The organism is Staphylococcus sp. HMSC061G12, from assembly GCF_001838465.1.
GTDB classification, from domain to species: domain Bacteria; phylum Bacillota; class Bacilli; order Staphylococcales; family Staphylococcaceae; genus Staphylococcus; species Staphylococcus simulans.
On the sequence record NZ_KV837164.1, the window covers coordinates 1 to 57671 of the forward strand.

The 57671-nt window shown below is 35.6% G+C and carries 56 protein-coding genes, 1 other RNA gene, 1 riboswitch and 3 other annotated features; of the genes, 6 read left to right on the forward strand and 51 right to left on the reverse strand.

Annotation, left to right across the window (positions count from 1 at the left end; translation table 11 throughout):
• Nucleotides 1–93: 93 nt before the first annotated feature.
• Entirely contained in the window at nt 94–300 is a 207-nt protein-coding gene (locus HMPREF2937_RS12270) for a CsbD family protein (RefSeq protein WP_070864703.1), read from the reverse strand.
• A gap of 129 nt (nt 301–429) precedes the next feature.
• Complete coding sequence (cymR, locus tag HMPREF2937_RS12275) at nt 430–849, reverse strand: cysteine metabolism transcriptional regulator CymR (protein WP_002481110.1); 420 nt, start codon at nt 847–849, stop codon at nt 430–432.
• A gap of 86 nt (nt 850–935) precedes the next feature.
• Between cymR and HMPREF2937_RS12280 the strand changes: the two genes are divergently transcribed.
• Nucleotides 936–2216 (forward strand): replication-associated recombination protein A, encoded by a 1281-nt coding sequence (locus HMPREF2937_RS12280; RefSeq protein WP_070864704.1) that lies wholly within the window; start codon nt 936–938, stop codon nt 2214–2216.
• A gap of 51 nt (nt 2217–2267) precedes the next feature.
• On the opposite strand, the gene HMPREF2937_RS12285 is transcribed toward HMPREF2937_RS12280, so the two are convergent.
• From HMPREF2937_RS12285 to HMPREF2937_RS12395, 24 genes are all read right to left on the reverse strand, one after another.
• Nucleotides 2268–3044: a tRNA threonylcarbamoyladenosine dehydratase gene (locus HMPREF2937_RS12285; RefSeq protein ID WP_023016063.1), complete on the reverse strand. Its 777-nt coding sequence runs from the start codon at nt 3042–3044 to the stop codon at nt 2268–2270.
• Between the two features lie 134 nt (nt 3045–3178).
• A non-coding RNA gene (gene ssrS, locus HMPREF2937_RS12290) (6S RNA) lies at nt 3179–3369 on the reverse strand.
• Nucleotides 3370–3441: 72 nt separating this feature from the next.
• Nucleotides 3442–5208, reverse strand: a complete 1767-nt coding sequence (gene aspS, locus HMPREF2937_RS12295) for an aspartate--tRNA ligase (RefSeq protein WP_057510442.1) — start codon at nt 5206–5208, stop codon at nt 3442–3444.
• Between the two features lie 15 nt (nt 5209–5223).
• A complete protein-coding gene (gene hisS, locus HMPREF2937_RS12300; RefSeq protein WP_070864705.1) occupies nt 5224–6498 on the reverse strand; it encodes a histidine--tRNA ligase in 1275 nt (424 codons plus the stop codon).
• 325 nt (nt 6499–6823) lie between these two features.
• Nucleotides 6824–7699: an N-acetylmuramoyl-L-alanine amidase family protein gene (locus HMPREF2937_RS12305; protein WP_002481115.1), complete on the reverse strand. Its 876-nt coding sequence runs from the start codon at nt 7697–7699 to the stop codon at nt 6824–6826.
• Entirely contained in the window at nt 7696–8148 is a 453-nt protein-coding gene (dtd, locus tag HMPREF2937_RS12310) for a D-aminoacyl-tRNA deacylase (protein WP_070848827.1), read from the reverse strand. The genes HMPREF2937_RS12305 and dtd overlap by 4 nt, the downstream gene beginning before the upstream one ends.
• A 15-nt stretch (nt 8149–8163) precedes the next feature.
• Nucleotides 8164–10353: a RelA/SpoT family protein gene (locus HMPREF2937_RS12315; RefSeq protein ID WP_002481117.1), complete on the reverse strand. Its 2190-nt coding sequence runs from the start codon at nt 10351–10353 to the stop codon at nt 8164–8166.
• 351 nt (nt 10354–10704) lie between these two features.
• Nucleotides 10705–11223: an adenine phosphoribosyltransferase gene (locus HMPREF2937_RS12320; RefSeq protein WP_023016066.1), complete on the reverse strand. Its 519-nt coding sequence runs from the start codon at nt 11221–11223 to the stop codon at nt 10705–10707.
• A gap of 18 nt (nt 11224–11241) precedes the next feature.
• Nucleotides 11242–13515, reverse strand: coding sequence for a single-stranded-DNA-specific exonuclease RecJ (gene recJ, locus HMPREF2937_RS12325; RefSeq protein WP_070864706.1), 2274 nt, complete (start codon nt 13513–13515; stop codon nt 11242–11244).
• Nucleotides 13516–13653: 138 nt separating this feature from the next.
• Entirely contained in the window at nt 13654–15930 is a 2277-nt protein-coding gene (secDF, locus tag HMPREF2937_RS12330; protein ID WP_070864707.1) for a protein translocase subunit SecDF, read from the reverse strand.
• A 432-nt stretch (nt 15931–16362) separates the two neighbouring features.
• Entirely contained in the window at nt 16363–16623 is a 261-nt protein-coding gene (gene yajC, locus HMPREF2937_RS12335; protein ID WP_002481121.1) for a preprotein translocase subunit YajC, read from the reverse strand.
• 17 nt (nt 16624–16640) lie between these two features.
• Complete coding sequence (tgt, locus tag HMPREF2937_RS12340) at nt 16641–17780, reverse strand: tRNA guanosine(34) transglycosylase Tgt (protein ID WP_070626369.1); 1140 nt, start codon at nt 17778–17780, stop codon at nt 16641–16643.
• 18 nt (nt 17781–17798) lie between these two features.
• Nucleotides 17799–18824, reverse strand: coding sequence for a tRNA preQ1(34) S-adenosylmethionine ribosyltransferase-isomerase QueA (queA, locus tag HMPREF2937_RS12345; protein ID WP_070864708.1), 1026 nt, complete (start codon nt 18822–18824; stop codon nt 17799–17801).
• A complete protein-coding gene (gene ruvB, locus HMPREF2937_RS12350; protein ID WP_023016070.1) occupies nt 18814–19830 on the reverse strand; it encodes a Holliday junction branch migration DNA helicase RuvB in 1017 nt (338 codons plus the stop codon). Before ruvB ends, queA begins: the two co-directional genes overlap by 11 nt.
• Before the next feature lie 25 nt (nt 19831–19855).
• Nucleotides 19856–20461, reverse strand: coding sequence for a Holliday junction branch migration protein RuvA (gene ruvA / locus HMPREF2937_RS12355; RefSeq protein ID WP_002481125.1), 606 nt, complete (start codon nt 20459–20461; stop codon nt 19856–19858).
• Nucleotides 20462–20473: 12 nt separating this feature from the next.
• The gene (locus HMPREF2937_RS12360; protein WP_002481126.1) at nt 20474–20929 is read right to left on the reverse strand and encodes an ACT domain-containing protein; all 456 of its coding nucleotides are present in this window, start codon (nt 20927–20929) and stop codon (nt 20474–20476) included.
• Between the two features lie 10 nt (nt 20930–20939).
• Nucleotides 20940–22232: a GTPase ObgE gene (gene obgE / locus HMPREF2937_RS12365; protein WP_023016071.1), complete on the reverse strand. Its 1293-nt coding sequence runs from the start codon at nt 22230–22232 to the stop codon at nt 20940–20942.
• Between the two features lie 131 nt (nt 22233–22363).
• On the reverse strand, nt 22364–22648 hold the full coding sequence (rpmA, locus tag HMPREF2937_RS12370; RefSeq protein ID WP_002481128.1) for a 50S ribosomal protein L27: 285 nt from the start codon (nt 22646–22648) through the stop codon (nt 22364–22366).
• An 11-nt stretch (nt 22649–22659) separates the two neighbouring features.
• Entirely contained in the window at nt 22660–22980 is a 321-nt protein-coding gene (locus HMPREF2937_RS12375) for a ribosomal-processing cysteine protease Prp (protein ID WP_002481129.1), read from the reverse strand.
• 2 nt (nt 22981–22982) lie between these two features.
• A complete protein-coding gene (gene rplU, locus HMPREF2937_RS12380; RefSeq protein ID WP_002481130.1) occupies nt 22983–23291 on the reverse strand; it encodes a 50S ribosomal protein L21 in 309 nt (102 codons plus the stop codon).
• 12 nt (nt 23292–23303) lie between these two features.
• Nucleotides 23304–23380 (reverse strand) — a sequence feature (ribosomal protein L21 leader region).
• Nucleotides 23381–23412: 32 nt separating this feature from the next.
• Complete coding sequence (mreD, locus tag HMPREF2937_RS12385; RefSeq protein ID WP_002481131.1) at nt 23413–23934, reverse strand: rod shape-determining protein MreD; 522 nt, start codon at nt 23932–23934, stop codon at nt 23413–23415.
• Entirely contained in the window at nt 23934–24773 is an 840-nt protein-coding gene (gene mreC, locus HMPREF2937_RS12390) for a rod shape-determining protein MreC (RefSeq protein ID WP_002481132.1), read from the reverse strand. The genes mreD and mreC overlap by 1 nt, the downstream gene beginning before the upstream one ends.
• Before the next feature lie 215 nt (nt 24774–24988).
• Nucleotides 24989–25114 (reverse strand): hypothetical protein, encoded by a 126-nt coding sequence (locus tag HMPREF2937_RS14145; RefSeq protein ID WP_002481133.1) that lies wholly within the window; start codon nt 25112–25114, stop codon nt 24989–24991.
• 94 nt (nt 25115–25208) lie between these two features.
• A complete protein-coding gene (locus tag HMPREF2937_RS12395; RefSeq protein ID WP_002481134.1) occupies nt 25209–25676 on the reverse strand; it encodes a DUF4930 family protein in 468 nt (155 codons plus the stop codon).
• A 147-nt stretch (nt 25677–25823) separates the two neighbouring features.
• On the opposite strand from HMPREF2937_RS12395, the gene HMPREF2937_RS13860 reads away from it, so the two are divergent.
• Entirely contained in the window at nt 25824–25994 is a 171-nt protein-coding gene (locus HMPREF2937_RS13860) for a hypothetical protein (RefSeq protein ID WP_002481135.1), read from the forward strand.
• 55 nt (nt 25995–26049) lie between these two features.
• On the opposite strand, the gene radC is transcribed toward HMPREF2937_RS13860, so the two are convergent.
• From radC to HMPREF2937_RS12410, 4 genes are all read right to left on the reverse strand, one after another.
• Nucleotides 26050–26730, reverse strand: a complete 681-nt coding sequence (gene radC, locus HMPREF2937_RS12400) for a RadC family protein (protein ID WP_070864712.1) — start codon at nt 26728–26730, stop codon at nt 26050–26052.
• A 14-nt stretch (nt 26731–26744) separates the two neighbouring features.
• Nucleotides 26745–27464, reverse strand: a complete 720-nt coding sequence (locus tag HMPREF2937_RS14285) for a prepilin peptidase (RefSeq protein WP_083326955.1) — start codon at nt 27462–27464, stop codon at nt 26745–26747.
• Nucleotides 27465–27674: 210 nt separating this feature from the next.
• Complete coding sequence (locus tag HMPREF2937_RS12405) at nt 27675–28943, reverse strand: bifunctional folylpolyglutamate synthase/dihydrofolate synthase (protein ID WP_070864713.1); 1269 nt, start codon at nt 28941–28943, stop codon at nt 27675–27677.
• Nucleotides 28944–28954: 11 nt separating this feature from the next.
• Nucleotides 28955–31585 (reverse strand): valine--tRNA ligase, encoded by a 2631-nt coding sequence (locus HMPREF2937_RS12410; protein ID WP_070864714.1) that lies wholly within the window; start codon nt 31583–31585, stop codon nt 28955–28957.
• Nucleotides 31586–31625: 40 nt separating this feature from the next.
• Nucleotides 31626–31839: a binding site (T-box leader), on the reverse strand.
• A 62-nt stretch (nt 31840–31901) separates the two neighbouring features.
• Between HMPREF2937_RS12410 and HMPREF2937_RS12415 the strand changes: the two genes are divergently transcribed.
• The 4 genes from HMPREF2937_RS12415 (at nt 31902) to pcp (ending at nt 34860) form a co-directional block, all read left to right on the forward strand.
• Complete coding sequence (locus HMPREF2937_RS12415; RefSeq protein ID WP_070864715.1) at nt 31902–32462, forward strand: DNA-3-methyladenine glycosylase I; 561 nt, start codon at nt 31902–31904, stop codon at nt 32460–32462.
• A 110-nt stretch (nt 32463–32572) separates the two neighbouring features.
• Nucleotides 32573–33271, forward strand: a complete 699-nt coding sequence (locus tag HMPREF2937_RS12420) for a DUF969 domain-containing protein (RefSeq protein ID WP_023016078.1) — start codon at nt 32573–32575, stop codon at nt 33269–33271.
• Nucleotides 33268–34194: a DUF979 domain-containing protein gene (locus tag HMPREF2937_RS12425; protein WP_070864717.1), complete on the forward strand. Its 927-nt coding sequence runs from the start codon at nt 33268–33270 to the stop codon at nt 34192–34194. Before HMPREF2937_RS12420 ends, HMPREF2937_RS12425 begins: the two co-directional genes overlap by 4 nt.
• Nucleotides 34195–34218: 24 nt before the next feature.
• The gene (gene pcp / locus HMPREF2937_RS12430) at nt 34219–34860 is read left to right on the forward strand and encodes a pyroglutamyl-peptidase I (protein WP_070864719.1); all 642 of its coding nucleotides are present in this window, start codon (nt 34219–34221) and stop codon (nt 34858–34860) included.
• 53 nt (nt 34861–34913) lie between these two features.
• Here pcp and HMPREF2937_RS12435 read toward each other — a convergent pair whose 3' ends face one another.
• The 21 genes from HMPREF2937_RS12435 to HMPREF2937_RS12535 form a co-directional block, all read right to left on the reverse strand.
• Nucleotides 34914–35990, reverse strand: a complete 1077-nt coding sequence (locus HMPREF2937_RS12435) for an AbrB family transcriptional regulator (RefSeq protein WP_070864721.1) — start codon at nt 35988–35990, stop codon at nt 34914–34916.
• Nucleotides 35991–36170: 180 nt separating this feature from the next.
• A complete protein-coding gene (hemL, locus tag HMPREF2937_RS12440; protein WP_002481144.1) occupies nt 36171–37460 on the reverse strand; it encodes a glutamate-1-semialdehyde 2,1-aminomutase in 1290 nt (429 codons plus the stop codon).
• On the reverse strand, nt 37461–38444 hold the full coding sequence (hemB, locus tag HMPREF2937_RS12445) for a porphobilinogen synthase (RefSeq protein WP_002481145.1): 984 nt from the start codon (nt 38442–38444) through the stop codon (nt 37461–37463). It abuts the gene before it with no gap.
• A complete protein-coding gene (locus HMPREF2937_RS12450) occupies nt 38441–39130 on the reverse strand; it encodes a uroporphyrinogen-III synthase (RefSeq protein WP_057510435.1) in 690 nt (229 codons plus the stop codon). The genes hemB and HMPREF2937_RS12450 overlap by 4 nt, the downstream gene beginning before the upstream one ends.
• Before the next feature lie 24 nt (nt 39131–39154).
• Complete coding sequence (gene hemC, locus HMPREF2937_RS12455; RefSeq protein WP_002481147.1) at nt 39155–40081, reverse strand: hydroxymethylbilane synthase; 927 nt, start codon at nt 40079–40081, stop codon at nt 39155–39157.
• Between the two features lie 31 nt (nt 40082–40112).
• A complete protein-coding gene (locus tag HMPREF2937_RS12460; RefSeq protein ID WP_002481148.1) occupies nt 40113–40937 on the reverse strand; it encodes a cytochrome C assembly family protein in 825 nt (274 codons plus the stop codon).
• A gap of 22 nt (nt 40938–40959) precedes the next feature.
• Nucleotides 40960–42297: a glutamyl-tRNA reductase gene (hemA, locus tag HMPREF2937_RS12465; RefSeq protein ID WP_070864722.1), complete on the reverse strand. Its 1338-nt coding sequence runs from the start codon at nt 42295–42297 to the stop codon at nt 40960–40962.
• 252 nt (nt 42298–42549) lie between these two features.
• Nucleotides 42550–43137, reverse strand: a complete 588-nt coding sequence (yihA, locus tag HMPREF2937_RS12470; protein WP_023016081.1) for a ribosome biogenesis GTP-binding protein YihA/YsxC — start codon at nt 43135–43137, stop codon at nt 42550–42552.
• Nucleotides 43138–43285: 148 nt separating this feature from the next.
• A complete protein-coding gene (clpX, locus tag HMPREF2937_RS12475; RefSeq protein ID WP_002481151.1) occupies nt 43286–44548 on the reverse strand; it encodes an ATP-dependent Clp protease ATP-binding subunit ClpX in 1263 nt (420 codons plus the stop codon).
• Nucleotides 44549–44948: 400 nt separating this feature from the next.
• Complete coding sequence (tig, locus tag HMPREF2937_RS12480; protein ID WP_002481152.1) at nt 44949–46274, reverse strand: trigger factor; 1326 nt, start codon at nt 46272–46274, stop codon at nt 44949–44951.
• 161 nt (nt 46275–46435) lie between these two features.
• On the reverse strand, nt 46436–47377 hold the full coding sequence (locus HMPREF2937_RS12485) for a hypothetical protein (protein ID WP_070864724.1): 942 nt from the start codon (nt 47375–47377) through the stop codon (nt 46436–46438).
• A gap of 15 nt (nt 47378–47392) precedes the next feature.
• Nucleotides 47393–48004, reverse strand: a complete 612-nt coding sequence (locus HMPREF2937_RS12490) for an NUDIX domain-containing protein (RefSeq protein ID WP_070864726.1) — start codon at nt 48002–48004, stop codon at nt 47393–47395.
• 132 nt (nt 48005–48136) lie between these two features.
• Nucleotides 48137–48493: a 50S ribosomal protein L20 gene (rplT, locus tag HMPREF2937_RS12495; RefSeq protein ID WP_002481155.1), complete on the reverse strand. Its 357-nt coding sequence runs from the start codon at nt 48491–48493 to the stop codon at nt 48137–48139.
• Nucleotides 48494–48603: 110 nt separating this feature from the next.
• Complete coding sequence (rpmI, locus tag HMPREF2937_RS12500; protein WP_002481156.1) at nt 48604–48804, reverse strand: 50S ribosomal protein L35; 201 nt, start codon at nt 48802–48804, stop codon at nt 48604–48606.
• A gap of 31 nt (nt 48805–48835) precedes the next feature.
• Nucleotides 48836–49363 carry a translation initiation factor IF-3 gene (gene infC, locus HMPREF2937_RS12505; protein WP_031262802.1) on the reverse strand — a complete coding sequence of 176 codons (528 nt, stop codon included), beginning with the start codon at nt 49361–49363 and terminating at the stop codon, nt 48836–48838.
• Nucleotides 49364–49386: 23 nt separating this feature from the next.
• Nucleotides 49387–49523, reverse strand: a sequence feature (ribosomal protein L20 leader region).
• A 64-nt stretch (nt 49524–49587) separates the two neighbouring features.
• Entirely contained in the window at nt 49588–51075 is a 1488-nt protein-coding gene (locus tag HMPREF2937_RS12510; RefSeq protein WP_002481158.1) for an amino acid permease, read from the reverse strand.
• An 88-nt stretch (nt 51076–51163) separates the two neighbouring features.
• A riboswitch (Lysine riboswitch) is annotated at nt 51164–51339 on the reverse strand.
• 57 nt (nt 51340–51396) lie between these two features.
• The gene (thrS, locus tag HMPREF2937_RS12515; protein WP_002481159.1) at nt 51397–53340 is read right to left on the reverse strand and encodes a threonine--tRNA ligase; all 1944 of its coding nucleotides are present in this window, start codon (nt 53338–53340) and stop codon (nt 51397–51399) included.
• A gap of 319 nt (nt 53341–53659) precedes the next feature.
• Entirely contained in the window at nt 53660–54580 is a 921-nt protein-coding gene (dnaI, locus tag HMPREF2937_RS12520) for a primosomal protein DnaI (RefSeq protein ID WP_002481160.1), read from the reverse strand.
• 1 nt (nt 54581) lies between these two features.
• Nucleotides 54582–56012, reverse strand: coding sequence for a replication initiation and membrane attachment family protein (locus HMPREF2937_RS12525; protein WP_070864728.1), 1431 nt, complete (start codon nt 56010–56012; stop codon nt 54582–54584).
• On the reverse strand, nt 56012–56485 hold the full coding sequence (nrdR, locus tag HMPREF2937_RS12530) for a transcriptional regulator NrdR (RefSeq protein WP_002481162.1): 474 nt from the start codon (nt 56483–56485) through the stop codon (nt 56012–56014). Before nrdR ends, HMPREF2937_RS12525 begins: the two co-directional genes overlap by 1 nt.
• Nucleotides 56486–56629: 144 nt before the next feature.
• Nucleotides 56630–57652, reverse strand: coding sequence for a glyceraldehyde-3-phosphate dehydrogenase (locus HMPREF2937_RS12535; RefSeq protein ID WP_002481163.1), 1023 nt, complete (start codon nt 57650–57652; stop codon nt 56630–56632).
• Nucleotides 57653–57671 lie beyond the last annotated feature (19 nt).

The window sequence follows — 57671 nt, forward strand, 5'->3', positions numbered from 1 at the left end:
ACCATCAAGTTGTTAATCATGCCGAGCGCACACACAAATAACGGGCAGAACCATTTAAGATTCTGCCCGTTATTTCTATTTATTGATTGATAATTATTTATCTTTATTGAATTTATCTTTTAATTTGCCAGCTGCATCTTTTGCTTTGTCTGCAGCATCGTTAATTTTTTCATCAACTTTACCTGAAGCTTTATCTGCTTTACCTTCATGTTCTAATTTTTTATTATCAGTAGCATTACCTACTGTTTCTTTAACGTTGCCTTTTGCTTGTTCTAATTTGTCTTCACCTTTATTTGCCATAATCGATTCCTCCAATTATTTCAAATCAAGTTACATTATATGAATACCACATGTGAATTTGAATAAACATATCCATATTACGCATTAAAAAATGCAGTCCAACAACCTGTAGTTGAACTGCAATACTTATTAAATATAGAACATGTAATTATCGCGTTTATCAGTATCGTTAAAGTCTGCTAAATATTTTAACGTTGTGCCATCTAATACTTCTCTGACTGCGTCTCTCATGCGCAACCAAAGTTCTTGTTGTGCTGGCGGCTCTGAATCTATACTTTCAACGAATGAAATCGGACCTTCAAGCAGGCGAATAATATCTCCGGCTTTAATTTCATCAGCTGGGACACGGAGTTGGTATCCACCTTTAGCACCGCGTACACTACGAATCAATCCGGCATTTCTTAATGGTCCTACTAATTGTTCTAGGTATAGATCACTTAATTTATTTTCTTCTGCAATAGTTTTTAACGATACACAACCTTGACCTTCCCTCTTAGCAAGAGAAATCATTAAGGTTAAGCCATATCTCCCTTTTGTTGAAATTTTCATTTTATTACCTCGCTTAATCCGATTTTATTTTATTCAATTCTAGCATTTTTTACGTTAATATAGTAATAGAAAGGTGTGACTCTATCTTGACTAACGAACCTTTAGCATCTAGAATGCGTCCGCAAAACCTAGATGAAATCATATCACAACAACACTTAGTTGGTCCAAAAGGTATCATTAGAAGAATGGTTGAATCCAAACGACTGACTTCAATGATTTTTTATGGACCTCCTGGTATTGGAAAAACCAGTATTGCGAAAGCCATCGCAGGTTCTACACAGTTTAAGTTCAGACAATTAAACGCTGTGACAAATACCAAAAAAGACATGCAAATGGTGGTTGAAGAAGCGAAAATGTCTGGTCAAGTCATTTTACTGCTTGATGAAATCCATCGTTTAGATAAAGCTAAACAAGATTTCCTGTTACCTCACTTAGAGAACGGAAAAATAGTACTTATTGGTGCGACAACATCCAATCCGTACCATGCGATTAATCCTGCTATTCGTTCACGAGCACAGATATTTGAACTCTATCCTCTGACAGAAGAAGATGTTGCTGTAGCATTAGAACGCGCTTTAGCTGATGAAGAACGCGGTCTTGCTTCCTATCATGCAACAGTTGATCATGATGCAATGCAATACTTCTCTACTCAAAGTCACGGTGATGTGCGCAGTGCTTTAAACGCCTTAGAACTTTCAGTACTAAGTGCTAAACCTGATGAGAATGACAAAATTCACGTTTCTTTAGAAGATGCCAAAGATTGTATGCAAAAAGGCAGCTTTGTCAGTGATAAAGATGGTGACATGCACTATGATGTCATGAGTGCTTTCCAAAAATCAATTCGAGGCAGTGATACTGATGCCGCATTACATTATCTTGCACGACTGATTGAAGCAGGAGATCTCCCAACCATCGCGAGAAGATTACTAGTGATCAGCTATGAAGATATCGGTTTAGCATCCCCTAGTGCCGGGCAACGTACACTCGCTGCCATTGAATCTGCAGAACGTTTAGGATTTCCAGAAGCACGCATTCCGCTCAGTCAAGCAGTTATTGAATTATGCTTATCACCTAAATCAAATTCAGGTATCAAAGCCATTGACGCTGCTTTATCTGATATTAGAAAAGGTCATGTTGGCCAAGTGCCTAATCATCTTAAAGATGGTCATTATAAAGGCGCTAAAGAATTAGGTCATGCAATTGGTTATCAATATCCGCATGATTCTGAGAATGGCTTTATACCACAGCAATATCTGCCGGATAAACTTAAAAACAGACATTATTACCATCCTAAAACAACATCTAAAACTGAACAGCAACTTAAACAAATCTATGACAATATTACTAAGCAGCAAAACAAGCGTTAATTAAGGTTGATAGAAGAATCGTAGTCAGTCTACGATTCTACATCAGCCTTTTTATTTTTGGTTTTTATCTTTGATTCTAGTCACAGGTATATCTTTTAAGACATCGTTGATGACATAACTTGCACAAATTAAGCCTACTACACTTGGCACAAATGCATTTGAAGATGGTGGCATTTGACCTTTACGCGTTGCCGCATTTTTATCGCCGACTGTTTCTTTAACATCTTCTCTGATGACGATTGGACTTTCATCTGAAAAAACAACTGGAATCCCTTTTTTAATACCTTCTTTTTTCAATTTTTGTCTAATTATTTTTGCGATAGGATCTGTATTCGTTTTAGAAATATCGGCAATTTGGAAACGTGTTGGATCTGTTTTATTTGCAGCACCCATACTAGAAATGATTTTAATGCCGCGTTTCAAACATTCTTTCATCAAATGCACTTTATAAATAATTGTGTCGCTCGCATCAATAATGTAATCAATATCATAATCATTGAACAGTTGTTCATACGTTTCTTCGGTATAGAACATATGTAAAGAAGTTACTTTACAATCTGGATTGATTAATTTGATACGTTCTTCCATCAATGTCACTTTACTTTGACCGATAGTCGTTGTAAGTGCGTGTAATTGACGGTTCACATTAGTAATGTCCACATCATCTTTATCAATTAAAATGATATGGCCGATATTTGTTCTAGCTAAAGCTTCTGCTGCAAAAGACCCAACGCCCCCAACGCCAAGTACTGCAACTGTTTGTTGTTTTAATAAATCAAGTCCCTCTTTACCGTATGCCAATTCATTACGTGAAAATTGATGTTTCATCAAATCTATACTCCTTTAATCTAACTTTACTACCATATACCATTATAACAAATTTAGATAATATTATTTCGTGAAAAAAGCCAAACTTTGAAAAGAAAATAAAAAAAATACGTAGGACCGAAGTCCTACGTACGATAGAATCCGTTGTACCGTAGTTATTAGAGCTTGATCATTTTGGCCTGCTAATTACAGGTGGGTGCCCTGTTTCTTGTTTTGCAAGTCCTCCTTAAGAGGCGTGTGCGCTGCAAGAAAACCTATTGGGCTCCCTGATCAAAGAGTGTTAGGTCAAAATACATACAGCAAACTACGAGTATTTCAGACGACTATCTTATACTTAGATATTACCACATAAAATGGTAATTGCAAATATAAACACTCTCAAAGTGTAATTTTTCTATTAATGACGAATACGCAATGCTAATTCTTCTAATTGTTTATTAGAAACTTCACTTGGTGCTTGTGTCATTAATGATACAGCTGACGCAGTTTTAGGGAATGCGATTGTATCACGTAAGTTTGTACGTCCTGTTAATAACATGACGAAGCGGTCAAGACCTAATGCGATACCGCCATGTGGTGGTGCACCATATTTGAATGCATCAAGTAAGAAGCCGAATTGATCTTGTGCTTCTTCTTTTGTAAAGCCTAAGACTTCAAACATTTTTTCTTGAATATCACCATTGTGGATTCTGATTGAACCGCCGCCTAATTCATAACCGTTTAATACGATATCGTACGCTTTCGCTTGTGCTTTTTCTGGTTCAGAATCTAATTTGTCTAAATCTTCATCTTTAGGTGATGTGAAAGGATGGTGCGCTGCTACATAGCGTTTTTCATCTTCATCATATTCAAGTAACGGCCAATCTGTTACCCATAAGAAGTTTAATTTATCTTCATCAATTAAGCCTAACTCATGCGCTAATTTTACACGTAATGCACCTAAACTTTGTGCGACAACACTTGGTTTATCTGCAACAAATAATACTAAATCTCCTGCTTCTGCATCTGTTAAAGATTTTAATGTTTCAACATTTTCATCTTCAAAGAATCTTGCGATTGGTCCGCTTAAGCCATCTTCAACAACTTTGACCCAAGCTAATCCTTTTGCGCCATAGATATTCACAAACTCAGTTAATTTATCAATATCTTTACGTGTATATTTGTCTGAAGCACCTTTCGCAACTAATGCTTTTACTTCTCCGCCTTTTTCTACTGTATCTTTAAAGACTTTGAAGTCCATTGTTTCTCCTAGTTTTGAAACATCCAATAACTCCATGTCAAAACGTGTATCTGGTTTATCAGAACCATAACGTGACATAGCTTCTGCGTATGTCATACGTGGGAATTGTTCAGTCAATTCAACACCTTTAACATCTTTTACAACACTTTTCAGCATGTCTTCACCAAGTTCCATAACATCTTCTTGGTCTACGAAACTCATTTCAATATCGACTTGCGTGAATTCAGGTTGTCTGTCTGCACGTAAGTCTTCGTCACGGAAACATTTTACGATTTGGTAATATTTATCGAAGCCGCTGATCATCAATAATTGTTTGAACAATTGTGGTGATTGCGGTAGTGCATAGAATTTACCTTCATGCACACGAGATGGTACTAAATAGTCACGTGCACCTTCTGGTGTTGATTTAGTTAAGAAAGGTGTTTCGATATCTAAAAAACCTTCTTTATCTAAATATTCATGAATTGCGCGTGTAATGTGGTGACGCATTTTAATTGTTTGCGCAAGTTCTTGTCTTCTTAAATCTAAATAACGATATTTTAAACGGATATTTTCATCCACTTGTTGTGAATCATCATTTATTGAAAATGGCGGAGTTTGTGCTTTGTTGATGATATTGATTTTATCAACTTGTACTTCAACATTACCTGTTTTAATTTTAGGGTTTACAGTTTCAGGATCACGTTTTGTTACTGTACCTTCAACTTCAATCACGTATTCAGAACGGATAGATTCCGCAACTTCTAATGCCTCTTTAGAAAAGTCTGGGTTGAAGACGATTTGTACATAGCCTTCACGGTCACGTAAATCAACAAAGATTAATCCACCTAAGTCACGACGATTGTGTACCCATCCTTTTAAAGTGACGTGTTGTCCTAAAAGGTCTTCCGTTACAAGACCACAATAAGTTGTTCTTTTACTCATAATTACTCTCTCCTCTTATTTCGCTTTCTTCTCTTCAAAATATGAAACTAAATCCGTGAGTTGAATCGCTTCTGATTCTCCGCTCTCCATATGTTTGATATTGATATTTCCATCTTCAAGTTCTTGGTCGCCGATTACAATCGTATATTCAGCTCCTACACGGTTCGCTTGCTTCATTTGACCTTTAATTTTACGTTTCAAGTAATCTTTATCTGCTTTAATACCGTGATGGCGTAAATCATTTAATAATTTAACTGCGTAACGGTCCGCTTTTTCACCCATCGTTACAATAAATAAATCTAAATGATCTTCATCTTCGATTTCGATACCTTCTTCTTCTAACGCAAGTAGTAAACGTTCAATACTTAATGCGAAACCAATACCTGTTTGTTTTGGTCCATCTAGTAATTCTAATAAACCATTGTAACGTCCGCCGCCGCATAGTGTTGTGATGGCACCATCATAATCTGGACTGTCAATCATTAATTCAAAAGCAGTGTGTGTATAATAATCCAGACCACGAACTAAGTTTGGATCTTCCACATAAGGAATACCTAATTCATCTAAATAACTTTTAACTTGTTTAAAATAAGCTTTTGATTCTTCGTTTAAATATTCTGTGATGCGTGGTGCAGTTTTAACCGCTTCTTTATCTCTATCCACTTTACAATCCAAAATACGCATTGGATTCGTATACAAGCGAGATTGGCAGTCACTACAGAACGTATCAATGACAGGTTCAAAGTGCTTAATTAACGCTTCGTTATATTCCTTACGAGAATCAAAGTCACCCACACTATTAATCACAAGTTTCAAGTGTTTTAAGCCGAATGATTCATAGATATGCATTACCATTGCTAAAACTTCAGCATCAATACTTGGATCTTCGGCACCGATTGCTTCTACACCGAATTGATTAAATTGACGATAACGCCCTTTTTGTTTACGTTCATATCTGAACATCGGACCATTATAGTAAAGTTTAATCGGTTGGTTCGGATCACCTTGCATTTTATTTTCAATGTATGAACGAACTACTGCTGCAGTACCTTCAGGTCTTAATGTAATACTGCGATCACCTTTATCTTTGAATGTATACATTTCTTTTTGTACAACATCTGTTGAATCGCCAACACCTCTTGCGAATAAGTCAGTACTTTCAAAAATAGGTGTACGAATTTCTTTATAATTATACAGTTCCATTAATTCATCTAATTTTGTTTCAATATATCTCCATTTTCTGCTTTGATCAGGCAGAATATCTTGTGTACCACGTGGGATTTTAATCATATCGTCACTTCCTTTTAGAAATAAAAAAGCCCCTTGTATGATATCACTATCACACAAGGGACGAATTTTCCGTGTTGCCACCCTAATTGAACTGTATAGCACAGTTCCACTTTAAACATTTAACGTATGTTGTACGGAAGATAAACAGAAACTATTTACCTTCACCTCTTCTTGTGTTCAATAATGACAAAATTACTCTGAATAATCTTTCAGCCTAGGATTATTTCTCTTGTATCATTTCGTAATGTCTATTCAAGAATCGTAACGGTTTTAATTATTTTATTCAGATACTATCATAACGATTTTAAGCATTGATTGCAACTATTTAAGCTGAAAAATACATACGCAAACCATCAACAATAGACTGTTCTAATATTTGGCGATGCAATTTATCTCGTATCATCATCTCATCTGTTGGATTACTGATATATCCTAGCTCAATTAACACAGCTGGTATTTTAGATTGACGCAATACTTGATAATTTTCCTGTCTCGCACCTTTAGGTGACAGCAAACCTTTTTTCTGTATACTCATACTTAAAACTTGTGCTAAATCTTCTTGTTTTTTCTTGTACCAATATACTGTTGCGCCATTTGCTTCAGGAGACTCCAAAGCGTCATTATGTAAGCTGATAAACGCATCACCTTTAAGATTTCTATCTTTCAGTTTGACGTAATTATCATTGTCACGCGTCATTTTAACAGTTGCGCCTTCTTGCTCAAGTTTCTTTTTTAACTCCAATCCAGTTTTTAAAGTATAAACTTTTTCTAAAGATTTATACTTAGTGCCACTGGCTGCTCCCTGGTCACCACCGCCATGACCAGGGTCCAGTACAATCACTTTGCCTTTTAACGGCTTAGCATTCGGATCATTATCTGGCGGAATATCTAAATCCGTATGCCATCCAGCCACCCATCCTTTTTGCTTGCCATTACTTGTTTCAACATAAATCCATTTACCTTTTTTATCAAGTTTATGGAATGTTTCACCTTTTTCAGCAGGAAAAATCTCAGGATAGACGGCGTTAGGACCCGTTCTTAATTCTGCATCTTCTTTCATTGTTACACTATCATCATGTTTATCTTGATAATTGGCAACGAGAATTATCGTAAATACAACAATAATAATTAAGAGTGCAGCAATGAGTACGGGAATCGGTTTAAGTCTATGCTTTTTAAACCACCGTTCTATTCGGTTCATATCACTTTGCCGTCCTGACTTTCATAAATAATCGTCACAGGACCGTCATTTGCGATATCCACTAACATATCAGTACCGAATTCACCTGTCTTAACTTCTAAGTCATAAGTACGTAATGCATCGTTCAACGCTTCATATAAGCGATTTGCTTCATCTGGAGATTTAGAATTTGAAAAGCCAGGTCTATTGCCTTTTTTAACATCAGCATATAACGTGAATTGAGATATAGATAATATCTCACCCCCGATTTGCTGAACATTCAAATTCATTTTTCCTTCTTCATCTTCAAAGATTCTTGCATTGGCTATCTTTTTTGCCACTGCTTGCACATCTGCTTCAGTCGAATCTTTACCTACACCAACTAACAAACATAAACCTTTTCCAATTTGATTATTTAACGTTTCATTTGTTACAGATGCTTGTTTGACACGTTGTACTACTACTCTCATTTATATACACCTCAGTTAGTTCCAAACTCTTGTTACTGTATAGACGTCTCCTAGTTGTTTAATACGTTCTACGACTTTAAATACTTCGTTGACGTTTTTAACCATCACACTTAAATTAATAATAGCATTTTTTTCAACATCAGATTTACCTGATACTTTAACTAAATTACTGTCAGTTGCGTTAACCGCTTGTAGTACTTCATTAAGTAATCCGTTGCGGTCATAGGCAGTGACTTCTAAATCAACTTGATAACGTTGTGTAGAGTCTTTAGATTTCACCCACTCTACGCTGATTAAACGTTCTTTTTCATTTCGGATATTCGGACAATCTGTACGGTGTACTTTAATACCATGTCCTTTAGTAATATAACCTACAATATCGTCACCTGGAATCGGATTACAGCATTTAGATAATTTGATCAATACGTTTTCAATACCTTCAACATAAACACCGCTGTCTGTGGTGATATTGTCTTTAATCGGTACAGATTTTGTGACTTCTTGCGCTTCATTCAATGCACGTTGCTTGTCAAGAATACGTTGTTTTTCCGTTAACTTGTTAACGATTTGTGATGATGTCACACCGCCAAAACCTACTGCCGCAAATAAATCATCTTCATTTGAGAAATTATATTTTTGATTGACGATATCTATATTCGCTTCTGTCAATACTTCATCAACTTTAAAGCCTTGTTCCTTAATTTCCGCTTCTACCATAAACTTACCTTTTTCAATGTTTGAAGAACGGTCTTGTTTTTTGAAGAAGCTTTTAATTTTGCTTTTTGCACTGGAAGAACGAACAATTTTCAACCAGTCTCTGCTTGGTCCATAGGAATGTTTGCTTGTTCGTATTTCAACAATATCTCCAGTTTGCAATACGTAATCAATCGGTTCGATTTTACCATTGACCTTTGCACCGATCATTTTGTTGCCGACTTCACTGTGTACGGCATAGGCGAAGTCAATCGGAACTGCACCATAAGGTAATTCAATCACATCACTTTGTGGTGTGAAGGCATATACTTTATCACTTTGTAAATCGAACTTCAATGATTCCATAAATTCTTGTGCATCATTCGCTGTTTTATCTGCTTCTGCCAAGTCTTTCAACCATGATAGTTTCTTAGCATAACTTGAATTATCATCAGTGACTTTCTTGCCTTCTTTATAAGCCCAATGCGCCGCAACCCCGTGTTCAGCAATTTCATGCATTTCATGTGTTCTGATTTGAATTTCTAAAGGATCGCCATTAGGACCTACAACAGTGGTATGCAACGATTGATACATGTTTTGTTTAGGCATCGCAATATAGTCTTTGAATCTGCCAGGCATCGGTTTCCATAAAGTATGTACTAAACCTAATACCGCATAACAATCTTTAATTGAATCAACAATAATACGCACTGCTAATAAATCAAAGATTTGATCGAATTGTTTCTTTTGTTTCATCATTTTACGATAGATACTGTAAATATGTTTAGGACGGCCGTTAATCTCACCTGAAATATGCATTTTATCCATTTCAGCACGTATATTGTCTATCGCGTTTGCAATATAAGCTTCACGCTCACTACGTTTTTTCTTCATGAGATTGACGATACGGAAGTACTGTACACCATCGATATAACGAAGCGCTATATCTTCAAGTTCCCATTTGATTGTATTAATCCCTAAGCGGTGTGCAAGCGGTGCGTAAATCTCTAATGTTTCTTTAGAAATTCTAATTTGTTTTTCTCTCGGCATCGCTTTTAAAGTACGCATATTATGCAATCTATCTGCTAATTTAACTAAGATAACACGTACATCTTTGGCAATCGCAATAAATAACTTTCTATGGTTCTCAGCTTGTTGTTCTTCTTTAGAACGATATTTGACTTTCTTTAATTTCGTAACCCCTTCAACAATCATGGCTACTTCATCGTTAAACATCGCTTTTACGTCATCAAATGTGTAAGGAGTATCCTCAATTACATCATGTAAGAAGCCTGCAACAATAGTCGGTCCGTCAAGATGCATCTCAGTTAAAATACCAGCTACTTGAATCGGGTGCATAATATAAGGCAAACCATTTTTTCTGAATTGGCCTTGATGCGCTTCATATGCGATATGATAGCTTTTCAAGACATGTTCATACTCCTCTTTGGATAAGTAGGATTTTGCTTTATATAAGACTTCATCTGCGCTGTATGGATATTCATTATTCACATTAGACACCCCCACATCTTCTTTTTAAGTACATTTTATTTTATAATCTGCTTGTCAGTTTGTTTGAATATTTCATATTTCGACAATAGTTATATAGGTTACCAGCCTATTTTCAACTCGTTCCTTTTATCACAACTTACATTTATATTAAATAATATATCTATTCTACTATACATTGACAGATAATTGAACCACTATACTTCGACGTATTGTGTGAACTTTCGCAATTATCTTGTCAGTGTCGTTTACAAGCTTACCTTGTAGAATTAACTTTTATTTTAAAAACAAAAAACAAATTTTGCAAATAAATAAATGTATCGCTTACCCTTCACTAGTAAGCGATACATTATTTTACTCATCATATGAAATTAAGCTTAATACTTCGTAGTCTTTAATCTTTTCATAACCATGTAAATATTTTAATTCGATGATAAAGGCAATACCAGCCACAATACCTCCTAGTTCTTCAACGAGTTTGATTGTAGCTTCAATCGTGCCGCCTGTCGCTAGCAAATCATCAGTAATTAAGACGCGTTGTCCTGGTTTAATAGCATCCTTATGCATAGTTAAAACGTTAGTACCATATTCTAAGTTGTACTCATATTTGATGACTTCTCTAGGAAGTTTGCCTTCTTTACGTACTGGTGCAAACCCAATTCCCATTGAATACGCTACAGGACAACCGATGATAAAGCCACGTGCTTCAGGACCTACAACGATATCTACTTCTTTTTCTCTAGCAAATTCAACGATTTGATCTGTCGCATAACCATAAGCTTCCCCATTATCCATAATCGTTGTGATATCTTTGAAATTGACGCCTTCTTTAGGCCAATCTTGTACTTCTGAAACATATTGTTTTAAATCCATTTATTTATTTCCTCCTAATTACTTAGCTAGCTGTTCTTTAATCCAAAGTTTCACCTTTGAAAAGTCATCATATAACAAGAATTTCTCAACATCTATCCGTTTAAGTCTTGCTTGATAAAGCTTACTAGAAGTAATGTCCTTTTTATCTACATTTTTATTCACTTTAATTATACCATGATTATTCTCAATAAAATCTAATTCATTAAAGACTTTGAGCATAAATATCAATAAAGGCGGTTTGATTTTTAAATAGTTGCATAACTGCATTCCATCTTGTTCTAAGTTGATTTCATCTTTCATAAATAAGGCTTTATAGCACGCCTTAAAATGGTTCATTTGCGGCATGCCGTCAAAATAAATAGAGTGTCGATGGTTCAACTCTAAAATAATTTGACTGGCTTGAATTGACTTTAGCGTTTGTGCCATGGTTTCTAAATCCAATGGTAACTCTTTAAAGATATATCTGTCATAAACTTGTTCAATTATATCTCCATAGAAATATTGATGTTCATGTGCTTTTTCAGCCTGTGCATTGATAATTTCTGCAGTCGATGCATTATCATGCATCTCATGTTGACGTGCTTTGCCTCTGAAGTCTAAAATTTGCAGCTGTTCTGAAGCCATATCTTGTACCATGAATTGAGGCGATTGATTACCATTCCATTCATTTATTTGTAAAGTCCCGATTAAATTTAAGGGCTCGTTCAGTTCTAGTTGGTGTGCATATGCACCATTTTGCCAATAAAGGGCTTGTAACTTAGAATCACCTAGTGTCATTTTTAAATGTTTGCCTTCTTGACCAATCCCTTTAGATTGTTTGACTTGAATCCTATCTAATTCAAACACAGGACTAGTAAAGTCTGTACCGAATGGTCGTAACTTTTCAATATCTGAAATATTTTTAACCGTAATATCAGATTCGCTTAATACTAAATCTACTTTTTTCCTAGGTGTTAAATCTACGTGTTTTGCGAGTTCTGCCATATGAGCATTTAACGCTGTTTTAAGCTTTTCTATATTCTCAATTGGTAAAGTCATTCCCGCTGCCATATGATGCCCACCGAATTTTGAAATCAATGGTCTTTCTTTATCTAGCATCTCATACATTGAAACTTGTTCAATACTGCGTGCAGAACCTTTCGCAAAATCTTGTGCAGTATCAATATTTAGAATGATCGTCGGCAAGCCATATGTTTCAACAATTCGTGAGGCAACGATGCCAAGAACACCTTCATGCCAATTTTCTTGGGCAAGGATTAAGAAGCGGTTTCCAGCTTCTACTTCCGCTTGTGCCATTTCAAGTGCTTCGTCTGCAATCTCTTGAACAATATCTTTTCGTTCTTGATTAAAATGTTCAACTTGCTCAGCTAAGAATTCCGCTTCTTCCGCACTTTCACACATTAACAATTCCGCTGCTAAACTTGCATCATCTAGACGGCCTACTGCATTCAAACGCGGTCCTATTATAAAACCAATCGTTTCTTCGTTTATCGCGTCGTTATACCCTGCTTGACTTAGCAGCGCTTCGATGGCAACTGATGGATGATTGTTCATCACTTTTATACCTTGTTGTACAATAGCTCGGTTTTCATTTGTTAATGAGACCAAATCAGCAACTGTACCTATGGCTGCCAAAGCTGTAAATTCAGGTGCAGGATGATCAAGTAATGCTTGAGCAATTTTTAATGCGACCCCTGCACCGCTTAAGTATTTAAATGGATAGTCAAAATCTGGATGCATCGGATGCACAATCGCATAAGCTTCCGGTAACGTTTCACTAATTTCATGGTGATCTGTAATAATCACATCTATGTCTAATTCTTTAGCCACTAGCATTTCATGATGACCTTGGATACCATTATCAACTGTAATAATCAAGTCGATACCTTCATCTGCCGCATTTCTAAAGGCTGCTTCATTTGGTCCGTATCCTTCAGTAAATCGATTTGGAATATACCATCCGACTTCTGCACCAAGTTCTCTTAATGCACTGACTAATATAGATGTAGATGTTACCCCATCAGCATCATAATCTCCATAAACTAAAATACGTTCTTTTTTATCAAGTGCTTGATTGATACGTTCGATAGCTTTCTTCATATCACTTAACGCATAAGTGTCATGCTGAATTTGAGATGGTTCTAGTAATTGTTTGATTTCAGAAGACGCTATTACACCTTTGCTTTGTAATATCTTTTGTACGATAGGTGTAAGCTTTAATGCTTTAGCATCATCTGATGTGATTTCTGATGTATTCGATTGTAAATCCCATTTATACTTAGCTTTAATCATATAACGACTTCCCTCTTTTCCACATGTCATTATACAGAAGAACTCATAAAATAAAAAGCAACTTCTACCAAACATAGCGTTTTACATCATAAAAAAACTCCCAGACTAAAAAGTCCAGGAGTTAATACTCTCGTTCTATTAAACCAGAATTTTATCTTCGTTTTTACGTTTTTCACGATAAACGACAAGTTTATGATTTGGTGCTTTTTTAAGCTGTTGTTTTTTCATCATGCCCCATAAAGGTACAGCGATGAACACAGATGAGAATACACCAGAAACTAAACCAATTAATAATGCAAGTGCAAAGTTGAAGATACTTGATGCACCGAACATTAATAATGCGACTACAACAATCACAACTGTTAATACAGTGTTGATTGAACGTGTCAGTGTTTGTCTGATTGAACGGTTTACAATTTTGTCAATCTGTTCTGGTTTAGTAATCACCCTGATTTTATGCAAGTTCTCACGTACACGGTCAAACGTAACGATTGTATCGTTAATAGAGTAACCGATAATTGTTAGAACTGCTGCGATAAATGTTACATCTACTTCAATTCTGAACAAGCTGAATACCGCAACAATCATAAAGGCATCATGCAGTAATGCGATGATAGATGATAAGCCCATTCGCCATTCGAATCGTAATGAAATGTATATAATCATACCGATTGATGCGTAAATCAATGAAAGTAATGCGTTTTTCGCAATTTCTTGACCAATCACCGGTGAAACTGTGTTAACAGTAGGTTCATTACCGAATTCTTTTTTCATCACATTTTTAACTTTAGCAACTTCGTCTTTGCTCAAATCATTTTTAAATTGAACAGAAGCGCTATCGTTATTACCAGATAATGAAATACGGTCAGGCTTCATATGCGTTTTGTTTAATTGTTTTGTAACATCTTCTTGTGTAATCTTATGATCTGCTTTCATATCAACACGTGTACCACTTGTAAAGTCGATACCTAAGTTTAATTTGAATATAAACAGAATCACTACACCAGCAGCAATCACAATACCACTGAACCAGAATAATGGTTTCGCAAGTTTCATGAAGTTCCAATGATCATAAGGTGTTTTTAATTGATACACATCAATACCTTCATTGATATCATGTCTATCTTTCTTCTTAATACCAAATAACCAGAAACTTTTCTTGAAGTAATTTGATTGTACTAACAATGATAATAAGATACGTGTTAAGAATACTGCTGTCACGAAACTCATTAAGATTGCGAGTAATAACATCGTAGCGAAACCTTTAACCGCACTTTCACCAAAGAAGAATAACACAGCTGCCGCTAAGACAGTTGTTAAGTTCGCATCTAAAATCGTAATAAAGGAACTCTTATTCGCTTTGTGGAAAGCTTGTTTCAATGTTCGTCCGATTCTCAACTCATCTTTAATCCGTTCATACATAATGATGTTCGCATCAACCGCCATACCGACACCAAGTACCAGTGCCGCTAAACCTGGCAATGTAAGTACACCATGAATGAAGTTGAAGGCTACTAAAGTTAAGTAGATGTATGTTGTTAATATAATTACGGCAATAATACCAGGTAATCTGTAGAATCCTACCATAAATAAGTAAATGACTCCGACACCTAATAATGAACCGAAGATTGTTTTATCTAATGCATCTTGACCGAACTGTGCACCTACAGAGTTAGAGTAAATTTCTTTAAGATGTACTGGTAAAGAACCAGAGTTCAATAAGTCAGCAATTTGTTTTGCTTTTTGAACGCCTTCTTCGCCATTAAATCCACCAGAAATTTCTACACTGTCAGAGTTGATAGGTTGATCAACTGACGCTGCTGAAACATATTTCGGGTCTTTTTTCTCTTTTTCTTTTTGGTAACTATCGCCTTTTTCGTAGTCTAACCAAACAACCATCACGTTTTCTTTACGTTTTGAAATCTCTTCTGTGACTTTCTTGAATTTTTTACTATCTTTCAATTTGAAAGTAACAGCCGGTTGGTTGGTATTCTGCTTAAACTCTTGTTTTGCAGAACCTTGAACTAAATCCTTACCTGTTAATTTAACGTTATCGTCTGAGTCACGAATCGTTAAATTCGCTTGTGAAGATAAAATGTCTCGAGCTTCATTTTGGTTTTTAACACCAGCAAGTTGTACTCGAATACGGTTATTATCTTCAACAGTAATCTTAGGTTCAGATACCCCTAAGACGTTGACCCTGTTTTCTAACGTTTTGGCTGTGGCTTGAACAGCCTTATCGTCTATCTTATCACCCTTTTGTAATGGATTAACTTGGTAAAGTACCTCAAATCCACCTTGAAGGTCCAAGCCTAAACGAACGTCTTTAATTACATTCTTGTAAGTTGCTGCCATGCCAGCAAAAAGCAACACAACAAGTAACAAGAATGCAATTATTCTACTGTTTTTCTTCACATGAACACCTCATTATTTACTTATGTAAATAGCATACTTGATTTTTCAAATGAACTGCAAGCTAAAACCAAACGTTTCGGTTTGTTCTTACACTGCACTTCAATTGAATGAACCTATATAGCTTACTACATCCTTACTCAGCTTTCAAAAATTCGAACAATACTTTGTGTGATGCATAGCGTGTACAATTGATTAAAATCAACATTAAATCACGTTAATACTATGCAAAACCTTATAAAATCGTATTCCAATATTGAATTATACACGCTCCTACACTAATTTAAAACAACTTTTCATTCATTTAAAGTAATTCAAACAAAATTAAAACATCCTAAAACAATCTATATCGGATCGCTTTAGGATGTTTATTGGGTTAATCTATGTACAGGTAATTCGCTTACGCTTGCCTATACTATGTCATACTAACATTAATTAGTCTGGATTAACTTGTTTTACAGCACCTTTTTCAAATGTGATTTGAGTGCCTTTGTCGTTAACTGAAATGACAACTGTTGTTTCATCAACTGCACGTACGACACCTTTGATGCCGCCGATTGTTGTAACGTGTTGTCCTGATTCCAAACGGTTCACCATTTCACGGTGTTCCTTTTGACGCTTTTGTTGTGGTCTGATCATGAAGAACCACATTAAAGCTAATAATGCAATAGGTAAAATAAGACCGGTTAAATTCACAAACATTACTCCTTTAATTAAAAGTTTTTAGGATTTTCTTCATTCAATCCATATTGTTCAAAGAATTCCTCTTTAAAATCTAAAAGACGATCCTCCCGAATGGCCTGTCTGATATCCTCCATTAATTTTAACAGAAAATATAAGTTATGATAAGTAGTTAGGCGTATACCAAAAGTTTCTTCTGCTTTTATTAAATGACGTAAGTAAGCTTTTGTATAGTTACGGCATGTATAACAATCACAATTTTCATCAAGCGGACTTAAATCGTCTGCATATTTTGCATTTTTAATAACCACACGACCATTAGAAGTCATACATGTACCATTTCGTGCTATACGTGTTGGTAATACGCAATCAAACATATCCATACCACGAATACTACATTCGATTAAAGCATCTGGTGAGCCGACACCCATTAAATAACGTGGTTTATCCTTAGGCATGAATTGTTCAGTAAATTCAACCATGTCATACATGACTGGTTTAGGTTCACCCACAGATAATCCGCCAATCGCATAGCCAGGAAAATCTAACTTCACTAATTCTTCAGCACTTTGCTGACGTAAATCTTTATATTCTCCACCTTGGATAATTCCGAATAAAGCTTGGTCTTCTGGTCGTTTATGTGCTTTCAGACAACGCTCTGCCCATCTTGTTGTTCTTTCGATAGAGTCTTTGACATATTTATATTCAGCAGGCATTGGCGGACATTCATCAAATGCCATCATAATATCTGAACCTAAATCATTTTGAATCTCTGTCGCTTTCTCAGGACTCAAGAATAATTTAGAACCATTTTTATGATGTCTGAAATGAACACCTTCTTCTGTGATTTTACGTAAATTACTTAAACTGAATACTTGGAAACCACCTGAATCAGTCAGAATTGGGCCATTCCAATTCATAAATTTATGCAAACCACCCGCGCGTTTAATAATGTCATTACCGGGTTGCAACCATAAATGGTATGTGTTGCCTAAAATGATTTGTGCATTAATTTCCTTTAGTTCTTCAGGACTCATAGTTTTAACGGTAGCTTGTGTTCCTACTGGCATAAACATAGGTGTTTCAAATGAACCGTGCGGTGTATGCACGATTCCTAACCTTGCACCGGATTGTTTACATGTTTTGATATGTTCATAAGTTACTGCAGGCATAACTTTTTCACGACTCCCTTAAATAATTAACATTGCATCACCAAAGCTGAAGAATCGATATTTCATTTCGACAGCTGTTTGGTATGCATTTAAAATATATTGTTTTGAACTGAATGCTGAAACTAACATGACAAGTGTGGACTTCGGCAGATGGAAGTTCGTAATTAAAGCATCAATAGCTTTAAACTCAAAGCCTGGATAAATAAAGATATCCGTCCATCCGCTTTGTGCTGTAAATTGGTCATGGTCTCTGCGAATCGTTTCTAATGTTCTTGTTGATGTGGTACCAACTGAAATAATACGATGTCCTTTTTGTTTTGTTTCATTTAACAAATCAGCTGTAGCTTGAGACATCTGATAATATTCACTATGCATTTTATGATCATCTATATTATCAACGCTGACAGGTCTGAAGGTACCTAAACCGACATGCAGTGTTACAAATGCAAGGTTCACTTGTTTCGCTTTTAATTGTTCTAACAGCTCATCTGTAAAGTGTAAGCCGGCTGTTGGTGCAGCGGCAGAACCTGTTTCCTTCGCATAGACTGTTTGATAGCGATCTGGATCATCTAAACGTTCTTTGATGTAAGGCGGTAATGGCATTTCACCTAATTCATCTAAACGTTCTTGTAAAATACCTTCGTAATATAAACGCATAATGCGTCCGCCTTGTTCTAATTCCTTAATACATTCTGCGATGATTTTCCCTTCACCAAATGATAATTTTTGACCCACTTTGATACGTTTCGCAGGCTTCAATAATACTTCCCAATCATTACCTTCGGTTTGTGTCAGCATCAACATTTCTACTTTAGCTTTTGTATCTTCTTTTAAACCAAATAAGCGCGCAGGCATGACTTTAGTATCGTTTAAGACAAGCGTGTCACCTGGATTAAAATATTCGATAATGTCTTTAAAATGACGATGTTCAATGTCGCCATTCTTTCTATTTAATACTAATAAACGACTTGTATCTCTATCTTTTAACGGCGTTTGTGCGATTAGTTCTTCCGGTAAATGATAATCAAACTCTTCAATATTCAAAATTGTCCCTCTTTCCATGTTCAGTGCCAAAGTGTTCATAAGCTAGGGGTGTCGCTTTTCTTCCTCTCGGTGTGCGTTCTAAAAAGCCTTTTTGAATTAAGAAAGGCTCATAGACATCTTCGATTGTAATACGTTCTTCACCGATAGAAACAGCGATTGTGTCTAAACCGACAGGTCCCCCATTATATTGATTAATAATACAGCGCATCATTTTATGGTCGATGTAATCTAAACCATAATCATCCACTTGTAGAAGTTGTAATGCACGTTTTGTTGTTTCAATATATATTTTGTCGTCTTCATTGACTTGTTGGAAATCTCGAACGCGTTTAAGAAGACGGTTGGCAATACGTGGTGTACCTCTACTACGTTTCGCAAGTTCTGCAGCACTCTCTTCATCAATTTCTGTACCTAGTACTTCTGCAGTTCGCTTAATAATATCTTCTAGTTCATCCTCGTTATAAAACTCCAAACGTAAATGAACACCAAAGCGATCACGTAACGGGCCTGTTAAACTGCCGGCTCTTGTCGTTGCACCTACTAATGTAAATGGAGGCAAATCAATACGAATACTGCGCGCTTCTTCTCCTTTGCCGATCACGATATCTAAATAGAAATCTTCCATTGCAGGATATAAAACCTCTTCAACTACACTGCTTAAACGATGAATTTCATCAATAAACAAAACATCACCTGGTTGCAAACCTGAAAGGATTGCCGCTAAATCACCAGGTCGTTCTATTGCTGGTCCAGTGACTGTTCTGATATTTACACCCATTTCATTCGCAATGATGTTTGACAAGGTTGTTTTACCAAGTCCAGGGGGGCCGAATAATAAAACATGATCTAATGGCTCCTCACGCATCTTTGCTGCTTTTATAAAGACTTCTAAATTAGCTTTAATTGATGCTTGACCGATATATTGTCTTAGTAAATGTGGTCTCAATGATAATTCAAAAGAATATTCATCATCATGGACCGTTTGATCTACCATTCTGTCATCCATTGTGTCCCCTCCTTTTGACTTATTTTTAAGAAACTAATATTTTCAAACCTGCTTTAACCGCTTCATCAACTGATTCAAACTGCTCTGTACTCAATTTCTTTTCAACTTTTTTCAATTCACGCTTAGAATAACCTAATGCTTCTAATGCAAGCAAGGCTTCTTCTAGGACTGGTGAATTGCCGGATACAGTTGTATCAGGTTGCTGTAATAAAGTATCTGCGCTTTCATCTGTGATTTGAACTTTACCTTTTAAATCTAAGATGATTTGACGTGCGGTCTTCTTACCGATACCTGGGAATTTTGTTAAATACGCTTCATTTTCATTTTCTATACCGATTTTCACTTCATTAGGCGTACTTGCAGCTAAAATTGCCAATGCCGATTTTGGACCAATACCTGTCACTTTATTCAAGCTTAAAAACATTTCTTTTTCTTCTTCTGATATAAAACCATACAACAACTGTGCATCTTCTCTAACAACTAAAGACGTGTAAATTACTACTTCTTGTTGAAATGAAGATTGAAAACGATAAGAGTTCGGTGTTTGGATTTCATAACCGACACCATTCGTTTCCACCACCACGTGCGTTGGGAACAATTGTGTTAATTGACCTTTAATATATGCGTACACGCCGTCACTTCCTTACATTGACATACTGATTATTTCTACTTTATAAACATTTTCAATGTTTCGTAATGCAAAAATCACATCTTCAATCGAAGTCTGACTGCCTGCAGTATTTAAAGACAATGTGATTGTTGCTTTATCTTCCATCGGAATACTTTGATGAATCGTTAAAACAGACATATGAATTTGAGAAATCGTATTAAGAACTTGTGCAAGCATACCAACCTTATCATGTACATAAAGAATGATAGTGAATTCTCTTGTATCTTCTACCTTTTCATCAATTGGAAAGATAGTATCTTTATACTTGTAAAAGGCACTACGAGATAAACCGTATTGTCTGACTGCTTCATAAATAGACAAATGCGGATTTTCTTTTAATGCATCTTTAATTTGCAATGTTTTAATGACAGATTCTGGAAGTACATCTTCTCGTATCAGATAGAACTTTTTCACTTGTTTATCGTTCACTTAGACACCTCTATTCAACGAATTCAAATTCTCCGCCTAAAATTCTTACGATATCTCCATTTTTCGCACCACGTTCTCTTAATGCATCATCAATACCCATTGAACGCATTTGACGCGCAAAACGTCTAACTGCCGGGTCACTATTGAAATCAGTCATATGGAACATTCTTTCAATTGCTTTACCGCTGACCACAAATGCTGCATCATCATCACGTGTAATTGTGAATGCATCTTGTGATGGTGTGTGTTTGTATAATACACGGTTCACACCTAATGCTTCATCATCTTCTTTAGAGAAATCAACATCTTTATACTCTTCTAGTTTATCAGCAATCGCATAAAGTAATTGATCAAGGTTTTCTCGTGTATAAGCAGAAATTGGAATAATCTCTACATCGTCACCAACTTCAGACTTAAAGAGTTCTAAATTATCTTGCGCGTCTGGCAAGTCCATTTTATTTGCGACGATGATTTGTGGACGATCTTCTAAACGTTGACCGTAAGATTTCAATTCATTGTTAATAGTTTGGTAATCTTCATAAGGATCTCTGCCTTCTGATCCACTCATGTCAATCACATGTACAATGACTTTAGTTCTTTCGACATGACGTAAGAATTGATGTCCTAAACCAACACCCTCTGAAGCACCTTCAATTAATCCAGGTAAATCAGCCATAACAAAGCTACGACCGTCAGGTGTTGAAACAACACCTAAATTTGGTTTAATCGTTGTGAAATGGTATGCTCCGATTTTAGGCTTTGCTTTTGAGACTGTTGAAAGCAATGTAGATTTACCTACACTTGGGAAACCAACTAAGCCAACATCTGCCATTAATTTTAATTCTAATGTGACTTCAATTTCTTCACCAGGTTCACCATTTTCACTGAAATCAGGTGCTGGGTTTCTTGGTGTTGCAAATCGAGAGTTGCCTCGACCACCACGTCCACCTTTAGCGACAACGGCACGTTGTCCATTTTCTACTAGGTCAGCGATGACTTCATCCGTTTCAACTGCTTTAATAATTGTGCCTGGTGGGACTCTTAATACTAAATCTTCCGCATTTCTACCATGCATGTTACTACTTTGGCCGCCTTCACCACGTTTGGCTTTGAATTGGCGTTGATATCTGAAATCGAGTAATGTACGTAACCCTTCGTCTACTTCAAAAACTATAGATGCACCGCGACCGCCGTCTCCGCCTGCCGGGCCTCCGAAAGGAACATATTTCTCTCTTCTATATGCAGTGATACCGTTACCGCCATCGCCTGCTTTTAATAATATTTTAACTTGATCGACAAACATGTTTCTCACCTCTTTTATATATATTTTCTAATGCAATATCTAGATTATTATATCATTCTTTATGTACGCTTAGAAATAAAGACAAAAATAAAACACCAGAAGTTAAACTTCTGGTGTTGCGTCAACAAAAATTACTCAGCTGCAGCGTATACTGAAACTTGTTTTTTGTTACGGCCTTTGCGTTCGAATTTAACAACGCCGTCAATTTTAGCGAATAATGTGTCATCGCCGCCGCGACCTACATTTTCACCAGGGTAGATTTTAGTTCCGCGTTGACGGAATAAAATTGATCCACCTGTTACGAATTGTCCGTCAGCACGTTTAGCGCCAAGACGTTTAGATTCAGAGTCACGTCCGTTTTTAGTAGAACTTACCCCTTTTTTCGATGCGAAGAATTGTAAGTTTAATTTTAACATCTGGATACACCTCACTTATAATTTAATTTTATATTATCGTGGTACTCGTCTTCAATAGTTTGAAGTGATACGAGCATTGCTTGCAAAATCAATTGCGCTTGTTCATCGTTTACGTTTACACTTCTGAGATGGAAATAGCCTCCATCATCGTCATAATCTATGTCAGGTCTTTCAGATGTTAATCCGAGGATAGCATTGACACTTCCGAATAAAACCGCTGAAGCGCCAGCACAGACAATATCATGACCATACTCGCCATGTTCAGCATGACCATCCATGATGACATCTGTTACTTGACCCTCTTCATTAAACGAAACGTCTATCTTAATCATGATTAAGCGTTGATTGCGTCGATTGTTAATTTAGTGTATGGTTGACGATGGCCTTTTTTACGTTTATAGTCTTTACGACGTTTGTAAGTAAATACAGTGATTTTCTTACCGCGACCTTGTTTGTTTACTGTAGCTGTTACTGTCGCACCTTCAACTGTTGGCGCACCAACTTTGACTGCGTCTCCACCTACAAATAAAACTTTGTCAAAAGTGAAAGTGTCACCTTCGTTTACATCTAATTTTTCAACGTAAATTTCTTGACCTTTTTCTACTTTAATTTGTTTACCGCCTGTTTCGATAATAGCAAACATACTTTGCACCTCCTATAAAATAAGTCACGCCATATATAGGTGATACACTTGGTATACTTAAACCTATATTTGAGCGGTTGTATGTAGCTATAAACTACTCAACTGCTAAAGCTTACCATCCCTAGGCTTTCCTGTCAATTGGCAAATCTAATTTTTTGATTAATTTTTTAATCAAGCTAAAAACAATCAACAATAACAGTAAATTTACGAAAGCGGTTGGTAATAATCGGAATAATAAAAAGTCCCAAAGATTAAATTTAATTAATCCTAACAAACCATAAATTAATGCTTGGTAAATTTCAAAGATGATTGTAAACAGCCAAACACCAATGAATACCATCGTATGATCTCGATAGTATACTTTGAAAAAGAAATCCATCAAAATCACAAATAATAAATAACCAAATGTATTTAAACCATAGATTGTTCCATAATATAAATCAGTAGTTAATCCGAAAATTATCGCAAGTACAACTGCGATACTTGGTTTTTTATAGATGGTAATAATCAACAAATACATCAACAATAAATGCGGTACGAAGATAATCCCTCTTCCACCGATTTGCATCGGTATCACTAAAGCGATTAATGAATCAAGATAGAACAATACAGCCCCAATTAAAAAATAGTAAAACGCACGCATTATTCATCACCGCTTTCATCAGGAAGTGTTTTCGGATCGCGTTGTGCAACATAAACATGATCTAAGTCACTTAAATCTGCCGCTGTTTTTACTCTCACTTCTTTTGAAAGCCCATATTGATCATTTTCTACTTTAGTAACTTCACCGATATATAAATTGCTTGGTATTTGGTTCGCTAAACCACTTGTCACAACTTTATCGCCTTTTGCGATTTTATCCTTATTATCAATATCACTGATAACTAATTCATTTGTTTTTCTATCATAATGGTTAATCAACCCGAAGATTTTTTTAGAATCATGTTGAATATTAACTGAAAGTTTACCATTACGAGATGAAGTTGAAAGCAAATCTACTTGAGCAGAAAACTGATTGACTTTGACAACTCTGCCGACTAAACCTTCTGCTGTAATAACAGCTTGGTTTTGTTTGATTCCGGCTTTTTTCCCTTTATCAATAATCGCTTTATTCATCCATTGGTCTGGATTTCTAGCAATCACTGTTGCGCTGAGAGGTTCGTATTTAGAGATGTCTTTAATATCTAATTCTTTACGAAAACCTTCATTTTCCGCTTTCAATCTCTCATTTTCTGCCTCTAATTGTTTGATTTTATTTTTATCCTCTTTTGATGTTTTTCCATTGAATAAACCGTCAATTGAACCTGTTACTATATGTAATGGATAAGATAGTACGCGTTGAGGAACGGACACGGTATCACCGACATATTGTTCCACAGGCGATTGGTGATGTGATCTGATCGATAACCCTATTAACGATATAAATAGAATCAGGGAACAGAAAATAACAATCAATTTGTTATTTTTAAAAAACTTGGACAACCTGAACACCTCTATTAACTCAATTTTTCATATCTCACTATATTTTATATTATTATACACCTTAGTTAAAGTGCCAACTGTACCTGGCAAAAAATACTTAAAAAAAGAGCATCAGCAATTCATTTGAAATCGGCTGATGCCCAAAAAATATCTTCATTTTATTTTAATTAAAAATCAGGTGTAAATGTTCATATACACTATCTAAGTCTGAATCATTATTTCTTGTTGCTGTCTTCTTTTTCATCTTCTTTATACAGGGTTTCTTCTTTTCTCCAGTTCTCAAACAGCTTTTGCGCTTTTGATTGTTCAGCAGCGTTTTTTCCATTTGTTTGTTTACTCATTAAAGAACACCAAACCTCTCTATCAATGATTCAACACAAGGGTAACGTAAGACTGTATTATTTTCAAGATAATGCACTATAGAAACAACTCGATTTATTTAAAATAAGCTACAGGGTGCATTTGTATATTTTGCTGCATCGCTTGTAAGTCTTGATGCAGTTCAATTTCCGTTGCGTAAATACGTAATTCATCAGAACCGAATTTGTACATGATAAACTGATTGCCACGTTGCCCAATTAAATAATTTTCATTATAGCCCATTCTACTTAATCCGCTGACATCCATAAACTCTTCTTTATTCAACATGTTAAAGATGTTCTTAGTCTGACTTGCGGGCATATTATTCAAAATATCATTTTTTTCCACAACATAACGTTGGCCAGGTTTGAAATCTTCAATTGGTACATTACCGCCTTGATAAGATGAATAGGTAGTTTTATTGCTGATTGGATTCCATTCTTGTTCTTTTAAAAACGGTGCATATTTCAACGCAAAAAAGACAATTACAATGATGCATCCGACTGCTATAATATTTTTAATGATGTTAAATAGAAAACGCATCCTCACACCGTCCCATTCTTAATGATTTCATTGTACGCTTTTTTACGAGAATTTTCATCAGACTAGAGAACGACACTTGATTTAAATCCCAAGACCGATGCATCCACAATACATTTCAGTTACACTATATGTAAAGGAGTTGCAGCCATGTCAATTTTAACAATTATTTTACTCGTATTATTGATTGGTCTACTCTTCAGAGTAGGTGTTTCATTACTACGTTTTATCATAAAAATTGCGATTTTCGCTTTAATTATTTATTTAGCTTATCAAGGGATTATGTGGATTCTGAACTATTTTCAAATGCATCCATTTTAAATCAAAGCATATTTACTATATTCCGATAACACCTTCATGTCGTGTTATCGGTTTTTTAATCATCAAAATACCCCGCTTCAACCAAACTCAAATACTTCGCATCTCCAATAATTATATGATCAAGCAATTCAATGCCAAGCACTCTGCCACACTCTTGCAATCGTTTTGTTGTATGAATATCTTCTTTTGAAGGTGTCACATCACCAGACGGATGATTATGTACCACAATAATCGCATTGCTCGACCACTTAATAGCTGCTTTAAATACCTCTCTAGGATGCACCACAGAAGAATTCAAAGTTCCTACAAAGATGACTTCATGACGAATTACAATATTCTTTGAGTTCAAAAATAATACCTCAAACTGTTCATGTGTTAAATGCATCATCCTCGATAAAAAATAATCCGCCGCATCTTGGGGTGAATTAATTTTTACTTTCTCTTTTTGATCCGGCGCATTCATACGTTCACCTAGTACAAACGCTGCCTTTAAAATCACCGCTTTATACATACCGATACCTTTCACATCCATCAAGTCATTTAAAGACAATAGTTTTAAATCTTTAAGCTTCGTTGTTAAATTTAATAAATCTTGCGCAACTTCGACACTAGACCGCCCTTTTCTGCCAGTATTAATCAATATGGCAAGCAACTCGGACTCAGATAAGTGTTGCGCTCCTTTAGCTATAAGCTTCTCTCTAGGTTTATCACAATCAGGTAAGTGTTTTATATTCAAAATGAAACCTCCGTTTAATAAAAGTGAAGTATAAATAATAAGTTAGGATAAAAGATAGAAATAGTTAAAAAGCTGATAAAAATAAAAGGGATAAGCGGCACTTCTAATATTCTACGCTTCGTGAACAAACGAAACATTATCATAAATAAACCACCAATAATAAAAGTCATACAGAATATCATGAGGAAAAATAAATAAGGAAAGACGAGACTGAGTAAAGTGAAAATTAAAATGTCTCCGTACCCTATCGCATGAGGTGCAAGTATAAATAAAATGTGAAGCAAAATTACAATAACAATTTGCGTTATAAACACCTTTGGCGCTAAGGCTATGACAACTATAATAAAAATTAAAACAAAGTGGACGGGAATCGTATGTGTATGCATATCATACAGTGCAGCAACGAGCAGAAATAAATATAAAGCAAGAAATAATGCAGAAGATGGGTAAATTACATTGAAAACAAGCAAACCGATTGGCAATAACGCACATAATTCACCTATAACATGTAATTTAGAGAGTTTGTGCCTACAATACCGGCATTGACCTTTTAATATCACAAAACTAATAATCGGAACTAAATCATACCATTTTAAATCATGATGACACGTTTCACATTTTGAACGTTGTTTCATATAACTGAAGTTTAATGTTTTAACAAAACACAGTTGATACAAAAAACTTTCAAGCACTGAAGTGATTAGGACAGCTACAATAACGTGCAGAAGCTTCACCTACTTTCTGAAATATCAACGTTATTATACGTGCTAGGAAGGTCATTTTCAAATAGTATGTATAAAATATTTTATTTTAATTTTTTACGAACAAACACCATATATAATTGTCATTTTTACATACAGAAAACATTAAAAACTCCTTCTGAAATGGCCGTGAATAAACGTCATCTCAAAAGGAGTTTAGTATTTAATATTTAATTAAAGCCATTAAGCTTCAAAGTTCACTTTTGCTTTCACTTCACTGATGAAGTATAAGCTGCCAGTAATAACCAATGTATCGCCTTCATAATTCTCTACAAAGTCTACATAGTCATCAATTAAAATTGGATCAAAATGTTCTGCTTCATTTGCGATTTCTTCTTTTGGCTTCGCACGATAGAAATCAAAGTCTGTGATATAAACATGATCTGCAATTTGTCCTAAATCTTCTAACATATGATGAATTGGTTTGCCGCTTACAGCTGAGAACAAAATATCAACCTTATCTTTATGATAATAATTTTGAATTGTACTCACTAATGCATCGATGCTTTCATTATTATGAGCGCCATCAATAATCATAAGCGGTTTTTCTTTAACTTCTTCAATACGCCCTGTCCAGCTGACTTCTTCCATAGCTTTAATCATTTTATTGAAGTCTAACTGAATTTGACCCGCTTCAAACATCACAATTAACGCTGTAATCGCTAAAGCTGCATTTTCTTTTTGATGTTCGCCAAGCATATGCAACGCTATGTTTTCTAATTCATAATCTTTAAAGCGATACGTAAATTCATCTTCTTCTGAAACAACAGAAATATCTTTATCCAACTCATAAGCAGGCGCTTGTTGTTTTTCTGCATATTCGCTCAAGTATTTTAAAGCATCATCTTCTTTAACAGAATAAACAAACGGCGTATCCGCTTTAATAATATCACCTTTATCTTTAGCAATATCCAAATAAGTTGAACCTAATAAATCTGTATGATCTAAACCAATGCTCGTTAGAATTGTCAAAATAGGTGAAAATACATTTGTCGAATCATTTTTAATACCAAGTCCTGCTTCAACAATCACAAAGTCTACAGGTCGGATCGCGCCGAAGTATAAGAACATCATCGTTGTTATAATTTCAAATTCAGTTGCTGTTCCATATTCAGTTTCCGCTTCCATCTCTTCACTTACCGGCTTCACACGAGCAACCAGGTCAACGATAACATCATCGCTGACTGGCATCCCGTTTAAGCTGATTCTTTCATTGAACGTTTCAATATAGGGTGAAGTAAATGTACCGACATCATAACCATTCTCGACAAGTGCAGCACGTAGATATGCGACTGTAGAACCTTTGCCATTTGTTCCGCCGACATGGATGCCTTTAATGTTTTGTTCTGGATGACCTAGGCGTTCTAGCATCCACTCCATGCGTTTTGTGCCTGGTTTGATACCAAACTTATTTCTTTCGTGTATCCAATATAAGCTGTCTAGGTAATTCATTATCAGGACTCCTATGCTTTTAATTGTTCAATTCTAGCTTTGACGCTATCATATTTTTCTTGATAATCTTCTTTTTTGGCACGTTCTTCATTGATAATTTTTTCAGGCGCTTTATTAACGAAGTTTTCGTTTGATAATTTTTTATCGACACGATCAAGTTCGCTTTGCCATTTATCTAATTCTTTTTCTAAACGTGCAATCTCTTTATCCATATCGATTAAACCTTCTAATGGTAAAATCACTTCACCTGCACCGACTACAGAAGTCATTGCTTTATCAGGTGTTTCGATATCTGTTGAAATGATTAACTCGCTTGGGTGGCCGAAGCGGTCAATGTAATGTTTATTTTCTTCAAGCATTTGAGTGATTTCCGCATTTTTCGTTTTAATATAAATCGGAATTGCTTTTGAAAGCGGTGTGTTCACTTCTGAACGAGCTTGACGGACAGCTTTAATAATTTCTACGACATATTGCATCGCTTGTTTACTGTCTTCATACATAAATTCAGTTTGAACTTGTGGCCAAGCGCTTGTCACAATTGTTTCACCTTCATGCGGTAAGTTTTGCCAAATTTCTTCTGTCACAAATGGCATATAAGGATGCAACATACGCATTGTACGGTCTAATACATAAGATAAGACTGAACGTGTAACTTGTTTTTGCGCTTCGTCTTCACCATTCATTGGAATTTTACTCATTTCGATATACCAGTCACAGAATTCATCCCAAATAAAGTTATATAAAGCACGTCCAACTTCACCAAATTCATATTTATCACTTAAGTCAGTTACCGTTTTAACTGTTTCGTTTAATCGCGTTAAAATCCATTTATCAGCAAGTGATAAGTTTTGAGATAAGTCGATATCTTCAAATTTGAAGTCTTCACCAATATTCATCAAGCTGAAACGTGCAGCGTTCCAAATTTTGTTAATGAAGTTCCAAACTGATTCTACTTTTTCAGTTGAGTAACGTAAATCGTGACCTGGAGATGAACCTGTAGCTAAGAAATATCTTAAGCTATCTGCACCATATTGGTCGATAACATCCATAGGATCTACACCGTTACCTAATGATTTACTCATTTTACGACCATCTTCAGCACGAACTAAACCATGTAATAATACATCGTTGAAAGGACGTTGATCTGTAAATTCTAATCCTTGGAAAATCATACGTGCAACCCAGAAGAAGATAATGTCATAACCTGTAACTAATGCATTAGTTGGATAGTAGCGTTCAAAATCTTTTGCTTCAGTATCTGGCCAACCAAGTGTTGAGAATGGCCATAAAGCACTAGAGAACCATGTATCTAGTACATCTTCATCTTGTGTCCAGTTTTCAATATCTTCTGGTGCTTCTTCTCCTACATAAATTTCGCCTGTTTCATTATGATACCAAGCTGGGATTTGGTGACCCCACCATAATTGACGTGAAATTGTCCAGTCACGGATATTTTCCATCCATTGATTAAATGTATGTTCAAAACGTTCAGGTACAAAATTCACACGATTATCTGTTTTTTGATTATCAAGTGCACGTTTTGCTAGAGGTTCCATATTTACGAACCATTGTGTAGATAAGTAAGGTTCTACGATGGCACCGCTTCTTTCAGAATGTCCAACAGCATGTGTGTGATCTTCAATTTTAATCACTAAGTCTTCTGCTTTTAAGTCTTCTACTAATTGGTCACGACATTCGAAGCGGTCCATACCTTCGTATTTACCAGCTTTGTCATTCATTTTACCTGATTCATCCATGACGATAATAGATTCAAGGTTATGTCTTTTACCTAATTCAAAGTCATTAGGGTCATGTGCTGGTGTTACTTTCATAGCACCACTACCAAATTCAACGTCTACATATTCATCTGCTAAAATTGGCAACTCACGACCGACAATCGGCAAAATAACTTTTCTGCCAATAACATCTTTATAACGTTCATCATTAGGGTTAACGACAATTGCAGTATCCCCTAACATTGTTTCAGGACGTGTTGTAGCAATTTCAATATATCCTTCGCCATCAGCGTAAGGATATTTAAAATGATAAAATTTACCTGGTGTGTCTTCGTGAATAACCTCAATATCAGAAATCGCTGTTTTCGCAACAGGGTCCCAGTTGATAATACGTTCGCCACGATAAATTAAACCTTTGTTATACATATCTACAAAGACTTTTTTAACCGCTTTACTTAAGCCTTCATCTAATGTGAAGCGTTCTCTATCATAATCAAGTCCAAGACCTAATTTCGCCCATTGTTGACGAATAAATGAAGCATATTCTTCTTTCCAGCTCCAAACTTCTTCTAAGAATTTCTCACGACCTAAGTCATGTCTTGAAATACCTTGTTCTTGTAATTTTGCTTCAACTTTTGCTTGTGTCGCAATACCCGCATGGTCCATACCAGGCAGATACAAAGTATCGTAACCTTGCATACGTTTCATACGTGTTAAAATGTCTTGTAACGTTGTATCCCAAGCATGACCTAAATGTAATTTACCAGTTACATTCGGAGGTGGGATAACAATCGTATATGTTTCTTTTGATGTGTCTCCGCTAGGTTTGAAATAGCCTTTCTCTACCCATTCTTGATAGCGTCCAGCTTCAACCTCATTCGGATTGTATTTTGGTTTCATTTCCATAGGACAATTCCTCCTTAAAATAAAAAACACCCGTTCCTATACATAGGACGGATGTTCCGTGGTACCACCTAAATTCAACATAGTTCATCTATATTGCACTTCATAATGATTAACGCTCAATACACGCTTTAACCTACTGTACTGTTCAGCTAAAGATCTAAGCGGGCTACCTTCAACAGCATCAATTATGTATTTTCACCAACCATACATTCTCTTTGAAATTAATCAACTGTCTACTCTTCCCGAAATCATATTCTCTACTAATTTATAGTATAATAGAACTCTAAAATAAGTCAATGCGAAGGAATGAAATTTTATGAATGAATGTGCATTCAACACAACTGATCCACTCTATATTGAATATCATAATAAAGAATGGGGTCAGCCGCTTTATGATAGTCAAAAATTATTTGAACTAATGGCTCTAGAATCACAACATGCAGGACTTTCTTGGTTAACGATTTTAAAGAAACGTCCTGCATATCGTGATGCTTTCTATCAATTTGACCCTCATAAAATTGCACAAATGACAGAAAAAGATATTGATGAACTCATGGAATTTCCTAATATCGTTCATTATAGAAAGAAGTTAGAAGCAATTGTCAGCCAAGCAAAAGGCTATATTCAAATTGAAAAAGAACATGGCAGTTTTAGTGATTTTCTGTGGTCATACGTTGATAATCAGCCGATTGATTTGCGATATCGTTCATCTAAAGACCGTATCACCGTTGATGAACGTGCTAAAAAAATGTCTAAAGACTTAAAGAAATATGGCTTTAAGTTTATGGGTCCTGTAACGATGTTTTCATTTTTAGAAGCAGCAGGTCTCTATGACGCCCACTTGATTGGTTGTCCTTATAAGCCATCAAAACAGTAGAGTAGGAGCACGGTTGTGTTCCTATTTTATTTTAAAATTTAAAATTGTCGTAAAATTCTCTCTATTTTATGCTAGAATATCAAATATATTAAATTTTAAGGGGGCATTTTATGGAATGGTTAAAATTAATAGGTATTCTAGTTATTATTATCGGATTCCTATTTAAGTTTGATACGATTGCGGTTATTTTAGCTGCTGCGATTGTAACCGGACTTGTATCCGGTATGGATTTCTTTGAAATATTAGACGTCCTCGGCAAAGCCTTTGTCGATAATCGCCTGGTATCTCTTTTCTTATTAACCTTACCTATGGTTGGTTTAATTGAACGATTTGGATTAAAAAAACAAGCAACCGTATTAATCGGAAAGGTTAAATCCATGACCAGCGGACGTTTATTATCCTTATATTTATTAATTAGAGAAATTGCAGGACTCGCTTCCATTCGGATCGGAGGTCATCCTCAATTCGTACGTCCGTTAATTAATCCGATGGTTCAAGGGGCATTGAAAACAAAATATAATTTAAAACCTGAACAAATCGATGAAAAAGATGTGGAGAAAATTAAAGCAGAAGCTTCGGCTATGGAGAACTACGGTAACTTCTTTGGCCAGAATTTATTTGTAGGTGCTGCTGGCGTACTTTTAATGGTCGGTACATTTAATTCACTTGATATTAAAGTCAATGCGGTCAGTTTAGCGCTTGCTTCTGTACCAATCGCAATCATCACAATTCTGATTGTCGTAGTTAAAAATATTTTGTTAGACCGTTACTTAGAACGTAAATACAGAAACAAGGAGGATCAAGCATGAGTCAACATACATTAGAAACTATCCTTGAGTTCTTTTATATTTTAATTGGTATCCAATTACTTTATACAGCCTACCGTGTATTGCGAGATTCAAACAAAGAAAAACGTATTGGCACTGCCCTCTTTTGGGTATTGCTTGCGATAACATTTATTTTTGGACCGTATATACCAAACGTAATCAATGGTGCACTTATCTTGTTAATGGGACTATTAACATTAACACGTCAGGTTACTATCAAAAACATCGTGGACGTTACTGAGGAACAAGGTAATCAAGGCGCTGAACGTTTTGGCAATAAACTCTTTTGGCCAGCAGTTGTTTTAGCTGTTGTAGCTGTCATCATTTCAAACTGGACACCCCTTGGCGGCGCCATTGGCTTAGGAATTGCTTCAGTTGTCGGTTTGATTGCTGCGTATTTCATTATCAAGCCTAAAGCAAAATACATGTTATATGACAGTGATAGATTGACACAACAAGTTGGGACAGTTGGTATCTTACCGCAATTCTTAGCAGCATTAGGAGTACTATTTACAGTCAGCGGTGTTGGCAAAGTGATTTCTAACGGTATTTCAAGTTTCTTACCTGAAGGCAATCACTTAATTGGCGCCACTGCGTATATATTAGGTATGGTCATTTTCACAATGTTGATGGGTAATGCATTTGCAGCTTTTACTGTTATTACCGCAAGTATTGGTATTCCTTTCGTCATTGCACAAGGTGCTGACCCTGCAATTGCTGGTGCACTAGCGATGACCGGTGGTTTCTGTGGTACTTTATTAACGCCAATGGCCGCAAACTTCAATACATTACCTGTTGCTTTATTAGAAATGAAAAATGAATTCAGTGTCATCAAAGCACAAATCCCAGTGGCTTTCATATTAATCTTAGTACATATCGGATTAATGTATTTCTGGGCATTTTAATAAACAGATAAAGGAGAAGATAACATGAATATTTTAGTTACAGCTTTTGATCCGTTTGGCAAAGAAAAAACAAATCCAGCTTTAGAAGCAGTGAAGTTATTACCAGAAACAATCGGTGAACATACGATTACTAAATTAGAAATCCCTACTGTATTCAATGAATCAGTTGAAGCTATTAAACAACAACTTAAAATTGAAACATATGATGCGGTACTTGCTATTGGACAAGCTGGCGGCAGATTTGATTTAACACCCGAACGTGTCGGCATTAATGTAGATGATGCAAGAATTGCAGATAATAAAGGTAATCAACCCATTGATGAAGTTATTCAAGAAGATGGCGCACCTGCTTACTTTTCAAATATGCCAGTAAAACGCCTGACACAAGCGATTAAAGATGCAGGTGTTCCTGCTTCACTTTCAAATACTGCAGGAACTTTTGTATGTAATCATGTACTCTATCAATTAGGATATTTGCATGCGACTACTTTCCCTTATATTAAATTTGGTTTTATTCATGTACCGTTCATTCCTGAACAAGTCACGAATAAACCGAATACACCTTCTATGGCGCTAGGTACTATTGTTAAAGGGCTGGAAGCGGCAATCTCAGAGTTATCAGCAGATAATCGTGATGAAACTATCGCATTAGGTGAAACACATTAATTTAATAAGATATATACAAAATAACCGCCTCATCGGGCGGTTATTTTCATGTGCTACTTATTCAGTTTACGCTCAGTATAGCTTAAGAAATATTTTATGATTGGCGCGATTAAGAATAAAATGAAGAAAATTCTAAAGATATGGAAACTAGAAATGATGGCTACATCAGCATGTGTTTCCATCGCAACCAAGACTATTTGACTCATACCTCCGGGTGCTGCACCTAAGAATAAATCATTTAACGGCATATGATTAAAGAGTGATATTAAATAGACCATGACACCAGCTAATAAGATGAGCATTACATTTTGGAAAGCAATAGCAACTGCCACGCGTCCTTTTAAATCATTCATTAATTTAGAAATTTGAATACCGATTCTAATCATATAGGCAATCTGTGCTGCCGCAATTAAATAGTTATCCAGTGAAAATGTTTCATTCGTAAACATGTTCCAAGCAATTAATACCACAATTGGAGCCAGCAATTGCTTCGTTGGAAAATTAATTTTTGCCATTACAAAGTAAACGATCGCAATAGCAACAATCAACAATACGATTTGTCCAATATTCAACACGTGAGTGAGCGGTTCAAGTTCCACCAATTTACTGCTAGATGCTTCTTCGCTTCCACTCGACATAAAATAAGACATCATTGGAACCAAGATGACTACGAAGATAACACGTGAAGTCTGTGTTAAACTCACTACTAATATATTGGCACGCTTGTCTTCCTCAGCCATAATTAACATCTGGCTTAATGCTCCAGGAATAACACTTAACAATGCTGTTTCATTATTTACTTTTGCAATCTTTTTAAAGAAATATGCAATCAGTATTGCCATCCCCAACAGCAATACTGTTACTAAAACAATAGATAACCAGTTTTGCGTAATATCATTTAAAACCGTCCGTGTAAATGTGGATCCAATTTGTACCCCTAGTAAAATTAAACCCAACTGACTGAGCCAAAACGGCCATTCTACTTCCAACTTGAAGACTCGGATACAAATGATACTTGCGATTATAGGACCAAACATATAAGGCAGCATGATATTCATTGCAGATAGAATCAAACTGATAACGATTGCCAGTAATAATACGATAATATTATTACGCAATTTTTTATTCATTGATTACCACTACCCTTATCCCACTACTTTTCATTCATTATCATCATAACACGCTTTATACGAAAGTTATAAGAATTGATTTCTAACCGATATTATAATCGTTCACAAAAATAATTTATACAAAAAGAGAGTGAGACACCTAGAATTTGATATCTCACTCTATAATTAAGTGAATTTATATTATTTATTTGTGACGCGTTCAAATGCTTTATCAAACGCTTCAATTGTTCTCTCAATATCTTCTTTTGTATGCGCAGTAGATAAGAATGTACCTTCGAATTGAGATGGTGGTAAGAAGACGCCTTCTTTAGCCATTTCACGATACATTTCTGAGAAGAGTTTCAAGTCACTTTGGTTTGCTTGAGCAAAGTTAGTCACTGGACCTTCATTTAAGAAGTAACCAATCATTGAACCTGCTCGGTTAACTGTTAATGGTACATTATGTTTTTTCGCAACTTTTTTCAAACCTTCTTCTAAAATATCTCCAAGTTCATTGAAGTATTCGTAGCTTTCTGGTGTAAGTTGACTCAATGTTTCATAACCACTTGTCATTGCTAATGGGTTACCTGATAATGTACCTGCTTGATAAATTGAACCAACTGGCGCAATTTTATCCATAATTTCCGCTTTACCGCCGAATGCACCGACTGGTAAACCGCCACCGATTACTTTACCTAAGCAAGTTAAGTCAGGCATAACATCGAAGTAACCTTGTGCACAGTTATAACCAACTCTGAAGCCAGTCATAACTTCGTCAAAGATTAATAATGAACCATACTCATTCGTGATATCTCTTAATCCTTGTAAGAAACCTTCAATTGGTGGAACAACCCCCATATTACCTGCTACAGGTTCTACAATCACGCCGGCAATGTCATCGCCATACATTTCAAACGCTTGTTTAATCGCATCTAAATCGTTATAAGGCACTGTAATCGTACTTTTTGCTGTTCCTTCAGGTACGCCAGGAGAATCTGGTAAACCTAAAGTCGCAACACCAGAACCCGCTTTAATTAAAAGTGAGTCACTATGACCATGGTAGCAGCCTTCAAACTTCACGATTTTATCGCGGCCTGTGTAACCTCTAGCCAAACGAATTGTATCTTGAGTTGCTTCCGTACCTGATGAAACCATTCTGACTTTTTCAATTGATGGTACACGGTCGACTACAAGTTCTGCCAATTTAATTTCTTCTAATGTAGAAGCACCAAAACTTGTACCTTTATCGACTGCTTTATGCAAGCTGTCAATCACTTGTTTGTTTTCATGACCTAAAATTAAAGGTCCCCAGCTTAATACATAATCAATATACTCATTTCCATCGATATCATAGATTTTAGAACCTTTACCATGATCCATAAAGATTGCTGGCATATCTACAGATTTAAATGCACGAACTGGACTATTCACACCGCCGGGCATTAATTGTTCTGCTTTTTTAAATGCTTCAATAGACTTTTCGTAACTCATTTATTTGTCCTCCTTATCTAAATAACGACAAACATCTTTCGCGAAATACGTAATAATCATGTCTGCACCTGCACGTTTCATTGAAACCATTTGTTCCATAACGTTACGTTCTTCGTCAATCCATCCTTGTAATGCAGCTGCTTTAACCATACTGTATTCACCGCTGACATTATATGCGATAACTGGAACATTCGTTCTTTCTTTAACATCTCTGATAATGTCTAAGTAACTTAACGCAGGTTTCACAATCATCATATCTGCACCTTCTTTTAAGTCACTTTCAAGTTCAAGCAGTGCTTCACGACGGTTAGCTGGATCCATTTGATATGTTCTGCGATCACCAAATGATGGTGTTGATTCAGCAGCATCACGGAATGGACCATAGAAACTTGATGCATATTTAATACCATAGCTCATGATTGGAATATTGTAGTAACCTGCATCATCTAAACCTTTACGAATTTCAGTCACAAAACCATCCATCATATTACTTGGTGCAATAATATCAGCACCCGCTTCTACTTGAGAAATTGCTGTTTTCACAAGCAATGGTAATGTTTTATCATTATCAACATCATGTGTATGATCATCAATTAAACCGCAGTGGCCATGATCTGTATATTCACATAAACATGTATCTGCTAACACTAACATGTCTGGATAAAGTTTTTTAGATTTTCTAGTTGCCTGTTGAATGATACCTTCATGTGCATAAGCACCTGTACCCACTGAATCTTTTTCATTTGGGACACCAAAGAACATCACCGCTCTGATACCTAAATCATAAGCTTCTTGCAATTCTTCTTCTAGGTGATTCAAGCTGATTTGATAAATCCCTGGCATAGATGGAATTTCTTGTTTAACATCGTCTCTTTCTACGACAAAGATAGGATAAATCAAATCTTCTTTACGTACGTGATTTTCTCTTACAAGACTGCGCATTGATTCATTAATACGTAGTCTTCTGTGTCTATCAAAACTCATTTAAGATTCCTACTTTCTTTTATTGTATAGATTAAACCATCAATTGTTTGTTTTCGTGCTATGACAGCATCATAACCATTTTTACGAACTGTTTCATAAGTTGGTTGACCAATAGCATAACACTCAAAATCAGGTTGTACTTGGCATCGTTTCAATGCTTTAAAAAAGTTCTCAGCGGAAGATGAACTCGCAAATGCAATACCATCAGCTGACTGTTCTTTTAACAACTTAATCGCATAAAGAATATTCTGTTGATGCTCAACAGGTTCATATAAATCAATTTTTACCACATCTGCCCCACGTTCTTTTAATACCTCTTCTAATATAGGTCGTGCTGCTTTACTGCTGGGTATAAAAATAGAGGCTCCTTCTTTGAACGTAAACTTATCTAGAAATCCTTCTTGTGAAAAATCTTCAGGACAAAAATCTACTTCTATACCATGTTGTTCACAAAAGCGTTGTGTTTTTTCACCTATAACTGCTACCTTTTCATAGCGTAATAGTGAAAGATACGGTAAAAAATATCGCACTGCATTTTTAGAAGAAAATACAAGCCAAGTATAAGAACGATTTAATACAGAATCATCAAAAGCGAGTGGTTCTAATTTAATAAAAGGCAAATGTATCCATCTTTGATCTTCTGTTGGCATTGAACTAGATTGCGTCATTATGACTGATGCACTCATAGCAATTCATCTCCGACTTATAGATTAGGCTTCATCATTTAATGCTTTAATGATTTCATATGCACCTTGTTCTTTCAAGACATCACTTGCTGCTTTGCCAAGTTCAACTGGATTTTGGCCGTTAACTGTATGTTCAAAGCGTTGTTTACCGTCAGGTGACATGATCAAGCCTGTAAATGTTAGCTGTCCGTCATTATCAACAGTTGCGTAACCTCCAATAGGGACTTGGCAACTACCGTTCATTTCTTTAAGGAACGTACGCTCTGCAGTAACACATTCTGCTACGCTTTGATTATGCACTTTTTTCAACAGGTCTAAAAGTTCTTCGTCATCACTACGACATTCAATTCCTAGTGCACCTTGACCAATTGCTGGAATGAGTAAATCCGGTTGTAAATACTCGGTAACGATATCATCAGACCAGCCCATTCTACGTAGGCCTGCAGCTGCGAGAATAATCGCATCATAATCTTCAGTTTCTAGTTTATTAAGTCTTGTATCGATATTACCTCTAATCCATTTGATTTCAAGATTAGGGTATTTTGCTAGGATTTGAGCGCCCCGTCTTAAAGAACTTGTACCAACAATGCTACCATCCGGTAAATCTGCAAGTTTCACATGATTTTTAGAAATAAATGCATCAAATGGAATTTCTCTATCAGGAACACAGCCAAGAGTTAGCCCTTCTGGTAATTCACTTGGCACGTCTTTTAAAGAGTGAATGGCTAAATCAATCTCATGGTCAAATAAGGCTTGTTGTATTTCTTTAACAAACAAACCTTTACCCCCGACTTTAGAAAGTTGTCTATCTACAATCTGATCACCTTTTGTGACGATTTCTTTGATTTCAATATCTAAATCTGGTTGTACCTCTTTTAACTTTTCAATAAATTGACGACTCTGAGTCAATGCCAATTTACTTCTTCTTGAACCAACGACAAGCTTACGCATGCCAACGTCCTCCTCTGCATAAGGTTATACTTTATCCGAAGAAATTCGGAAAATGAGAAATAAACAATAAGTTGAACATACTGAAAAGATAAATCAGCATATTAAATAAAACATGATTTAAAGGGCTTACCCATTTTCTTGTTCGTAAGAGAATGTAGATACCATAACAAATCATTACAATTATTGAAGATACCACTTTAGGATCTAACAAAATATTGAAACCTATTGTCTGAAAACCCCATTGTGCGCCTAAAATTACTCCGATAATTAAAATAACTAATCCGATGACTGTTGAATAAAACGTCATCTTTTCTAAGCTGTACACACTACCTATTCTAAAATATTTTTGATCGAAATGCTTGTGTTTAAGGTTACGATACTGCAATACATATAACACACCATTTACAAATGCGAGTGAAAATAATGCATAACTGATAATGGCCAGCGAAACATGTATAATCAACAATTCATGATTAACATTGAATTCTGCATCTCGAATATATGTTTCATTTGGTCTGAAGGTATGTATCGACATCACAACAAACCCAATGGCATTAAACAAAAATATAGAAAAGTCTAAATGTTTTACAACACTGATGACTATAGAAATCGATAAAATCATCCAGTTCAAAAAATAAAACACATCAAAGACCGAACCGAGCGGAACCGCTCTGGCCATATTGATATATAAAGACAAAGAGATTGTTTGCAGTAACCAAACAATCCCTAGTGTGTAGAACCCTAAGGTTCTAATTTTATGATTCTTTTTAAAAAAATCATAAAAATAGCAAGAAATACTGAGTAAATAAATCAGCAAGGTTACTTCATGGAAACGCACGAAAAATATATCTTGCATATCATCACCATACTATGGCTGTTTAATCAAAACCTAAGATTTGTCTTGCTGAAAGTCGGCGTTCTTTTTTTGCAACACTCTTTTCATATTCACTTTCAGCTTCAATATCAAAGATATTTTGGAACAGCTCTAATTTTTCACTGCTATTTTTATCATTACTCAATTCTTTAGCTTGTTTAATCGGATCTTTCAACATTTGATTAATGATACTTTTAGTATGTTTAGAAATCACTTTACGTTCACGTTCACTTAAATCAGGTAATTTACGGTCAATGCTATCCATAGTTTCTTGTTGGATATGCATTGCTTTTTCACGTAAAGCTCTGATAACAGGAACGACACCTAACATGTTGACCCAATCGTTATGCGTTGCGATTTCATGTGGAATTTGTTCAGCGATTTGCGCTGCTGCTGCTTCTCTTTCACGTAAATTAGCATCAACAAGTCCTTTAAGGTCATCGATATCGTAGCTGAAAATGTTCATGTCGGATTCAATAGCTGGATCAATATCTCTAGGTACCGCAATATCGATTAAAACCATTGACTCTTGTTTACGTTGACGTTTTACAGAATCCATCATATTTCGAGTAATAATATAGTCAGATGCACTTGTTGAACTAATTACTATATCCGCATTGACTAATAAGTTTTCTAATTCTTCCATAGTGGCATAAGAAGCTTGATGCTTCTCTGCTAATTGACGTGCACGCTCAGCTGTTCTATTCACAACCGTAACATGTTCGATACCTGAACCCATTAGGTTCAGTAATGAGAGTTCACTCATTTCGCCGGCACCAATAATCACAGCGTGTTGTGATTTAAGATTGCCGAATACTTTTTTAGCTAATTCTACGGCTGCATATGAAACACTGACAGCATTATCAGCAATATCTGATTCATGATGTGCACGTTTCGCAAATGTGATTGCTTGTTTAAATAAATGATTGAAAATCGTACCTGTTGTACCAACTTCTTGCGCTGTAAAGAATGCATCTCTCATTTGGCCAAGAATTTGTGTTTCCCCTAACACAATAGAATCTAAGCCTGAAGTTACATTAAATAAATGTTCTACAGCTTCATCCCCCACCAATGCTTCAGACATTGATTTGATTTCTTCAACTTCTAAACCGAATTTACGCGCTAAAAAGCGTTGGATGTAATAACGTCCAGTGTGAATCTGGTCTGCTACTGCATAGACTTCTGTTCGGTTGCATGTTGATAAAATCACGTTTTCTAATATTGATTTAGTTTCAAATAAATCAATATGCGATTCTTGTATGGCATCAGCTTTGAAAGCAACTTTCTCTCTCAGTGCTACATCAGCGGTACGATGGTTGATGCTTATCGCAATTATATGCATTTTTAACGCCCTCCATACTATTGACAGTACACTAATTATAACACACAAATTTAAACCTTAAAGTCATCAAACCTTTTTAATTAGAAATATTCTAATCTAGAAAAGGTCTAGTCATAATTTTGTCATATTTCACTTTAAATGCTAACTACATCCATATTATTGACACATTTGCTAAAAAGTTGATACTCACAGTCTTTATCATGATTCATAGGTTTCATAAATGATAAAGGTCATCTTTTTACATAAAACTCATTATAAATAACTTTGAATCGCATTCCATATCACTTGTTGATTCTTATTATTTATCGATGAATAACTGATAATTGTATCTTCACTTTCCATTTCAAGTTTTTCTCTAATCACTTTAAGATGCTTTTGAATCTTACCTTTAGCGATTTTATCTTGTTTCGTCGCAATGATTAAAACCGGCAGATCATAATACTTTAAGAAATCATACATCAGTACATCGTCTTGAGTCGGCGCATGTCTAATATCAATTAATTGGATTACCAGCTTCAATTGTTCACGTTCAGTAATATATTTTTCTATCATTTTACCAAACTGTTCTCTCTGCTTTTTACTTACTTTCGCATAGCCATAACCTGGTACATCCACAAAAACAAGTTGTTGATCTATATCATAAAAATTCAATGTTTGTGTTTTCCCTGGCTGTTGTGAAGTTCTTGCCATATTTTTACGTCCAATCATACTATTGATGAACGTTGATTTGCCTACATTTGAACGCCCGCTTAACGCCACTTCATCAAGCCCTGTTTCTGGATACTGATCGGGTTTGACTGCACTGATTAACAGTTCTATATTATTTGGGTTGATATTCATATTCGACCTCTTTTCTACTACTTTTAGATTGATTCGCGTTTCATTATATCAAATTTTAATTTTAAAAGTGAATCTATTATCAAAAATGCCCATAAAAATAGCACTCTCATACTCTCAACAGAGTAAAAGAGTGCTTGATTTATCTAAACTATGCAGAAGTTTTTTCTAAATTCACTTTGTTACCTTCTGCATCGTACAATTCTGGTGTAGATTCATTATTGATTGTATCAGCAGTAATAACCACTTTTGCTACATCATCTGTAGATGGAATATCATACATGATTTCAATTAATGACTCTTCAATGATTGAACGTAAGCCACGTGCACCAGTTTTACGTTCGATAGCTTTTTCAGCAATCGCTGTTAAAGCTTCTTCAGTAAATTCTAGTTCAACATGATCTAGCTCAAGCATTTTTTTGTATTGTTTAACTAACGCATTCTTAGGTTGCGTTAAGATATTTTTCAATGCTGAAATATCTAATGTTTCTAAGTTTGCGACAATTGGAATACGTCCGATAAATTCTGGAATTAATCCATAAGATTGTAAATCTTCTGGACGAATGTGTTCTAATAGTGCACTTTCATCAACTTTCGCCGCTTCATTGCTTGCGAAGCCGATTACTTTTTCACCTAAACGACGTTTGATGACATCATCGATACCATCAAAGGCACCACCAAGGATAAATAAGATATTCGTTGTATCAATTTGAATAAATTCTTGGTTAGGATGCTTACGTCCGCCTTGAGGTGGAACGCTTGCAGTTGTACCTTCTAGAATTTTAAGCAATGCTTGTTGAACACCTTCACCTGACACATCACGTGTAATTGAAGTGTTTTCTGATTTACGTGCAATCTTATCAATTTCATCCACGTAAATAATACCTTTTTCAGCTTTATCAATATCAAAGTCAGCTGCTTGGATTAAACGTAGTAAGATATTTTCTACGTCTTCACCAACATAACCTGCTTCAGTTAAACTTGTTGCATCCGCAATCGCAAATGGAACATTCAATGTTTTAGCTAAAGTTTGTGCAAGTAATGTTTTACCGCTACCTGTAGGTCCGATTAAAGCAACGTTACTTTTTTGTAGTTCTACATCGTCATCATTCGGTCCTAGTTGTTGGATACGTTTGTAGTGGTTGTATACAGCAACAGATAATGATTTCTTAGCTTTTTCTTGACCAATTACATAGTTGTTTAATTGATCCATAATCTCTTTCGGGGTCGGTAAATCTGTAAATTCTTCTGTAGCAGTTTGCGCAAGTTCTTCTTCAACAATCTCTGAACATAATTCAATACATTCATTACAAATGTACACGCCGCTACCAGCTACAAGTTTCTTAACTTGGTCTTGGTCTTTACCACAGAAAGAACATTTCAATTTTTCTTCATCTTCATTGAATTTAAACATTTATTATTTACACCTCTATTCCATAAAGACTATACTAAAACACTTTATAGTATGCAATAAATGTGTTTATAGACTTTATCGTTTCTTTTAAAACCTGTATATATCCGACATTTTTGCAGGTTTTAGTTCATTTACAATTATTTTTATTTTATCTATGGTGATTTCATTACTTTATCAACTTGTATATTGAATATATCATTTTGTAAAGGTTATGCAACAAAATTGCTTACAAACAATATAGCACAAGCATATCTAAAACGAAATGATTTCGACCGTAAATCACTGTAGAGGATGAAATCACATGTTTTAATTCATATGATGCACATGCATCTCAGTATGAATCAGTTATCATGCAACTTCACCCTCTACCTATTCATTTATTCAATTGGAAATGAATGAATTATTTTTCTTCTTTTTCTTCTTCTTTGTTATCTTCTTTACCTTCAACAAATTTAGCATTGTCTACTAATAAATCGATAACTTTTTTAACACGTACATCACCTTTAATTAAGTCAGTGTTGCCTAATGTTTTCTTGATATCTTCAGCAGAGATACCGAATTGTGTGCTCATTGCTTCTAACTCTTTATCAACATCTTCTTCAGATGCTTCTACGTCTTCAGCATTCGCAATCGCAGTTAATGTTAAGTTAGTTTTAACACGTGCTTCTGCGTCGTCTTTCATTTGTTCTCTTAATTGAGATTCATCTTGACCAGAGATTTGGAAGTAAGTTTCTAAGTTAAGACCTGATTGTTGAATACGTTGTTCGAATTCTTGCATCATACGGTTTAACTCAGTGTTAATCATAGCTTCTGGAATATCTACTTCAGCATTTTCAACTGCTTTGTTGATTGCTTCTTCTTTTTCAATATTTTCAGCATTGACTTTCTTTTCTTCTTCAAGACGTTTGCGAAGATTTTCTTTATATTCATCAACGTTATCTGCATCTGAATCTAATTCGTTCGCAATTTCATCGTCTAATTCTGGAACATTTTTGTATTTGATTTCATTGATTTTTACTTTGAATGTTGCTTCTTTACCAGCTAATTCTTCAGCGTGGTATTCTTCTGGGAATGTAACTTTAACGTCTTTTTCTTCACCAGTTTTTAAGCCAACTAATTGTTCTTCGAAACCAGGGATGAACATACCTGAACCGATTTCTAAATCGTAACCTTCAGCTTGTCCGCCTTCAAATTGTTCACCATCAACATAACCATCGAAGTCTAAGTTTACAGTATCGCCTTCTTCAACTGCACCATCTTCTTTGATTACCATTTCAGCTAAGTGACCTAAGCTGTGATCAATTTGTTCTTGTAATTCTTCGTCTGTTAATTCAGCATTTTGTCTTTCAATTTCAAGACCTTTGTATTCACCAAGTTTTACTTCTGGTTCAACTGTAACAGTAGCGTTGAATTTCAAGTCTTTACCTTTTTCGATTTGTGTTACTTCGATTTCTGGTTGATCAACTGGTTTGATACCAGTTTCTTCGATAGCTTCACCATAAGCTTCTGGTAATAAGATATCTACTGCATCTTGGTAAAGTGCTTCTACACCAAAACGTTGTTCAAAAATTTGGCGAGGAACTTTCCCTTTACGGAAACCAGGAATATTTACTTGTTTAACTACTTTCTTGAATGCTTGATCGATTGCTTGATCTACTTTTTTAGCAGGAACTGTAACTTCTAAAACGCCTTGGTTACCTTCCTTTTTTTCCCATGTTGCTGTCATGTATAAAAACCTCCATGATAATCCTTTTTTAATTTTTCAACTTTTTCATTATAGCATACGTATAAATTGGTTACAAACCTGGTGATTAGAACGTATACGCAATGTTAAAACAAACTAATTTTTCATTTTCTATCAAGGTCAATAATATCATATTACCCCAATTATTGAGTGATATTCTGTTCTATCGCATGAATCCACATCAAGACAGGTTCACTCATATGTTTCTCTGCTGATTCTGATAGATTCAACATATCTTCTATATAATTGAAGAATGTGTCAATCCATGCGTCTACAGGTGCTTCTTGTTCGATTTCCAATGGATAAATACCAATTGCAAAACCTTGCAACATCTGTGAAATTTCACTTCGCATCTGACTGCCGAATCGGTCTTCAAATTGTTGCATCACCGCCGGAATTACCTTTTGTGTAAAAGATGCATATTCAAGTCCTGGCAGAGCTTTCGGTACGACATTAAATTCTGCATTATTTTTAACAAAATTGATTTCGTGTTGATACTGCGCTTTTTTCAAATATTCTAAGATAATTGTTTGCACATGCGAATGAAGTCGTTCTTGATTTAAAATTTCCGCAAAAGTTTCCGCAAAGCCATATTGGCCTTCATGCATCATATCGAATAATAAATATAACTGTTGATCAATAGTCAGCGTTGTAAAGCGACTCATTTTTGAAATATAGTGCTTTTTATTTTGATTCAGCTGCATTTGTGCATCTTCTTTAATTGGAAACAACTGCATGCGTATATCATGATCTTTTACTTGATCAATAATCTGATTGAACAGGTTAACACATTCATAATATTGGCCTAACCCATGCAGACTTGTCATATAATACACCATTAAGCGATTATATGCATCGAAGCCTTGTTTCAACAAGATAATCGCTTCTTCACGCAATTCTAAGTATTGTTCCATTCTCAGAAGCATTTCACACTTCAGTAAAGCCAAGTCAGTATCGAGCTCAAAATCTTTTTCATACTTCATAAAAAGATCATACATCTCATCATACTGTTCATGCTTAAAAGATGTTTTAATATCATTAATCAATTTAGATTGATTTTGTGGAAATGGGATTATGTCAGTCATTATTAACACCCGCTTCTAATTAAATGCTTGTAAGATTAATGCACTCCATGTTTCAAAATCATCGTAATTTTCAAATTTACCTTGATTCATCCATTTGATTTTAAGTGTGTCAGTTTCTTTTGCTTCTACACTATTTGAATCTACTCTGATTTTAAATACGACACCTAAATGAACTTCTCCCACTTCATTCGTATCATCGTTAATAAAACCAATGTATTCCATGTTTTGTGTTTTGCTGCTGTTAAGACCGACTTCTTCTTCTAGTTCGCGTTGTGCGTTCACACGTAAGACTTCATTAATAGATTGTGCATCCATAACATCATTCATATGACCGCCGACACCAATTGATGACTGTCCATGCAGACGACTTTCACCGCCACCAGAAAGGCGTTCATATACTAATATTTCGCCCTTTTCGTTCTCTAATAAACAATATGAAATTAATTGTTTATATGTCGGATCTTCTTCCATATCACCGCGACGTTTCACTTCGTACTTGTCTAAGTTATCGAAAATCGCTTCCCCTGACGGATCATTTTTTGATAAGAAACCATTAAATGCGTCTTTTTCTTTGTTAAAAACAATTTCTCTTGGTACTACAATTATTCTTTCATCAAATTTCGACATGTGTTTCTCCTTTACTTTGTGTTTATGTACTTGTCTGTATTCTATCAAAGTTTTAAAATCAACGTAAAGTTGTATTAAAAAAACTCAATCATCAGTACGCTTATCTACCAATGATTGAGTATTGTAAATGAATTATTTTAAAGCTGCTTTAGCTTTTTCAACTAATTCGCCGAAAGCTTTGTCGTCTGAAATTGCAATTTCAGAAAGCATTTTACGGTTAATGTCGATGTCAGCTTGTTTTAAGCCATTCATTAATTTTGAGTAGCTTAAGCCGTGGTTACGAGCTGCTGCATTGATACGAGTGATCCATAATTTACGGAAATCACGTTTTCTTTGACGACGGTCACGGAATGCGTATTGACCTGATTTCATTACTTGTTGTTTAGCTACTTTATATAAAGTATGTTTAGAGCCGAAGTAACCTTTAGCTAATTTGATTACTTTTTTACGACGCGCTCTTGTTACTGTTCCACCTTTAACACGTGGCATATTGAATTCCTCCTTGGTTATATCTATAACTCTGATTATTTTTGATTTGTTTCAGGCGCTTTCTTTATTTCAAAGCTAAAGCTGACCTGTGTGTTTATCTCGTTAATAACTTATTTTTTGTAAGCTAATAATTGTGCTACACGTTTCATATCACTTTTAGAAACTAAAGCTGATTTACGTAATTGACGTTTTTGTTTAGTGCTTTTGTTTGCGAATAAGTGAGAAGTATAAGCTCTTGAACGTTTTAATTTACCTGAAGCAGTTCTTTTAACACGTTTAGCTGCTCCGCGGTGTGTTTTCATTTTAGGCATAATGAAATTCCTCCTGTAATATCTTTAAAAATTATTTTTCTGCTAGTGGTGCTAGCATAATAAACATTTGACGGCCTTCCATTTTAGGCTTTTGTTCAACTGTAGCGATATCTTTGCATTCGCCTGCAAATTTCTCTAATACACGTTGACCAATTTCCTTATGAGTGATGGCACGTCCTCTGAAACGAATTGAAACTTTACATTTATCGCCTTTAGTTAAGAATTTGCGTCCTTGTTTCAACTTAGTTTGGAAATCATGTTCCTCAATTGTTGGACTTAAACGAATTTCTTTAACATTGATAACTTTTTGTTTTTTCTTCATTTCTTTTTCTTTTTTCTGTTGCTCGAATTTGTATTTACCGTAATCCATAATACGAGCAACAGGTGGTTTAGCGTTAGGCGCTACTACGACTAAATCTAAACCAACACGATCAGCCATTTCTAATGCTTCACGTTTTTGTTTAACACCGATTTGTTCACCGTCTTGACCAATGACACGAATTTCTCTTGCGCGAATTCTATCGTTAACTTGCGTTTGATCTTTTGCTATGGTTAACACCTCCGTTATATTTACGAAATATCCCAAGTAAAAAAGAGCGGACACAGAAGTGCCCGCTCTTTTCCATAAAGTCAACGTCATCATTGTAACGTTGTTTTGGACCTGCCAACAGCCTTAAGCGTCGCTACAGGTGAGAAGCGGGAAGCTTCTACTTGGTTCGTTTCGTATTCAACGTATACAATCATATCAACATTACAAGACAAAGTCAATTAAAATTTTTAACTTTATTTAAATTGGCTCATATCCACGTCTTGACTTAAGTCAACTTGTTTCAATGGAATTTTTTTAGTTTTATATCTGATTTTATGATACAAGAAGAATGCTAAGAAAACTGGAATACCCATGTAAGTGATAATGAAGCGATTTGGATCAAAATCACCTGTTTTAATGAAATCAACATCTTGGCCGATAATAACAATCACACATAAGATACCTGCGAAAATCGGACCGAATGGGAACCATTTAGCTTTGTATTTCAATTCATGTTTATCATAATTTTGGACTTTAAATGCACGTCTGAATCGATAGTGACTGATTGCAATACCAACCCATGCGATAAAGCCTGTCATACCACTTGCTGCAACGATGTATTCATATGCATCACCGCTTAAGCGTTGTATTAAGAAGATTAATACTGTTACGGCGCCAGTTGCGATTAATGCTAAGAATGGCACACCATGCTTTGTAGTTTTACCAAATGCTGATGCTGCAAGTTTATCTTTACTCATAGAGTACAACATACGTGTTGATGCGTACATACCAGAGTTACCTGCTGATAATACTGAAGTTAAGATAACTGCGTTCATAAATGATGCCGCAAACGCTAAACCAGCATTTTTAAATACTAATGTAAATGGTGATGTCGCGATGTTATCTTCTCCGCCCATCAATGCTGGATGAGTATAAGGAATAATCATACCAATTACAAAGATAGCTAAGATATAGAATAATAAAATTCTCCAGAATACTTGTTTAATTGCTTTTGGTACAGCACGTTCAGGATTTTCTGATTCCCCTGCTGTAATACCGATTAACTCTGTTCCTTGGAATGAGAAACCAGCAATTAAGAATACACCTAAGATTGATAATAAGCTTCCGCCTAAATTACCACCTAAAATCGGGCCGTCACCAGAAGTAAATGTTTCAAATCCGATGAATTTACCGCCCATGATACCGACAATAGTAAGTAAACCGATACCAATAAAGACAATAACTGTTATTACTTTAATTAATGCAAACCAATATTCACTTTCACCATACACTCTAACTGATAATGAGTTTAAAGCGAAGATGATGATAAGGAAGAGTACACTCCATGCCCATGCAGGAATGCCTTTCATTGGATCCCAGTACTGAATCACTTGCGCTGCAATAGTTACGTCAGCTGCTACAGTGATAACCCAGTTAAACCAATAGTTCCATCCTAAAGCAAAGCCTAATGATGGGTCTACAAATCGTGTTGCGTACGTACTGAATGAACCAGATACTGGTAAGTACGTTGCCATTTCTCCTAATGATGTCATCAAGAAGAACACCATAATACCGATAACTGCGTAGGCGATTAATGCGCCGAGTGGTCCAGCATCATGAATTGCACCGCCAGATGTAACGAATAATCCTGTTCCGATACATCCCCCGATGGCGATCATGGAAATATGACGGTCTTTTAGACCTCTTTGGATGCCTGCATCCTGATTAGATTGATTGTTCATAATCGATTCCTTTCTTTAGTATAGAGGCTTGCATGAATACAAAAAATGATGGCCGCTACAGATATGCGACCATCACTTGAAATTTATCATATACGGTAGCACATCACATTATGTGACAGTCCAGTTCCTATTCGGAAACTGACCCAAAATACAACAGTTATGGCTATTGTAAATTTCGGCATCTTTGCCTTTAACTTATTCAACCTACGCTCCAATAAAGCTTCTGATAAGCAACTCATCAAAGATGCAACCTCTAACACTTTTTTAATATTTAATTAACTACATTGTAATATACCTTAATTCCAGACTGATTTCAAGGTCTTAATTTGAACGTTGTTTTTTTAGACGAATTTCATCGACTAAATTCCAGATGAATTCATCTTTTTCTACAGTTTCTTGATCTTTAGAACCGTATTTACGCACGTTCACTTCATTGTTTTCAATTTCTTTGTCTCCAATTACAAGTTGATATGGGATTTTATGCATTTGTGCTTCACGGATTTTATAACCCATTTTTTCATTACGATCATCAATTTCTACACGCACACCTTGTGATTTTAATTCATCTTGGATTTGACGTGCATAATCATAATGTAAGTCCACATTAACTGGGATGATTTCAACTTGCATTGGTGCTAACCAAGTTGGGAAAGCCCCTTTAGTTTCTTCAGTTAAGAATGCTACGAAACGTTCCATAGTTGATACCACACCACGGTGGATAACTACTGGACGGTGTTCTTCACCATCTTTACCGATATAAGCTAAGTCGAAGCGTTCTGGTAATAAGAAGTCAAGTTGAACTGTTGATAAAGTTTCTTCTTTACCCATAGCTGTTTTAACTTGAACGTCTAATTTAGGACCGTAGAATGCTGCTTCCCCTACCGCTTCTTCATACGGTAAGTTCATTTCATCTACTGCTTCTTTCAACATTGCCTCAGCTTTGTTCCACATTTCATCATCATCGAAGTATTTCTCTGTATCTTCTGGATCACGATAGCTTAAACGGAAGCTGTAGTTTTCGAAACCAAAGTCTTTGTAAACTTCTTGTACTAATTCAACTACACGTTTGAACTCTTCTTTAATTTGATCTGGGCGTACGAAGATGTGTGCGTCATTTAAAGTCATACCACGTACACGTTGTAAGCCTGATACCGCACCACTTGCTTCATAACGATGCATTGTACCTAATTCAGCAATACGAATTGGTAATTCTCTGTATGAATGTGGTTTATTTTTATAAATCATCATATGGTGTGGGCAGTTCATCGGACGTAAAACCATTTCTTCAGTTTCGTCCAATTTCATTGGTGGGAACATGTCATCTTGGTAATGATCCCAGTGTCCTGAAGTTTTATATAAGTCAACATTAGCTAAAACAGGTGTATAAACATGGTCATAGCCTAAACTAACTTCTTTATCTACGATGTAACGTTCAATTTCACGACGAATTGTTGCACCGTTTGGTAACCATAATGGTAAACCAGCGCCTACTAATTGACTGTTCATAAATAAGTCTAATTCTTTACCGATTTTACGGTGGTCACGTTCTTTACGTTCTTCAAGCATTTTTAAATGTGCTTTTAATTCTTTTTTATCAAAGAACGCTGTACCATAAATACGTTGTAACATTTTATTGTTGCTGTCACCGCGCCAATATGCACCTGCTGTAGATAATAGTTTGAACTCTTTGATTTTTGAAGTAGATGGTACGTGTACACCACGGCATAAGTCAGTGAATTCACCTTGTGTATATAGTGTCACATTTTCATCTTCAGGAATTGCATCGATTAATTCTTGTTTATACGGATCGTCTTTAAAGAAGTCTTTCGCTTCATTACGGCTGACTACTTTACGTTCAATTTTATGATTTTCATTTACAATTTGTTTCATTGTTTTTTCGATTTCAGGGAAATCATCTGAAGAAATTTTAGCATCAGTATCGAAATCATAGTAGAAACCGCCTTCAATGACAGGACCTACACCGAATTTCACGTCGCCATACAAACGTTTTAATGCTTGTGCCATTAAATGCGCTGTAGAGTGACGTAACACTTCAAGTGCTTCTTCACTGCCAGGAGTTACGATTTCAATTGATCCATCTTCTTCAAGTGGACGAGTCAAATCAACCATTTGTCCATTAAATTTACCTGCTACTGCTTTTTTTCTTAACCCAGGACTGATTGATTGTGCGATTTCTTCAGTAGTAATGCCTTTATCAAATTCAGAACTGTTGCCATCTGGAAATGTAATACTAATTTTGTCCATTCATAAACGCCTCCATTTATAATCTTCACGTAAAACAAAAAGAACCCCGCCCTATAAAGGGACGAGGTTCTCGTGATACCACCCTAGTTTAAGAAACAGAACATTCCCATGATACTGTTTCTCATCTCTGCATAAGATAACGGTCTTGAGCCGGATATTCATTACGAATATCATTTATCTAAAAGGGAGTAACATATTAGTATGTTAACTGCTTTCTCATCACCAGCAATTTTCTGTATAACAGTGAAAAACATGTCATATCCTTTAATGTTTACGTTGATTTAGATTTAATTCTATTATAACTCATTTTCAAAAAATATCAATCATCACGATAATTCTCGCCGACTAATTCATAGGGTTCTGCTAAAGATTTAATACGTTCCATAATTCTAGCAGCTTTTGTCTGTTCAGAGCCATCTCGCGTCATCGCTAAATGGTGTTCTAAAGCTTTGAAATCAAAGTTTGAGCTAAAGAATGTCGGCAACTCTTGTACCATTCTATAATGCAGTAATGGTCCGATGACTTCGTCACGCACCCATGGTGTGACTTCTTCTGCACCGATATCATCTAGCATGAGGATATTCGCTTCTCTGACCACTTGTAATTTACGTTCAAATGAACCATCTTTAAATCCATTTTTTAACGTACGGATGAATTCAGGTAGGTATACAATCGTTGAAGGAATCAGTTTGGACTTCAATTGATTGGCAATCGCACCTAAAATAAAGGATTTACCTGTACCAAAAGAACCATATAAATATAAACCTTTAACACTTTCTCCTCTTACGATTGCTTTGCATAATTCATCAGCTTTCATAGCTACATTTAAACGTTCACGATTATCCATATAAATATCTGCTAATTTAGCATCTAACGTATCTCTCTGCATATGATGTGAAGTGATTAAATGTGCTTCTCGTTGTTCTTGATCGTGTTTGATTTTGCATGGACATGGAAGGTATTTGATTTTAATTCTGTTATGTTCAATATAGAGTTCAGGTACATGACCTTTAACAAAGTTAGGACAATCTTTGAATTCATGGCCATCATAATGTTTTTGCTGGTCTTTATATTCTTGCAAAATATTCAAGTCTTCTTCAATCATCCGATTCGTTACTTCAGATTGATGTTCTTCTAGGAAGCGTTTAACGTCAGGATCATTAATTACATCTCTTTTGATTTTCTCAAATCTTTTTTGAAAATCTGGAGATGTCTGCATGATATTGCTGAAACGTTTCATATTATTCATCCTCCTTCCATGTTTCTTTTAAGTGTTGTAAAAAGGCTGCACTATCTTGCGCGAGAGATTGGTCGGTTGAAGCGGATGAACGTTTTTCACCTTTCTTACGACGTTTTTCATGTTCTCGATTCAACAGCCAATCAGGTGTAATCTCTTTCGATACAGGATTTCTTCTATTATTAAAGCGTTTTGGACCGCTTTGTTGTTGATAACTTTTAGTTTGACGTTCTTGTTCATCCTTTTTCAACTTCATCACATGATGATAGGCTTCTTCTGCAGAACTGATTTCCAATTTTTTCCAGTTTGATGCAATCTCTAATATATACTTTTTAGTCAATTTCATCCCACTGTTTAACATGGCGTATTGTAATAACATATTAATTACACCAAACGGTAATTGTTCTCGCACGATTATGTCTTCTATCATATATTTTTGTTGAGGTGTCGGTTCTGAACCAGACCACCCTGTCAACATATCAATCGGACTTAAATTATCCATTAATTTAAACCATTGTTTAAACTCTTCATCTGTTTGAGGAATAGAATTGATTTCTATTTGTGCCTCTTCTGCAGTTTCTGGTCGAACAGGTTCTGCTTGCGCCTCTAAAGACGGCAATTGATTTTCGTGTTCAATCGCATAAAACGCACGCGCTTGTTTACGCAACTCTTCAAACGAAATTTTTTGTGCACTTGTCAGCGATTTTAAAATCAAATTCTTCATCCCTTCCGGCGTTATACCATATAGCACAGCGAGTTGTGTAATGAGATGTTTCGTTTTTTCTTCTATTATTTCTGCACTGACAAAATGATTGCTTAGTAATTGATACAACAATTCGAAGTCAAAGTGAACACGGTCTAAGTTCATACCATCGTATTTTTGTGATTCTGTTATTTGATGTGTCGTATCTACCTTATCTAACGCATGATTTGGTACTTTAAAAACATCTGTAAAATTTCTTGTCACTTCATGATAATTTGATAAATCAACTTGTGTCGTTTCAAAATAACGACGTAATTCATGGAAACGTTTACCCTCAACTTCTTTATAGAGATAAACAGATAACATAGGATCATTGAAAAATGTTTTTGGTGATGGCGGATCGACTAACAAATACACAAATTGTGATTGATTTTCATCATGTTTTGCATAGGTTTTAATCAGTCCAATCGCTTCCAAACGATTCATTTCTTCTCTGAATTGACCTAGGTTTAATTTCAACTCACTCATAATCACATAATGTGTATAGTCTTTTTGTTGTTTAACCTCTGCAAACTGAGAAAGATAATGATACACACCGATGGCTGTTGTACCGATTAGTGGTGTAAACAAACGGTTCAATACTTCGAGTTGAGATGCAGAAAGTTTTTGTGCTTGCAGCACTTTGAATGGATCTTGCGGACGTAATCCAAAGTCATTTTGACTCAACTTCATCAAGATTCACTCCGTTTATTCTTTTCTTGTAAGATGCCTTGCATAGATTCAAGCAATTGATCGACATCTTTAAATTCTTTATATACAGAGGCGAATCTTACATAGGATACTTGATCCACATGCATTAATAAATTCATCACATGTTCGCCAATTTCTCTTGAAGAAACCTCTGCATGGCCTTCATCTCTTAAACGCCATTCTACTTTATTTGTAATATCTTCAAGCTGTTGATAACCGACTGGTCTCTTTTCACACGAACGAACGAGCCCATTCAATATTTTGTCACGTGAAAACTGCTCACGTGTGCCATCTTTTTTCACTACGATAAGCGGACTCATTTCAATATGCTCAAATGTAGTAAAACGAGTGCCGCAATTTTCACATTCACGACGTCTGCGAATGGCATTGGCTTCATCAGCATGTCTAGAATCTATCACACGAGAATGCGTAGAATTACATTTAGGGCATTTCATTCATTTTCACCTCTTTAATTGATTACGCCTATTATACTATAAAAGTGCAAGTCACAAAAGAAAGGAAGCCAGCACATAAAAAAACCAGTTAATCAGAGCCCTACTTCTGATTAACTGGTTAAAAATTTATGACAGCAGTTTCAATTAAGCTGTTGCTTTTTCTTTTGTTTTTAACAATTCACCAATTTGAACTGCAATATCAACAACGCGGTTAGAATAACCCCATTCATTGTCGTACCATGCAATCACTTTAACTTTCTTGTCATCCATTACAAGCGTTGACATTGAATCAACGATTGCTGAGTTAGGGTTTGTGTTAAAGTCAACTGATACTAGCGGCTCATCTGAAACAGCTAATACGCCTTCTAAGTCAGCATCTTCAAATGCTTTGTTGACTTGCTCAGCTGTTACATCTTCTTTTAAGTCTACTACTAAGTCTACTAATGAAACGTTTTTAGTAGGAACACGAAGTGCCATACCATGTAATTTACCTTCTAATTCAGGTAAAACTTCTTTCAATGCTTTTGCAGCACCTGTTGAAGTTGGGATAATACTTTCGTTACAAGAACGCGCACGGCGTAAATCTTTGTGTGGGTTATCAATATTTTTTTGGTCGTTTGTAATCGCATGTACTGTAGTCATTAAACCATTTTCGATTCCAAAGTTGTCGTTTAATACTTTTGCTACTGGACCGATACAGTTTGTCGTACATGAAGCATTACTAAAGATATCGAATTCTTCAACATCTAAGCTGTCATCGTTAACGCCTTTAACAACCATTTGTACGTGACCGCCTTTTGAAGGACCTGTTAATAAGACTTTTTTAGCGCCTGCTTTAATATGTGCATCCGCTTTGTCTCCGTGATTAAATTTCCCAGTCGCTTCTATGACAATATCAATATCTAAATCTTTCCAAGGTAAATTTTCTGGATTACGATCTGAAACTAATTTAATATCATGACCATCAATACGAATACCATTTTCTGTCGGTTCTACATCACCGTCATATTTACCATGTGTTGTATCGTATTTTACTAAATGTGCAATCGTTTCTGGAGGATAACTCGCATTAATTGCCACTACATTTAAATCATCATTTTTAGAAGCAATACGCAAAACCATGCGCCCAATGCGTCCCATTCCATTAATTGCAATATTCGTTGTCATAAAAAGCACCCCTCGTTTT

Bases quoted from the DNA above. Each gene is read 5' to 3' on its own strand.
- HMPREF2937_RS12270 (WP_070864703.1), bottom strand. From the start codon at position 300: ATGGCAAATAAAGGTGAAGACAAATTAGAACAAGCAAAAGGCAACGTT.
- cymR (WP_002481110.1), bottom strand. From the start codon at position 849: ATGAAAATTTCAACAAAAGGGAGATATGGCTTAACCTTAATGATTTCT.
- HMPREF2937_RS12285 (WP_023016063.1), bottom strand. From the start codon at position 3,044: ATGAAACATCAATTTTCACGTAATGAATTGGCATACGGTAAAGAGGGA.
- aspS (WP_057510442.1), bottom strand. From the start codon at position 5,208: ATGAGTAAAAGAACAACTTATTGTGGTCTTGTAACGGAAGACCTTTTA.
- hisS (WP_070864705.1), bottom strand. From the start codon at position 6,498: ATGATTAAAATCCCACGTGGTACACAAGATATTCTGCCTGATCAAAGC.
- HMPREF2937_RS12305 (WP_002481115.1), bottom strand. From the start codon at position 7,699: ATGAACCGAATAGAACGGTGGTTTAAAAAGCATAGACTTAAACCGATT.
- dtd (WP_070848827.1), bottom strand. From the start codon at position 8,148: ATGAGAGTAGTAGTACAACGTGTCAAACAAGCATCTGTAACAAATGAA.
- HMPREF2937_RS12320 (WP_023016066.1), bottom strand. From the start codon at position 11,223: ATGGATTTAAAACAATATGTTTCAGAAGTACAAGATTGGCCTAAAGAA.
- recJ (WP_070864706.1), bottom strand. From the start codon at position 13,515: ATGATTAAAGCTAAGTATAAATGGGATTTACAATCGAATACATCAGAA.
- tgt (WP_070626369.1), bottom strand. From the start codon at position 17,780: ATGCCTGCAGTAACTTATGAACATATCAAAACATGTAAACAATCCGGT.
- ruvB (WP_023016070.1), bottom strand. From the start codon at position 19,830: ATGGATGACAGAATGGTAGATCAAACGGTCCATGATGATGAATATTCT.
- obgE (WP_023016071.1), bottom strand. From the start codon at position 22,232: ATGTTTGTCGATCAAGTTAAAATATTATTAAAAGCAGGCGATGGCGGT.
- rpmA (WP_002481128.1), bottom strand. From the start codon at position 22,648: ATGTTAAAATTAAACTTACAATTCTTCGCATCGAAAAAAGGGGTAAGT.
- HMPREF2937_RS12375 (WP_002481129.1), bottom strand. From the start codon at position 22,980: ATGATTAAGATAGACGTTTCGTTTAATGAAGAGGGTCAAGTAACAGAT.
- rplU (WP_002481130.1), bottom strand. From the start codon at position 23,291: ATGTTTGCTATTATCGAAACAGGCGGTAAACAAATTAAAGTAGAAAAA.
- mreD (WP_002481131.1), bottom strand. From the start codon at position 23,934: ATGCGTGCGTTTTACTATTTTTTAATTGGGGCTGTATTGTTCTATCTT.
- HMPREF2937_RS14145 (WP_002481133.1), bottom strand. From the start codon at position 25,114: ATGAGTAAACAAACAAATGGAAAAAACGCTGCTGAACAATCAAAAGCG.
- HMPREF2937_RS12395 (WP_002481134.1), bottom strand. From the start codon at position 25,676: ATGCGTTTTCTATTTAACATCATTAAAAATATTATAGCAGTCGGATGC.
- HMPREF2937_RS13860 (WP_002481135.1), top strand. From the start codon at position 25,824: ATGTCAATTTTAACAATTATTTTACTCGTATTATTGATTGGTCTACTC.
- HMPREF2937_RS12405 (WP_070864713.1), bottom strand. From the start codon at position 28,943: ATGAATTACCTAGACAGCTTATATTGGATACACGAAAGAAATAAGTTT.
- HMPREF2937_RS12410 (WP_070864714.1), bottom strand. From the start codon at position 31,585: ATGGAAATGAAACCAAAATACAATCCGAATGAGGTTGAAGCTGGACGC.
- HMPREF2937_RS12415 (WP_070864715.1), top strand. From the start codon at position 31,902: ATGAATGAATGTGCATTCAACACAACTGATCCACTCTATATTGAATAT.
- HMPREF2937_RS12420 (WP_023016078.1), top strand. From the start codon at position 32,573: ATGGAATGGTTAAAATTAATAGGTATTCTAGTTATTATTATCGGATTC.
- HMPREF2937_RS12425 (WP_070864717.1), top strand. From the start codon at position 33,268: ATGAGTCAACATACATTAGAAACTATCCTTGAGTTCTTTTATATTTTA.
- pcp (WP_070864719.1), top strand. From the start codon at position 34,219: ATGAATATTTTAGTTACAGCTTTTGATCCGTTTGGCAAAGAAAAAACA.
- HMPREF2937_RS12435 (WP_070864721.1), bottom strand. From the start codon at position 35,990: ATGAATAAAAAATTGCGTAATAATATTATCGTATTATTACTGGCAATC.
- hemL (WP_002481144.1), bottom strand. From the start codon at position 37,460: ATGAGTTACGAAAAGTCTATTGAAGCATTTAAAAAAGCAGAACAATTA.
- hemB (WP_002481145.1), bottom strand. From the start codon at position 38,444: ATGAGTTTTGATAGACACAGAAGACTACGTATTAATGAATCAATGCGC.
- HMPREF2937_RS12450 (WP_057510435.1), bottom strand. From the start codon at position 39,130: ATGAGTGCATCAGTCATAATGACGCAATCTAGTTCAATGCCAACAGAA.
- hemC (WP_002481147.1), bottom strand. From the start codon at position 40,081: ATGCGTAAGCTTGTCGTTGGTTCAAGAAGAAGTAAATTGGCATTGACT.
- HMPREF2937_RS12460 (WP_002481148.1), bottom strand. From the start codon at position 40,937: ATGCAAGATATATTTTTCGTGCGTTTCCATGAAGTAACCTTGCTGATT.
- hemA (WP_070864722.1), bottom strand. From the start codon at position 42,297: ATGCATATAATTGCGATAAGCATCAACCATCGTACCGCTGATGTAGCA.
- yihA (WP_023016081.1), bottom strand. From the start codon at position 43,137: ATGAATATCAACCCAAATAATATAGAACTGTTAATCAGTGCAGTCAAA.
- clpX (WP_002481151.1), bottom strand. From the start codon at position 44,548: ATGTTTAAATTCAATGAAGATGAAGAAAAATTGAAATGTTCTTTCTGT.
- tig (WP_002481152.1), bottom strand. From the start codon at position 46,274: ATGACAGCAACATGGGAAAAAAAGGAAGGTAACCAAGGCGTTTTAGAA.
- HMPREF2937_RS12485 (WP_070864724.1), bottom strand. From the start codon at position 47,377: ATGACTGACATAATCCCATTTCCACAAAATCAATCTAAATTGATTAAT.
- HMPREF2937_RS12490 (WP_070864726.1), bottom strand. From the start codon at position 48,004: ATGTCGAAATTTGATGAAAGAATAATTGTAGTACCAAGAGAAATTGTT.
- rplT (WP_002481155.1), bottom strand. From the start codon at position 48,493: ATGCCACGTGTTAAAGGTGGAACAGTAACAAGAGCGCGTCGTAAAAAA.
- rpmI (WP_002481156.1), bottom strand. From the start codon at position 48,804: ATGCCTAAAATGAAAACACACCGCGGAGCAGCTAAACGTGTTAAAAGA.
- HMPREF2937_RS12510 (WP_002481158.1), bottom strand. From the start codon at position 51,075: ATGAACAATCAATCTAATCAGGATGCAGGCATCCAAAGAGGTCTAAAA.
- thrS (WP_002481159.1), bottom strand. From the start codon at position 53,340: ATGGACAAAATTAGTATTACATTTCCAGATGGCAACAGTTCTGAATTT.
- dnaI (WP_002481160.1), bottom strand. From the start codon at position 54,580: ATGAAACGTTTCAGCAATATCATGCAGACATCTCCAGATTTTCAAAAA.
- HMPREF2937_RS12525 (WP_070864728.1), bottom strand. From the start codon at position 56,012: ATGAAGTTGAGTCAAAATGACTTTGGATTACGTCCGCAAGATCCATTC.
- nrdR (WP_002481162.1), bottom strand. From the start codon at position 56,485: ATGAAATGCCCTAAATGTAATTCTACGCATTCTCGTGTGATAGATTCT.
- HMPREF2937_RS12535 (WP_002481163.1), bottom strand. From the start codon at position 57,652: ATGACAACGAATATTGCAATTAATGGAATGGGACGCATTGGGCGCATG.